60 protein-coding genes, 1 pseudogene and 1 riboswitch (2 of these 62 only partly in view) are annotated in these 56736 nt (G+C 62.3%); of the genes and pseudogenes, 27 read left to right on the top strand and 34 right to left on the bottom strand.

What is annotated here, in order from left to right:
• Window positions 1-38, bottom strand: the beginning of a protein-coding gene (ispD, locus tag AC1DWA_RS19215; RefSeq protein WP_019746836.1) for a 2-C-methyl-D-erythritol 4-phosphate cytidylyltransferase. It extends 661 nt beyond the left edge of the window; the window shows 38 of its 699 coding nt (coding positions 1-38); its start codon is at window positions 36-38; its stop codon lies beyond the left edge, outside the window.
• A gap of 22 nt (window positions 39-60) precedes the next feature.
• Window positions 61-549 carry an RNA polymerase-binding transcription factor CarD gene (gene carD / locus AC1DWA_RS19210; RefSeq protein ID WP_003945666.1) on the bottom strand — a complete coding sequence of 163 codons (489 nt, stop codon included), beginning with the start codon at window positions 547-549 and terminating at the stop codon, window positions 61-63.
• Between the two features lie 265 nt (window positions 550-814).
• On the opposite strand from carD, the gene AC1DWA_RS19205 reads away from it, so the two are divergent.
• Both AC1DWA_RS19205 and radA read left to right on the top strand, forming a co-directional pair.
• On the top strand, window positions 815-1450 hold the full coding sequence (locus AC1DWA_RS19205; RefSeq protein WP_021342814.1) for a copper chaperone PCu(A)C domain-containing protein: 636 nt from the start codon (window positions 815-817) through the stop codon (window positions 1448-1450).
• Between the two features lie 97 nt (window positions 1451-1547).
• Window positions 1548-2981 carry a DNA repair protein RadA gene (gene radA / locus AC1DWA_RS19200; RefSeq protein ID WP_003945739.1) on the top strand — a complete coding sequence of 478 codons (1434 nt, stop codon included), beginning with the start codon at window positions 1548-1550 and terminating at the stop codon, window positions 2979-2981.
• 23 nt (window positions 2982-3004) lie between these two features.
• On the opposite strand, the gene AC1DWA_RS19195 is transcribed toward radA, so the two are convergent.
• Entirely contained in the window at window positions 3005-3565 is a 561-nt protein-coding gene (locus AC1DWA_RS19195; protein WP_019746834.1) for a PaaI family thioesterase, read from the bottom strand.
• Between the two features lie 96 nt (window positions 3566-3661).
• Here AC1DWA_RS19195 and disA point away from each other — a divergent pair, with 96 nt between their 5' ends.
• A complete protein-coding gene (gene disA, locus AC1DWA_RS19190) occupies window positions 3662-4747 on the top strand; it encodes a DNA integrity scanning diadenylate cyclase DisA (RefSeq protein WP_024487741.1) in 1086 nt (361 codons plus the stop codon).
• Window positions 4748-4772: 25 nt separating this feature from the next.
• On the opposite strand, the gene AC1DWA_RS19185 is transcribed toward disA, so the two are convergent.
• The gene (locus tag AC1DWA_RS19185) at window positions 4773-5516 is read right to left on the bottom strand and encodes a DUF4232 domain-containing protein (protein WP_317558017.1); all 744 of its coding nucleotides are present in this window, start codon (window positions 5514-5516) and stop codon (window positions 4773-4775) included.
• Window positions 5517-5613: 97 nt separating this feature from the next.
• The gene (locus AC1DWA_RS19180) at window positions 5614-6252 is read right to left on the bottom strand and encodes a carbonic anhydrase (protein WP_019746832.1); all 639 of its coding nucleotides are present in this window, start codon (window positions 6250-6252) and stop codon (window positions 5614-5616) included.
• A 228-nt stretch (window positions 6253-6480) separates the two neighbouring features.
• On the opposite strand from AC1DWA_RS19180, the gene AC1DWA_RS19175 reads away from it, so the two are divergent.
• The 10 genes from AC1DWA_RS19175 to AC1DWA_RS19130 all read left to right on the top strand — a co-directional run bounded on the left by AC1DWA_RS19175 (window position 6481) and on the right by AC1DWA_RS19130 (window position 16275).
• Window positions 6481-7320, top strand: coding sequence for an MlaE family ABC transporter permease (locus AC1DWA_RS19175; protein WP_020968384.1), 840 nt, complete (start codon window positions 6481-6483; stop codon window positions 7318-7320).
• Window positions 7320-8165 carry an MlaE family ABC transporter permease gene (locus AC1DWA_RS19170; protein WP_477916916.1) on the top strand — a complete coding sequence of 282 codons (846 nt, stop codon included), beginning with the start codon at window positions 7320-7322 and terminating at the stop codon, window positions 8163-8165. The genes AC1DWA_RS19175 and AC1DWA_RS19170 overlap by 1 nt, the downstream gene beginning before the upstream one ends.
• Window positions 8162-9346 carry an MCE family protein gene (locus AC1DWA_RS19165; protein ID WP_317558016.1) on the top strand — a complete coding sequence of 395 codons (1185 nt, stop codon included), beginning with the start codon at window positions 8162-8164 and terminating at the stop codon, window positions 9344-9346. Before AC1DWA_RS19170 ends, AC1DWA_RS19165 begins: the two co-directional genes overlap by 4 nt.
• The gene (locus AC1DWA_RS19160; RefSeq protein WP_020906102.1) at window positions 9343-10353 is read left to right on the top strand and encodes an MCE family protein; all 1011 of its coding nucleotides are present in this window, start codon (window positions 9343-9345) and stop codon (window positions 10351-10353) included. The genes AC1DWA_RS19165 and AC1DWA_RS19160 overlap by 4 nt, the downstream gene beginning before the upstream one ends.
• Complete coding sequence (locus tag AC1DWA_RS19155; protein WP_020906101.1) at window positions 10350-11342, top strand: MCE family protein; 993 nt, start codon at window positions 10350-10352, stop codon at window positions 11340-11342. The genes AC1DWA_RS19160 and AC1DWA_RS19155 overlap by 4 nt, the downstream gene beginning before the upstream one ends.
• Window positions 11339-12418 carry an MCE family protein gene (locus AC1DWA_RS19150; protein ID WP_142006434.1) on the top strand — a complete coding sequence of 360 codons (1080 nt, stop codon included), beginning with the start codon at window positions 11339-11341 and terminating at the stop codon, window positions 12416-12418. Before AC1DWA_RS19155 ends, AC1DWA_RS19150 begins: the two co-directional genes overlap by 4 nt.
• On the top strand, window positions 12418-13491 hold the full coding sequence (locus AC1DWA_RS19145) for an MCE family protein (protein WP_477846411.1): 1074 nt from the start codon (window positions 12418-12420) through the stop codon (window positions 13489-13491). The genes AC1DWA_RS19150 and AC1DWA_RS19145 overlap by 1 nt, the downstream gene beginning before the upstream one ends.
• Complete coding sequence (locus tag AC1DWA_RS19140; protein WP_477846412.1) at window positions 13488-14726, top strand: MlaD family protein; 1239 nt, start codon at window positions 13488-13490, stop codon at window positions 14724-14726. The genes AC1DWA_RS19145 and AC1DWA_RS19140 overlap by 4 nt, the downstream gene beginning before the upstream one ends.
• A complete protein-coding gene (locus AC1DWA_RS19135) occupies window positions 14723-15277 on the top strand; it encodes a hypothetical protein (protein WP_030534787.1) in 555 nt (184 codons plus the stop codon). The genes AC1DWA_RS19140 and AC1DWA_RS19135 overlap by 4 nt, the downstream gene beginning before the upstream one ends.
• A 116-nt stretch (window positions 15278-15393) precedes the next feature.
• Window positions 15394-16275, top strand: a complete 882-nt coding sequence (locus tag AC1DWA_RS19130) for an HhH-GPD family protein (protein ID WP_024487744.1) — start codon at window positions 15394-15396, stop codon at window positions 16273-16275.
• Here AC1DWA_RS19130 and AC1DWA_RS19125 read toward each other — a convergent pair.
• Entirely contained in the window at window positions 16272-17294 is a 1023-nt protein-coding gene (locus AC1DWA_RS19125; RefSeq protein ID WP_230091076.1) for a hypothetical protein, read from the bottom strand. The genes AC1DWA_RS19130 and AC1DWA_RS19125 overlap by 4 nt on opposite strands.
• A 70-nt stretch (window positions 17295-17364) precedes the next feature.
• On the bottom strand, window positions 17365-18180 hold the full coding sequence (locus AC1DWA_RS19120; protein WP_477846413.1) for a hypothetical protein: 816 nt from the start codon (window positions 18178-18180) through the stop codon (window positions 17365-17367).
• Between the two features lie 383 nt (window positions 18181-18563).
• Here AC1DWA_RS19120 and AC1DWA_RS19115 point away from each other — a divergent pair, with 383 nt between their 5' ends.
• Window positions 18564-21182, top strand: a complete 2619-nt coding sequence (locus tag AC1DWA_RS19115) for a helix-turn-helix transcriptional regulator (RefSeq protein ID WP_477846414.1) — start codon at window positions 18564-18566, stop codon at window positions 21180-21182.
• Window positions 21183-21220: 38 nt separating this feature from the next.
• Window positions 21221-21646 carry an HIT family protein gene (locus AC1DWA_RS19110; RefSeq protein WP_019746817.1) on the top strand — a complete coding sequence of 142 codons (426 nt, stop codon included), beginning with the start codon at window positions 21221-21223 and terminating at the stop codon, window positions 21644-21646.
• On the opposite strand, the gene AC1DWA_RS19105 is transcribed toward AC1DWA_RS19110, so the two are convergent.
• Complete coding sequence (locus tag AC1DWA_RS19105; RefSeq protein WP_256065449.1) at window positions 21631-22368, bottom strand: alpha/beta fold hydrolase; 738 nt, start codon at window positions 22366-22368, stop codon at window positions 21631-21633. The two genes, AC1DWA_RS19110 and AC1DWA_RS19105, sit on opposite strands and share 16 nt — an antisense overlap.
• A gap of 45 nt (window positions 22369-22413) precedes the next feature.
• Between AC1DWA_RS19105 and mhuD the strand changes: the two genes are divergently transcribed.
• The 3 genes from mhuD to AC1DWA_RS19090 all read left to right on the top strand — a co-directional run bounded on the left by mhuD (window position 22414) and on the right by AC1DWA_RS19090 (window position 23936).
• Window positions 22414-22722, top strand: coding sequence for a mycobilin-forming heme oxygenase MhuD (gene mhuD / locus AC1DWA_RS19100; RefSeq protein WP_007726927.1), 309 nt, complete (start codon window positions 22414-22416; stop codon window positions 22720-22722).
• An 88-nt stretch (window positions 22723-22810) separates the two neighbouring features.
• A riboswitch (cobalamin riboswitch) is annotated at window positions 22811-22949 on the top strand.
• 25 nt (window positions 22950-22974) lie between these two features.
• A complete protein-coding gene (locus AC1DWA_RS19095; protein ID WP_003945915.1) occupies window positions 22975-23169 on the top strand; it encodes a CbtB domain-containing protein in 195 nt (64 codons plus the stop codon).
• A complete protein-coding gene (locus AC1DWA_RS19090) occupies window positions 23160-23936 on the top strand; it encodes a CbtA family protein (protein WP_070385781.1) in 777 nt (258 codons plus the stop codon). Before AC1DWA_RS19095 ends, AC1DWA_RS19090 begins: the two co-directional genes overlap by 10 nt.
• Window positions 23937-23985: 49 nt before the next feature.
• Here the strand turns inward: AC1DWA_RS19090 and AC1DWA_RS19085 are convergent, their stop codons facing one another.
• A complete protein-coding gene (locus AC1DWA_RS19085; protein ID WP_020968370.1) occupies window positions 23986-25821 on the bottom strand; it encodes a flavin-containing monooxygenase in 1836 nt (611 codons plus the stop codon).
• Window positions 25822-25961: 140 nt separating this feature from the next.
• A complete protein-coding gene (locus AC1DWA_RS19080; RefSeq protein WP_477846416.1) occupies window positions 25962-27107 on the bottom strand; it encodes a hypothetical protein in 1146 nt (381 codons plus the stop codon).
• Between the two features lie 219 nt (window positions 27108-27326).
• Here AC1DWA_RS19080 and AC1DWA_RS19075 point away from each other — a divergent pair, with 219 nt between their 5' ends.
• Entirely contained in the window at window positions 27327-28106 is a 780-nt protein-coding gene (locus AC1DWA_RS19075; protein ID WP_060939456.1) for an acetoin reductase, read from the top strand.
• A 77-nt stretch (window positions 28107-28183) separates the two neighbouring features.
• Entirely contained in the window at window positions 28184-29452 is a 1269-nt protein-coding gene (locus AC1DWA_RS19070; RefSeq protein ID WP_477916923.1) for a GAF domain-containing protein, read from the top strand.
• Here AC1DWA_RS19070 and AC1DWA_RS19065 read toward each other — a convergent pair.
• From AC1DWA_RS19065 to AC1DWA_RS19055, 3 genes are read right to left on the bottom strand one after another with little or no spacing between them, the layout of a single operon-like run.
• Window positions 29431-30075, bottom strand: coding sequence for a DsbA family oxidoreductase (locus tag AC1DWA_RS19065; RefSeq protein ID WP_230544113.1), 645 nt, complete (start codon window positions 30073-30075; stop codon window positions 29431-29433). The genes AC1DWA_RS19070 and AC1DWA_RS19065 overlap by 22 nt on opposite strands.
• 55 nt (window positions 30076-30130) lie before the next feature.
• Window positions 30131-30784: a response regulator gene (locus tag AC1DWA_RS19060; RefSeq protein ID WP_019746809.1), complete on the bottom strand. Its 654-nt coding sequence runs from the start codon at window positions 30782-30784 to the stop codon at window positions 30131-30133.
• A 48-nt stretch (window positions 30785-30832) separates the two neighbouring features.
• A complete protein-coding gene (locus tag AC1DWA_RS19055; RefSeq protein ID WP_041814626.1) occupies window positions 30833-32188 on the bottom strand; it encodes a sensor histidine kinase in 1356 nt (451 codons plus the stop codon).
• Window positions 32189-32212: 24 nt separating this feature from the next.
• Here AC1DWA_RS19055 and AC1DWA_RS19050 point away from each other — a divergent pair, with 24 nt between their 5' ends.
• Together AC1DWA_RS19050 and AC1DWA_RS19045 are read left to right on the top strand one after the other, a co-directional pair.
• Window positions 32213-32728, top strand: a complete 516-nt coding sequence (locus AC1DWA_RS19050) for a DUF4352 domain-containing protein (protein ID WP_019746807.1) — start codon at window positions 32213-32215, stop codon at window positions 32726-32728.
• Window positions 32725-33207, top strand: coding sequence for a hypothetical protein (locus AC1DWA_RS19045; RefSeq protein WP_020906087.1), 483 nt, complete (start codon window positions 32725-32727; stop codon window positions 33205-33207). Before AC1DWA_RS19050 ends, AC1DWA_RS19045 begins: the two co-directional genes overlap by 4 nt.
• Here the strand turns inward: AC1DWA_RS19045 and AC1DWA_RS19040 are convergent.
• Both AC1DWA_RS19040 and AC1DWA_RS19035 read right to left on the bottom strand, forming a co-directional pair.
• Entirely contained in the window at window positions 33182-33616 is a 435-nt protein-coding gene (locus AC1DWA_RS19040) for an OsmC family protein (protein ID WP_003945839.1), read from the bottom strand. The genes AC1DWA_RS19045 and AC1DWA_RS19040 overlap by 26 nt on opposite strands.
• A gap of 98 nt (window positions 33617-33714) precedes the next feature.
• Window positions 33715-34938 carry a TetR/AcrR family transcriptional regulator gene (locus AC1DWA_RS19035; RefSeq protein ID WP_050768644.1) on the bottom strand — a complete coding sequence of 408 codons (1224 nt, stop codon included), beginning with the start codon at window positions 34936-34938 and terminating at the stop codon, window positions 33715-33717.
• A gap of 338 nt (window positions 34939-35276) precedes the next feature.
• Between AC1DWA_RS19035 and AC1DWA_RS19030 the strand changes: the two genes are divergently transcribed.
• The 3 genes from AC1DWA_RS19030 to fadD5 all read left to right on the top strand — a co-directional run bounded on the left by AC1DWA_RS19030 (window position 35277) and on the right by fadD5 (window position 38727).
• Window positions 35277-36266 (top strand): NAD(P)H-dependent flavin oxidoreductase, encoded by a 990-nt coding sequence (locus AC1DWA_RS19030; RefSeq protein ID WP_020968363.1) that lies wholly within the window; start codon window positions 35277-35279, stop codon window positions 36264-36266.
• Complete coding sequence (locus tag AC1DWA_RS19025) at window positions 36263-37042, top strand: enoyl-CoA hydratase (RefSeq protein ID WP_097387915.1); 780 nt, start codon at window positions 36263-36265, stop codon at window positions 37040-37042. The genes AC1DWA_RS19030 and AC1DWA_RS19025 overlap by 4 nt, the downstream gene beginning before the upstream one ends.
• Window positions 37043-37137: 95 nt before the next feature.
• Window positions 37138-38727 (top strand): fatty-acid--CoA ligase FadD5, encoded by a 1590-nt coding sequence (gene fadD5, locus AC1DWA_RS19020; protein WP_020906085.1) that lies wholly within the window; start codon window positions 37138-37140, stop codon window positions 38725-38727.
• Window positions 38728-38784: 57 nt separating this feature from the next.
• Here fadD5 and AC1DWA_RS19015 read toward each other — a convergent pair.
• From AC1DWA_RS19015 to AC1DWA_RS19000, 4 genes and pseudogenes are all read right to left on the bottom strand, one after another.
• Window positions 38785-39144, bottom strand: a pseudogene (locus tag AC1DWA_RS19015) (tRNA-specific adenosine deaminase); the annotation flags it as partial.
• 47 nt (window positions 39145-39191) lie between these two features.
• On the bottom strand, window positions 39192-41735 hold the full coding sequence (locus AC1DWA_RS19010; protein WP_003945604.1) for an ATP-dependent Clp protease ATP-binding subunit: 2544 nt from the start codon (window positions 41733-41735) through the stop codon (window positions 39192-39194).
• A 297-nt stretch (window positions 41736-42032) separates the two neighbouring features.
• Window positions 42033-42923 carry an esterase/lipase family protein gene (locus AC1DWA_RS19005; RefSeq protein ID WP_047888640.1) on the bottom strand — a complete coding sequence of 297 codons (891 nt, stop codon included), beginning with the start codon at window positions 42921-42923 and terminating at the stop codon, window positions 42033-42035.
• 5 nt (window positions 42924-42928) lie between these two features.
• Window positions 42929-43825, bottom strand: a complete 897-nt coding sequence (locus tag AC1DWA_RS19000; protein WP_044480521.1) for an esterase/lipase family protein — start codon at window positions 43823-43825, stop codon at window positions 42929-42931.
• Between the two features lie 243 nt (window positions 43826-44068).
• Here AC1DWA_RS19000 and AC1DWA_RS18995 point away from each other — a divergent pair, with 243 nt between their 5' ends.
• The gene (locus AC1DWA_RS18995) at window positions 44069-44374 is read left to right on the top strand and encodes a DUF8017 domain-containing protein (RefSeq protein ID WP_477916921.1); all 306 of its coding nucleotides are present in this window, start codon (window positions 44069-44071) and stop codon (window positions 44372-44374) included.
• 226 nt (window positions 44375-44600) lie between these two features.
• Here the strand turns inward: AC1DWA_RS18995 and lysS are convergent, their stop codons facing one another.
• Genes lysS through AC1DWA_RS18980 form a run of 3 tightly spaced genes read right to left on the bottom strand, consistent with a single transcriptional unit; the run spans window position 44601 to window position 47457 of the window.
• Window positions 44601-46112 (bottom strand): lysine--tRNA ligase, encoded by a 1512-nt coding sequence (lysS, locus tag AC1DWA_RS18990; protein WP_003945834.1) that lies wholly within the window; start codon window positions 46110-46112, stop codon window positions 44601-44603.
• 11 nt (window positions 46113-46123) lie between these two features.
• Window positions 46124-46627, bottom strand: a complete 504-nt coding sequence (locus AC1DWA_RS18985; protein WP_019746795.1) for an anthrone oxygenase family protein — start codon at window positions 46625-46627, stop codon at window positions 46124-46126.
• Entirely contained in the window at window positions 46624-47457 is an 834-nt protein-coding gene (locus tag AC1DWA_RS18980; RefSeq protein WP_317831185.1) for an NmrA family NAD(P)-binding protein, read from the bottom strand. Before AC1DWA_RS18980 ends, AC1DWA_RS18985 begins: the two co-directional genes overlap by 4 nt.
• Before the next feature lie 80 nt (window positions 47458-47537).
• Between AC1DWA_RS18980 and AC1DWA_RS18975 the strand changes: the two genes are divergently transcribed.
• The gene (locus tag AC1DWA_RS18975; RefSeq protein ID WP_387405091.1) at window positions 47538-48497 is read left to right on the top strand and encodes an AraC family transcriptional regulator; all 960 of its coding nucleotides are present in this window, start codon (window positions 47538-47540) and stop codon (window positions 48495-48497) included.
• Between the two features lie 21 nt (window positions 48498-48518).
• On the opposite strand, the gene AC1DWA_RS18970 is transcribed toward AC1DWA_RS18975, so the two are convergent.
• From AC1DWA_RS18970 to folE, 12 genes are all read right to left on the bottom strand, one after another.
• On the bottom strand, window positions 48519-48941 hold the full coding sequence (locus AC1DWA_RS18970; protein WP_003945445.1) for a rhodanese-like domain-containing protein: 423 nt from the start codon (window positions 48939-48941) through the stop codon (window positions 48519-48521).
• Window positions 48938-49456: a cysteine dioxygenase gene (locus tag AC1DWA_RS18965; RefSeq protein ID WP_019746792.1), complete on the bottom strand. Its 519-nt coding sequence runs from the start codon at window positions 49454-49456 to the stop codon at window positions 48938-48940. Before AC1DWA_RS18965 ends, AC1DWA_RS18970 begins: the two co-directional genes overlap by 4 nt.
• A gap of 261 nt (window positions 49457-49717) precedes the next feature.
• Window positions 49718-50533, bottom strand: coding sequence for a type III pantothenate kinase (locus tag AC1DWA_RS18960; protein WP_019746791.1), 816 nt, complete (start codon window positions 50531-50533; stop codon window positions 49718-49720).
• Between the two features lie 3 nt (window positions 50534-50536).
• Window positions 50537-50983 carry an aspartate 1-decarboxylase gene (panD, locus tag AC1DWA_RS18955; protein ID WP_003945761.1) on the bottom strand — a complete coding sequence of 149 codons (447 nt, stop codon included), beginning with the start codon at window positions 50981-50983 and terminating at the stop codon, window positions 50537-50539.
• Between the two features lie 27 nt (window positions 50984-51010).
• Window positions 51011-51943: a pantoate--beta-alanine ligase gene (gene panC / locus AC1DWA_RS18950; RefSeq protein WP_170320391.1), complete on the bottom strand. Its 933-nt coding sequence runs from the start codon at window positions 51941-51943 to the stop codon at window positions 51011-51013.
• A complete protein-coding gene (locus AC1DWA_RS18945) occupies window positions 51936-52877 on the bottom strand; it encodes a Rossmann-like and DUF2520 domain-containing protein (protein WP_019746789.1) in 942 nt (313 codons plus the stop codon). The genes panC and AC1DWA_RS18945 overlap by 8 nt, the downstream gene beginning before the upstream one ends.
• A gap of 110 nt (window positions 52878-52987) precedes the next feature.
• Window positions 52988-54160 carry a DUF6779 domain-containing protein gene (locus tag AC1DWA_RS18940; protein ID WP_477846418.1) on the bottom strand — a complete coding sequence of 391 codons (1173 nt, stop codon included), beginning with the start codon at window positions 54158-54160 and terminating at the stop codon, window positions 52988-52990.
• Between the two features lie 68 nt (window positions 54161-54228).
• A complete protein-coding gene (locus tag AC1DWA_RS18935) occupies window positions 54229-54696 on the bottom strand; it encodes a DUF3180 domain-containing protein (protein ID WP_153213529.1) in 468 nt (155 codons plus the stop codon).
• A 17-nt stretch (window positions 54697-54713) separates the two neighbouring features.
• Window positions 54714-55217, bottom strand: a complete 504-nt coding sequence (gene folK, locus AC1DWA_RS18930) for a 2-amino-4-hydroxy-6-hydroxymethyldihydropteridine diphosphokinase (RefSeq protein ID WP_153213474.1) — start codon at window positions 55215-55217, stop codon at window positions 54714-54716.
• On the bottom strand, window positions 55214-55579 hold the full coding sequence (folB, locus tag AC1DWA_RS18925; RefSeq protein WP_003945780.1) for a dihydroneopterin aldolase: 366 nt from the start codon (window positions 55577-55579) through the stop codon (window positions 55214-55216). The genes folK and folB overlap by 4 nt, the downstream gene beginning before the upstream one ends.
• Before the next feature lies 1 nt (window position 55580).
• Window positions 55581-56441, bottom strand: a complete 861-nt coding sequence (gene folP / locus AC1DWA_RS18920) for a dihydropteroate synthase (RefSeq protein WP_020968349.1) — start codon at window positions 56439-56441, stop codon at window positions 55581-55583.
• 5 nt (window positions 56442-56446) lie between these two features.
• Window positions 56447-56736, bottom strand: partial view of a GTP cyclohydrolase I FolE gene (gene folE / locus AC1DWA_RS18915; RefSeq protein ID WP_019746783.1) — the 3' end only. The gene runs 328 nt beyond the window's last position; the window shows 290 of its 618 coding nt (coding positions 329-618); its start codon lies off the right edge, out of view; the stop codon is at window positions 56447-56449.

The following is a 56736-nucleotide window of genomic DNA, read 5'->3' as shown; positions in this document are numbered from 1 at the left end:
CCCCGACCTGCGGCAGGTACCAGGGCTACTACTGCCACTGTCAGCTTTGTTGTGTTGCAGTCAGGACGCGGCCGCGAGGACCTCGTCGAGAATGGTCTCTGCCTTCTCGGTGTCAGTGCCCTCGGCGAGCGCGAGCTCTCCGACGAGAATCTGACGAGCCTTGGCGAGCATGCGCTTCTCACCAGCGGAAAGCCCGCGGTCCTGCTCACGACGCCACAGGTCACGAACAACTTCCGCAACCTTGTTCACGTCACCTGAGGCAAGCTTCTCGAGATTTGCCTTGTATCGACGAGACCAGTTGGTGGGCTCCTCGGTGTGCGGTGCTCGCAGAACCTGGAAAACCTTGTCGAGGCCTTCTTGGCCGACCACGTCACGAACTCCGACGTACTCTGCGTTGTCTGCAGGAACCCGTACTGTGAGATCGCCTTGAGCGACCTTCAGAACCAGGTACTCCTTCTGCTCACCCTTGATGGTGCGGGTTTCGATAGCTTCGATCAGCGCCGCACCGTGATGGGGGTATACGACGGTGTCTCCGACCTTGAAAATCATGTGTCCCGTGCCCCTTTCGATTCCACTAGTTTAACACGTGAAAGAACCGACCACTCATCAACTGTGCAGGTCAGGGGCATCCTTGCTCGAGCGTAGGGGTTGACAGGGCTTGTTGTACGTGCATTCAACTGGTCTGGAGCACCCCTGCATAACCGACTGAAAGCCCACGCAGACAACCGTTGTGGCGACCCGACGGCCAGCCCGCGGGACCTTATCTACTACTCTGCCTAGTGGAGTGCGAACCTGACGCCGTGGAGGACAAATCGTGACTGCTATCCGTAAGCCGACTCGTCGAGTCGCTACCGCCATTGCACTGGCTGCAGGCGCAGCCATCGCGCTGTCCGCTTGCGGTTCCGGACAGGTGAGCCAGACCGCCGTCCAGCAGGCCGCCGTGAACGGCAACAGCGCCAACCTCGGTGAGATCGCACTGCGCAACGTGCACATCGCCTACCCCTCGTCCGAGGAATACAGCATCGAGCCGGGCGGCAACGCCGTGCTCGCGTTCACCGTCGTGAACGACAGCGCCGAGACCACGGACAAGCTCGTCAGCATCACCACCGATTACGCAGCACGCGTCATCGCGGGTGAAGAGGTAGGTGGCTTGACGATCAAGCCGCAGACGTCGCTGCAGGCCGGCCAGTTGCCCGCAGGCGAAGGTGCCGCGACCGAGGCAGAGACCCAGATCAAGAACAACGAAGAGAACGACGACGCACCCGCTGCGCTCACTCTCGTCGTTCTGCAGGACATCAAGGCAGGCGTTCGCCCCGGCTTGACCGTCCCGATCACCTTCAAGTTCGAGAAGGCCGGCTCGGTCACCGTCGACGTACCGGTCGACGCAGGCCCGCAGCTCGAGCGCAACGAGTCGGACAAGTCGCCCGACGTTGCAGAAGCCGGGCACTGAGCCCGAATCACCAAGGCGCACACTGCGCTTCGCAGAACAACTTAAGAATCACACTAGAGGCGGGGTCCATGTCGGACCCCGCCTCTACTCTGTCCCGGTGGCCAAAGTGAAATCGAACTACCGATGCTCCGAATGCCAGTCGGTAGTGCCCAAGTGGGTCGGTAGATGTCCGGACTGCGATTCGTGGGGCTCGATGACCGAGGTCGCGGTAGTGGCACCCGTCGCCAGTCGCGCCGGCGCATCACTCGCCAAAGCGGGATCGAGCGCCGTGCTCCCTACGACGCCGGCCACGCCGCTGACACAGATCGACAGCACCTCGACGCAGGCCAAGCCCACCGGGATCGGCGAGTTGGACCGCGTCCTCGGCGGTGGCGTCGTACCTGGTTCGGTGGTGCTGCTCGCGGGCGAGCCCGGAGTCGGAAAATCGACGCTACTTCTCGAGGTCGTCTACCGCTGGGCGATGCGCAGCGCGGATGATCGAGCGTTGTACGTCACCGGCGAGGAGTCCGCCGGTCAGGTCCGACTTCGGGCAGATCGCACCAACTCTGTCCACGAACGGATGTATCTGGCGGCCGAATCCGATCTCGCGACCATCCTCGGCCACATCGAGCAGGTCAAGCCGACCCTGGTCATCGTCGACTCGGTGCAGACAATGCTTGCTGCCGACGTCGACGGAGTCGTCGGCGGCGTGACTCAGGTCAAGGCTGTCACCAGCGCCTTGACCTCCCTGGCGAAGGCCAGTGGAATCCCGGTGCTTCTGATCGGCCACGTCACCAAGGACGGCGCCGTCGCCGGACCGCGCTCGCTCGAGCATCTCGTAGACGTGGTTCTGCACTTCGAAGGTGACAAGCACTCCACGCTGCGCATGGTCCGCGGCGTCAAGAACAGATTCGGTGCGGCCGACGAGGTGGGATGCTTCGAGCTGAGCGAGCAGGGCATCAACGAGATCAGCGATCCGTCCGGCCTGTTCCTGCATCACCGCGAAGAAGCTGTGGAAGGCACGGCCGTCACCGTGATGATGGACGGTAAGCGACCGCTACTCGGTGAAGTTCAGGCCCTCGTCGCCGCCACGCCTCTACCGACACCTCGTCGAGCCGTCAGTGGGCTCGACACCGCCCGTGTGGCCATGGTTCTGGCCGTGTTGGAGCGCCGCGTCGGGGTGTCGATCTCGAAGGCCGACGTCTACGCGGCGACCGTCGGCGGTATGCGGATGACCGAGCCGGGTGCCGATCTGGCTCTCGCGATAGCGGTCGCTTCCGCTGTGAAAGCCAAACCTGTCCCCAAGGGGCTCGTCATCCTCGGCGAGGTCGGACTCGCCGGAGAGGTTCGACGAGTTGCCGGCGTGAACCGACGGCTGATCGAAGCTGCCAGATTGGGATTCACCAGCGCCATCGTGCCGGTCGATTCCGGCCCGAACATTCCCGGTATGCGCGTCAACGAAGTAGCGAACCTGGCCGAGGCACTCGCCTATGCCGGATTGATGGGCGGCAAACAAGCCCCGTCTCGCCCCAAGCTCACTCCGGTGAAGTGACCGGCCTGCGGCCGACTACCGCGTCAGACCGACGAGGTGCCGAACGGGGAAGTCGGTTCGCCGTCCACGAACTCCTTGGTCTTGGCGAAGTGTTCCGACGTGATGGTCAGGAACAGTCCGCGGGAAGTTCCCACCACCGTGTCCGGATCCGCTGTCGGACCTTCGACGATCACCGCTTCCGCGCTGGTGTAGACCTTGCGGCGCACAACGCCGTCGATGCGAGCCCGAAATTCGAGCACCGATCCCAACGGGATGGGCCGGGCGAAGTCGATCTCGAGGTGCCCGGTCACCACCGGCGAGCCGAGAGCCATGCATGCCATGCCTTGCGCCTCGTCGAAAGCCGTCGACAAAATACCGCCGTGAATGACCCCCGGACCGCCCTGATACTTCTTGGCGACCTCCAGACGGCCCGTCACTTCCAACCCGTCACCAGCCCTGAAACTCATCGCCATTCCCGCAGGCTGGTCGTCGCCGCAGCCGAAGCATTTCGACCAGTGCTGAGGCAACTTCTCGCCGGCGGCCGGAAAGAATTCGACCGGCTCCGGGACAGTCAGGTCATCAGGCAGGGTCCAGGTACTACTCATGGATAGGTAATCTAAACGGGGATCAGTCCGGCGCAGGCATCGGACCCGACCGAAGTGACATCGACCTCAGCAGGGAGTTTCTCAATGATCAGTGCGATGGCGGACACACAGTCGTCGTCGGCATTGCGAGAGACCATCGCCAGGTTGGCGCCGGGTACCGCTTTGCGAGACGGGCTCGAACGAATTCTGCGCGGCCGTACCGGCGCGCTGATCGTCCTCGGATACGACGAGGAGATGGAAGCGCTGTGTGACGGCGGATTCAACCTCGACGTGGAGTTCGCACCGACCCGATTGCGCGAGCTCTCGAAGATGGACGGCGCGGTAGTCCTCTCGACGGACGGCACACGCATCGTGCGCGCCAACGTCCAGCTGGTTCCCGATCACAAGATTCCCACCGTCGAATCCGGCACCAGGCACCGTGCCGCCGAGCGCACGGCAATTCAAACCGGCTATCCCGTGGTATCGGTCAGTCAGTCGATGTCGATCGTCAGTGTGTACGTCGGTGGTATCCGGCACGTCATCGACGGCTCGGCCACCATACTTTCGCGCGCCAACCAGGCCGTCGCGACGCTCGAACGATACAAAGCGCGACTCGACGAAGTGACACGGCAACTGTCGGTGGTCGAGATCGAGGATTTCGTGACTCTGCGCGACGCGTTGACCGTCGTACAGCGACTCGAAATGGTTCGCCGTGTGTCGATCGAAATCGAGCAGGATGTCCTCGAGCTCGGCACCGACGGTCGCCAGCTGGCACTGCAGCTCGAAGAACTGGTCGGCGACAACGACATTGCACGTCAACTGATCGTTCGGGATTATCTTGCCGGCCCCGAACCCATCGGCACCGCGGCGATGGACAACGTCCTCGTCGCACTCGATCGTGTCACCGACGCCGACCTACTCGATCTCACGACTCTTGCGCGTGTTCTCGGTTATCCGGGCACGATCGAAGCCCTCGACACTCCGATGACTCCTCGCGGATATCGCGTATTGATGCGTGTACCTCGATTGCAGTTCCATCAGATCCACCGGTTGGTCGGATCCTTCGGCACTCTCCAGTCGCTGCTGGCCGCTACGGCTGCCGATCTGCAGTCCGTCGAGGGCATCGGCGGGCTGTGGGCCCGTCACATCCGTGAGGGACTTTCCCGGCTCGCGGAGACGTCGATCACCGGATCGTTCAACTAGCGGGCCTGTTCGGGCTTGCCCGCTCTCACGCGATGTTGAAYGGCTCCGGAGAGCTTCGCAGTGCACCGAGCTGACCGACAACCGTGTACGCGCCTGCGCCCACCGGATTGCGCTCGGGGTTCTGCGCGGTCGCGCACTCGGGGGTCGACGTCGTGGCCGACCAGGCGACCTTGAACGCAGCTTGCTCGCCGGGAGCGAGATTGCGTACGTCAGCGGCGGGCTGCGGGTAGCAGTCGACGTTGGACCACAAACGGGTCTTGCCGTCGATGCTGTAGACGAGCACCTGCTGCAGGCCGCCCGCCAGATCTCGATCACAGGGTGCCGAACCGATGTTGGTGATGACGATCGTGAAGGACGGCTCTTCACCAGGAGCGAAGGTCGCCTTGTCTGCGGTCGCCTTGACTGCCAGCGACGAGTCCGCGCACTGACCAGCCGGGACCGGAGCGCCGGTGGTCGACGAGGACGATGCCGACGTCGACGATCCCGAAGCCTGCGTGCCCGAGCCACCTGATCCACCCGCAGCACCGCCACCCGAACCACCGTTACCGTCCGGCGCGCTGGAGCCGGAAGGGTTGGGGGTGAAGGAGACGTCCGTCGTCAGCGAGGAACTCGCAGCGGCCGAATTGGCCTCAGGAGTATCGCTTCCACCGCCGAAGAGGGCGGACGCCGCCCAGATGATCAACGCCAGTGCAATGACGGCGGCACCAATGGCCAGCGCCCGGCGACGCCAGTAGATCTCGGGGGGCAGTGGTCCATTCGGTTCCAACACGGACTCAACGGTAGTTGGCGCAGGGTCCACTAACCGTCAGCTGAGGCGGCGTGTCGGTACCCATTGTCTGCTACCGGGTATCACTGCCCCGGAAGATCTAACCCTCGACGGTCTCGACGCTCTCGCCGATGTCGCCGACCGCGCCCTGAACTCGCATGTGACCGTCGGACAATGTGTACGTGACGCCGACGATCGCGCACGCACCGTTGTCCACCTTGTCTGCGATGATCCGCGACCTCTGCATGATCAACGAGCCGGTCTCCACTACGTGTCGACCTTCGAGTTCGTCGACGGTGGACAAGCCTTCGTTGCGACCCATCAGGATGGAGGGAGCAACGCGCTCGACCACGCTGCGAATGAAGCCGTCGGGAACCGCACCCTTGTCCAGGGCGTCGAGCGTTGCCTTCACCGCACCGCAACCGTCGTGACCGAGGACGACGATGAGCGGCACGTTGAGCACGTGAACGGCGTACTCGATCGAACCGAGCACCGAATCGTCGAGCACGTGACCTGCCGTACGCACGACGAACATGTCGCCGAGGCCCTGATCGAAGATGATCTCGGCGGCTACGCGCGAATCACCGCAACCGAACAGCACCGCGGTGGGGTGCTGCCCATCGACCAGCTTCGCGCGATCGGCGATTCCCTGGCTGGGGTGAATGGACGCGTCGTTGACAAATCGCTCGTTGCCTTCGCGAAGGGACTTCCAAGCGGAAATGGGGCTTGATCGTGGCATTCACTCATTGTGCACCCGTCGCATTTCGGACTCTCGCCGGGAAGGTTGCGTAGACGCAAACGGAAGCTCCGCGTCCACATTCACGCCTTGTGATGGAGTGCCCGAATTGGAACTTACTTCAGAGTCAGTTTCCTGATACCGTCTCCGAACGTGACCTGGAGCACTTCGACCTTCCGAGTGTGATCGAAGAAACCCGACCAGAACGATTCGGACGGAAAGGGGGATGGCGTGAGCACTGAAGTTGGAACAACCGGGGACGCAACGCCTGCCTCCCCCGCCAAGACGAACATGTTCTCGAACCTGCTGTCCGAGATCGGACTGCTGTTCACCTTCACCGTTCGCGTATGCGTCGCCGCTTTCACAACTCTGCGACACAAGCGCCTCGCCTGGCGTGAGGCGCTCGACCAGATGTGGTTTCTCGCCCACGTCACCTCGGTCGCTTCGGCACTGGTGATGATTCCCCTCGGCGTGGGCGTAGCTCTCCAGATCGGTTCGCTCGCAGACCAAATCGGCGCGGGTTCATACAGCGGTGCAGTCGTCGCGTTCCTCATCATCGGACAGGCCGGACCGCTGGTCTGCGCCTTGATCATCGCCGGCGTCGGCGGTTCCGCAATCTGCGCAGATTTGGGAGCGCGCACGATCCGCGAAGAGATCGATGCGCTCGAAGTACTGGGCCTGCCGGTGTTGGAACGCCTGGTCGTGCCGCGGATGATCGCAATTGCCGTCGTCTGCCTCCTGCTGAATTCGATAGTTCTCGTGATCGGTTTGGGCGCAAGCCTCTTCGTTCACGTCCTGATACTCGACGGCAACGCACAGAGCTTCCTGCGCAATCTTGTTCAATTCAGTCAACCGAGCGACTTCGTCGTCTCCGGTATCAAAGCCGTTGCCTTTGCTCTCATCTCGGGAATCGTGGCCTGCTACAAGGGCCTGACCGTCAAGCGCGGAGCTCAAGGCGTCGGCGACGCAGTCAACGAGACCGTCGTGCTCTCGTTTGTCCTCGTGTTTGTCGCCAACCTCGCAATTACCCAGTTCTACCCGCTGTTCGTCTCGGTGAAGGGTGCCTACTGATGCACCTGCCCATCGCAATTCGTGCCAAGCGGGCCAGTTCGCGCACCGTCGACGGTCTGAGTCGACTCGGCGATCAGTTCACGTTCCACGCGCGTGTCATCATCTCGATTCCGGCAACCCTCAAGCGATATTGGCGTGAAGTCGCCCGTCTCGTCGCCCAGGTGGCATTCGGTTCGGGCACCCTGCTCGCCGGCGGCGGCAGCGTCGTCGTGATCTTCGCGATCTCGTTCTTCGYAGGTTCCCAGATCGGACTCGAGGGCTACCGCGGACTCAACCTCGTCGGCCTCGCACCGCTGTCCGGCGTGATGTCCGCCATCGCGAATACTCGCGAGGTCGCACCACTCGTTGCCGCAATCACCTTGGCTGCCAAGGTCGGAACTGGATTCACCGCGCAGCTCGGAGCCATGCGGATCTCCGAGGAAATCGACGCACTCGAAGTCATGGCGATTCCCTCGCTGCGATACCTGGTCACCACCCGAATGATCGCGGCGCTCATCGCGGTGGTCCCGCTGTACCTGGTCGGCCTGTTTGCTTCGTACATGGCAACGGCGCTTGCGGTGATCCGGGTCAAAGGCCAGTCGGAGGGAACATACGGCTACTACTTCAGTCTTTTCCTCTCTCCCAACGACATCTGGTTGTCCTTGGTAAAAGTCATGGTGTTCGCGGTCGTCGTGACCCTCGTGCACTGCTACTACGGTTATACCGCGACGGGTGGACCTGAAGGCGTCGGACGAGCAGCCGGACGAGCGCTGCGCACCAGCATCGTCTTCCTGGCCTTCACCGACGTCGCCATGACAATCGCGCTCTGGGGACTCAAACCTCAGGTGCCCGGGTTGACCGGATGATCGTCACGGGCACCAGTCGAATTGCACTGGCACTGCGTGGTTTACTTGCGATAGTCCTGCTGATCGTCGCCTACGCCTTCTTGTTCAGCAGGGGCACGGACACGTTCAGTTCCACACCGCAGGTCAGTGCTGTCGTCCCCGCCAGCGCCGGTGCGCTGCGAGTCGGATCCTCGGTTCAGTACCGCGGCGTCGTCGTCGGTTCGGTCGCCGACATCGAGCCTGGCACCACCGCTTCCACCATCTCACTCGCAATCGACGAGGGTGCATTCGAAGACATACCGTCGACAAGTCAGGTGCGGCTGATGCCCCGCAACATCTTCGGCGACTTCTTCGTGGACCTGATTCAACCTGACGGTCTCTCGCGCGGTCCTGCTCTCGCGCCGGGTACCGAGTTGGTATCAGATCAGTCCGAAGTCGCGGTCCAGCTCTACCAATCGATCTCACGGATCTACTCGCTCGTTTCTTCCCTCGACCCCGCCGACATCAACGTGGCGCTCACGGCAGTCTCGGATGCGATGAGCGGCAAGGGAAACCAGATCGGTGAGTCTCTCGATTCAGTCCACCAAGCGTTGGTCGGTGCGCAGCCCGTCATCGACGGACTCGGTGACGACCTCGACGACATAGCCACGCTCGCCGACAGTCTCTCGACGAGTGCGCCCGACATGCTCGCCGCATTCGAGAACTCCATCACCACATCCAAGACCGTCGTCGAGAAATCCGACGGATTGGCGGGGCTTCTGCGAGCAGGCACCAGCACGGGATCTGCTGCCACGAGTCTGATCGGCGACAATCGCGACCGCCTGATCACCTTGGTCGACGACGCCGATTCCCTCACCGGTGCAATCACTTCGCGGCCGGACCACATCACTACCTTCTACAACGGCCTGCGCAATCTCACGATCAAACTCCCGCCCGCATTGGCGCACGGTCCCTGGCTCAGCACTGACTTGCGCCTGTCTGTCACAGATCTGTATCCGTACGGAAAGACCGACTGCCCACAATACGACGGGACCCGCGGCCCCAACTGCCCTGCCGCCGCGACCGCGTTCGGCGGAACCGTCGGCCCGGTCGGCAGCCCTGCCGAACAATCCCTGATCTCAGCTATCACCCAGGGCGGTACAGCTCTGGACACTCTCGTGGCGGGGCCGGTATTTCGCGGCACGACGGTGGTGGGCGGATGAGCGTGAAGAAATCTCTGATCAGGTTCGGACTGTTTGCTGCGCTGTCGATTCTCGCCACCGTGGTTGTGGTGAGCACTCTGATCAACCCAGTCTCCGGGTCTAGTTCGCAGTACCGGGCCGTCTTCGTCAATGCCTCCGGCCTGGTCACCGGCAGCGATGTTCAGATCGCCGGGGTGCGAGTAGGGCGCGTCGACAGCGTCGAGTTGGTGAACAACCAAGCCGTCGTCGGCTTCGAACTCGAATCTACACAACGTATTCCGACCGACGGTCGGGCTGTGGTGAGGTATGCAGATCTGCTGGGGGCACGGACGATCTCGATCGAACCCGGACAGGGCGAACTAGTAGCCGGCAACTACCTCTCCCCCGGAGCCACAATTCCCGTGGAACAGACTCAGCCGGCGATCGACCTCACCGACATCCTCGGCGGTTTCCGTCCACTGTTCGACGCACTTGACCCCGCAGAAGTCAACGAGCTTGCCGCACAAGTCGTCCAGGTATTCCAAGGACAAGGTTCCACCATCGAAAGCCTGCTGGAGCGCACAGTTGCCGTCACCGAGAACTTGACGTCCCGAGACGCGATCTTGGACCAACTACTGACCAACCTCGACCGGGTACTCACCGTCACGACGACGAATCGACCCAACTTCGTCGAGATGATCAACACGCTCGACACGCTGGTAGGCGGTTTGGCACAGGACCGCCAACAGATCTCGGCCGCAGTTGATTCCGCAGGTGCCCTGACTTCTTCCCTTCAGGACTTGGTGACGCGCGTGGAACCGGACTTGGCTGGCGCGCTGACTTCGATCGATCAGTCGGCCAGCGTCGTCGTCGACAATCGTGAGTCGCTGGCGACCGGTATCACCGCTTTCGATCAACTGTTCACCCAATTGGGAATCGCAATGAGCTACGGCAGTTGGGCGAACATCTACATCTGTAACTTCCGGCTCAGCGCGCTGGACCAATCGGTGACTCTCGGCGGCCCCGAGCGTTCGGCGGTGTGCCGATGAACTGGCTCACCGTCAAGAACCCGGTCCGCAACGGAATGATCTGCATTCTCGTCGGAGTCTGTGTCGTTCTGGCCGCACTCGTTGTCCCTCAATTGATCTTGAAGGTCAAGACCAACGAGTACAACGCCGTGTTTGCCAACGCCACCGGATTGACGCAGGACGATCCGGTCAACGTCGCGGGAGTCCCGAGCGGGGTGGTCACCTCGTTGGCGGTCAGCGGCAACTCTGTTGAAGTCACCTTCCGACTCGACGACGGCGTCACTCTCGGCGAAAACTCGCGCGCGGACATCAAGATCTCGACTCTGCTCGGCCGACGCTCGCTCGACATCACTCCGAACGGATCGCGCTCGTTACCCGGAGGTTCGACCATTCCCATCGAGAACACGAGTGTTCCGTTCACCCTCGACGATCTCGGACGAGGAGCACAATCCACTTCGGAAAACCTTGATCTGCAACAACTGCGAAACATGCTGACCGTGGTATCCGACAACTCACCGGACGATCCCGAGCTCATTCGCCGCTCACTCGAGGGAATCGACGCACTCTCCGGAGTAGTCAACGACAACGACGTTGCGCTCCGTTCCCTTCTCACCGGAGCGCAGCAGACGACCGCAACACTGATCGAGCAGAAGGACACTCTGGAAACCCTTCTGGGAAATGCGGACCTGGTGATGGCCACGATCGCCGACCGGCGAGATGTGCTGAATGCGCTTGTACAAGACCTCAATCAGTTGAGCACCACACTTGCCCAGTTCCTGGGTGACAACCAGGCATTGGTCGACTCGGTCATGGGAGACATCCACGAGGTGACGGGAGTTCTTTCCGAGAACGAACAATCACTGACCACGTTGCTCGACAACTTCGCCCCCAGCGTTCGGTACGTCACCAATGCGACCGGTAACGGCAACTGGCTCGACCTCAACTCGCCCTCCACCCTCATCCCGGACAACTGGTTGTGCGTCGTCGGGCTCGTTCAGGGGTGTCGATGACCACGACCGTCAAGAAGCTCGCCGTGCTGGCAGCGATAATGATCTGCGCGATCGGTGCGGTCCTGTTCGTCACGCGTGACGAACACCAACTCACTCTCACTGCCGAATTCACCTCGACCGACGCCATCTTCACCGGCAACACGGTGACTATTCTGGGAGTTCCCAGCGGGAGGGTCGAGAGCGTCACGCCGGAAGGGTCCCGGGTACGAGTGGCGATGAGCCTGCCATCCGGAACACGCATACCGGCCGACGCGCAGGCCTGGGTCCTGTCTCCTTCGGTCATCAGTGACCGCACGATCGAACTCGGCCCCGGCTACGAGGACGGTGAGTTCCTCGTGGACGGCGCAGTGATCCCTCTCGAACGAACTCACTCCCCTCTGACATGGGACCAGCTCACCGCATCGGTGAACGAACTGACGGTGGCGCTCGGCCCTGGCGCGGACGGCGGTGGGATCGGTGACCTCATCGGAGAAGGCGCCCACGCGTTGGACGGCAACGGGCAAGCATTCAACGATGCCGTTCGGTCCATCTCACAGGCTAGTTCGGTACTGGCGGGTGCAAGTCCCGACATCTCCGAACTCGTGAAGAACCTGAACACCCTCGTGCAGTTGATCGCGGACAACCAGACCAAGGTCGACTCGCTGTCGAATTCGGTGACAGTCACCGCCCGCGCGTTCAGTACCCAGCGAGATGACATCAGCGGGGCGCTCGATTCCCTGACCACGTTGCTCGGACAGGTCTCAGCGCTACTCGCCGAACACGGCGAGGCGGTCACCGCCGATCTGGGTGCGCTCGCACAGTTGGCCGGTGCAGTCGCGACCAAACAGGACCAACTGCGCGAGATCATCGAAACGGCACCAACGGGATTCGAGAACGTCGCCAACCTCGTCACCGAAGAAGGCCGAGCCAGAGCGCGATTGAACGTCGCCACCGATCTCTCACAGTTCGACACGACGCGAGAACTGTGCGAGAAGATGCCGATTCCGCTGTGCACCGGGCCTGGGATCGTCAATCCCATCGAATTTCCTTCGGCAGGCAGCTCCGACCTGGCACGCATCCTCGGTGGGGGCAACTGATGGCGTCGAACAAGTCCGTGGTGAGCGTTGTCGTGGCACTTGTCATCGCGGCGCCGTTGACCGGCTGCAGTCTCAACTTCCAGCACCTCCCCCTCGGGCGCAGTCTGCCAGGAGAGTCGTACCCGCTGAACATGGAATTCGTCGATGCGTCATTACTCCCCGTCGGCGGCGAGGTGCGGATCGGCCAGGCAGTGGTCGGCAGAGTCACGTCGATGAGCGCGGAAACATTTGCAGCCGTAGTACATACAGAAATTGAATCGGACATCGAACTACCCGTCGGCACTCGCGCTCGGATCGAGCTGTCCACCCCGATCGGCGACGCATTTGTCAACCTCGAAGTTCCGGTCGATCCAACGGGCCCCAGGCTCGAACCAGGTTCCACCATCGCGCGATCGGAGACCGTGCGCGGACCCGATGTCGCACAACTGCTCGGCGCCGTCGGAACTCTGTTGAACGGCAGTGGGTTGGCGCAGGTCAAGAACATCGTCAGTGAGGCTGATCAGATTCTCGACGGCAGGGAGGAGACGATCCGCGATCTGCTTGCGCGCCTTGACACTTTTCTCGGAACACTTGACGACCGAAAGGAATCGATCAATTCGGCACTGAATTCCCTGAACCGGCTCAGCGCTCTGATCGGTGACGAGAGCGCCACCATCGACGAAGGCTTGCGAACACTCACACCCGCATTGGGCGTGATCGCCGACCAACGACAACCGCTCCTCGATCTTCTCGACGAAACCGATCGGCTCAGTACCGCAACCAATTCCGTGCTCGACCAGTCGGCCGACCAGATTTCCGAGATCACCGGACGACTGTCACCCATCCTCGACCAGTTCTCGGCGATGGGCCCGACTCTGAGTGAGACCATGTCCAACCTGGACAACGCGAGAGTGCTCCTCGAGCGCGCCAGCCCAGGTGATTACGTGAACATCGACCTCGACGTCGATGTCGAGGGCACCGTGACCGGGGTGCTCAACGAGATAATTCCGGGCGCCGCACCGCCACTGCCATCTCTGCCCGCCTCCGATCGGGAACTGCCGATCACGACACCCCTGCAAGGAGGAACGCGATGAAGAACCGAACCGTCTATTTCGAGATCGTCGCCTTTCTCCTCATCGCGGTGGTCAGCACGACGTATGTGCTCCGACAAGTAGGTGCCGGAGATCCCTTCACCGGAACGTTCTCGGTCACCGTCGAATTGGAGAACGCGGCCGGAATCGCTCCGGGTTCGGAAGTGGCCTATCGCGGAGTCACCGTCGGCGACGTCGAGTCGGTGGAGGTGGACTCTGCCCAGGACCTCGTCGTGATGACGTTGAGCATCGCCGCCGACCAACAGATCCCCAGCGATTCGCATGTGGCCATCAGCCAGGACACCGCCGTTCCGGTGTTGAAAGTTCAGTTGTCTTCGCAGACCGACGGCGGCCCGTATCTGGTTGAAGGTTCGGTTGTTCCGACTGAGCGCACTTCGATCCCGGTCGCGTTGGGAACCGTGATTGCGAATTTCAACGCTGCTGCCGATACCGTCGATCCGGCAGACCTGCGAACCCTCTCGCACGAACTCGGTGAGGGATTGAACGGATTGGGTCCGGATCTGCAGGCGCTCGTCGACAACTTCGACGTCCTCGCGCGCACTGTCCAAGCCGATCAACCGCGTGTCAACACACTCGTCGAGAACTCGCGCTCACTGTTCACTGCGAACGAGGAAAATGTTGACGCTCTTCCCGAAGTTGCACTCACACTTCGCCAATTGACAGATCAGGTACGAAACTCCGATCCGCAACTGCGCACACTCCTCGATCGAAGCCCGAGTGTTCTCGACAATCAGGTACTGCCTCTCATCGAACAGAGTCGTGAGCCGTTCAGTCTGCTGTTGGCCAATTCTCTCGTCTCCACTCAGATCGTCACTGCACGGATGCCTGCCGTCGATGCCTTGTTGGTGGTGGTGCCCAAAGGATTCGAGAAGTTCGGAAGTATCGTCAAAGACGGACGGGCACAGCTTGATCTGATCACAGCACTCGGCCCGGTCTGTATCTACGACACGCCCCGGCGATCGGTACAGGACACCTCACCGACCACGCTCGACAAGAACCAACACTGCGCGGACCAGTCGGGCCGGATCCAGAATCGCGGTTCGCAGAACGTCCCCACCGGAACTGGAACGATCGACGGGGTTGCCGAATACGATCCTGCCCTCGGCACAGTTGCGACCGGTGACGGAACGTCGATTCGTCTGGGCCTCAACGGTGGTCAGAACACCGTTCTCGGTGACAACTCGTTTGCCGCACTACTAGTACAAGGAACGCAATGATCGAGACACCCCAGTCCGAGACACCCCAACCCCAGACCCCCGAGAGTCCGACACCCACAATCGCCGAAAAGCCCAAGCGGCTTCGCAAGCAGACCTTGTTGATCGTTGCCGGCGTCCTGGTCGTGGTCGCGGCGCTCGGATGGGGCGCATTCGCRACCTGGCAGAAATCGGCCGACGAAGACGCGCGTACCAGCGCACTGGACAGCGGACGGCAATTCGCCACTGATCTTGCGACGTACAACTTCCAGAACCTCGATCAGAACCTTTCCGTGGTGCGTGACAACTCTGTCGGTGAGTTCGCCGGTCAGTACGCCCAGGTGGCAGCCAACCTGCAGAACATGATCGTGCAGTATCAGGCGACCTCGTCCGCTCAGATCATTTCAGCCGGGCTGGCGAGCAGTGATCGCGACAACGCCGAGGTGCTCGTGTTCCTCGATCAGACGATCACCAATACCAACTCCCCCGATCCGAGGATCGACCGTAACCGCATGCAACTTTCTCTGGTCCGCGAGGACGGCGAGTGGAAACTGAGCAACGTGCAGTTGTTGTGACTCAAAGGTCTGGCGTCACAGGCAGCCGTGTCGGTGACTGCCGATAAAGTGGCCTCCAGAAGTCGACGTGTCCTTCGTCGACCAGGAGCACAGGTTCGAGGAGTGTGTCGGTAGCAGTGGCAGTGGAATCTTCGGTGCTACTGAAGTGGTACTCCGAGACGGCTCGTGACCTGCCGTGGCGACGCGAGGGCGTCAGTGCCTGGCAGATCCTGATGAGCGAGATCATGCTCCAGCAGACGCCGGTGGTGCGCGTTGCGCCCATCTGGGAAGAGTGGGTGGAGCGCTGGCCGGTACCGTCGGCGATGGCAGCGTCGAGTCAGGCAGAAGTACTTCGCGCGTGGGGCAAACTTGGTTACCCACGACGCGCGCTGCGGCTTCACGAATGCGCGGGCGTCCTGGCTGCCGAGCACGGTGACGTGGTGCCGGAAGACGTCGACACCCTGCTCTCCCTACCGGGAATCGGTTCGTACACCGCCCGCGCCGTGGCGTGCTTCGCCTACGGACAGCGAGTGCCGGTGGTGGACACCAACGTACGACGCGTGGTTGCGCGAGCCGTCCACGGCAATGCGGAACCAGGCAATCCGTCCAACACACGCGACCTCGCCGACGTCGCGGCGCTGCTGCCACGGACACGAGCGCGCGCCGCCACCTACAGCGCCGCTCTCATGGAACTCGGTGCACTGATCTGCACTGCGCGGACGCCGAACTGCGAGAACTGCCCTTTGCCGAACTGCGCGTGGGTCGCTTCGGGCAAACCGGCACACACCGGACCGCCCAAGAAGGTGCAGAAGTTCGCGGGCACCGATCGCCAAGTTCGCGGAAAATTGATGGCCGTTCTGCGCGAGAGCCACCGTCCGGTCGAACGCGCGCAACTCGACATCGTCTGGCCGACCGATCCTGGTCAGCGTGACCGCGCACTACATTCCTTGTTGGTCGACGGACTGGTCGAGCAGACCGATGACGGCCTGTTTGCACTGGCTGGAGAAGGTACGCCCTAGCCCACTCGCATCGGGTCGCATGCTTCTGCTGGTTCGACGGTCTGGGGTGGTGTGACATCAGGATCCGAACGCCGAAACGCAGCGGGAACGACGGGTACCACCGGGTCGCAAGGCGGGAGCGTCAGGATCGGTAGGGCCGCTCCGGACGGTGGCCCGCTCGTCGGGTTYGCCGGCTCGGCGCCGACGTTCGGGCGATCAGTGGACACCGCTCGCGACCCGTCCGGCGACAGAGCGATCAGCAATCCCGTCAGCATGAGCAGGAGCGGCAGCACTATTGCCGCCGCCCACCGGATTCTGTTGACGGGCTGAACAGCCGCGCCGCCAGCGGACCTGACCTCACTCCCCCGACCGGCCGCTACCAGCGCAGCGCCTATCGCCAGTTGGGCGCGCTCGCCGAGATACAGGAAGCCGAGCCCTGCCGATTCGGCGGCTTCGGCGGACAGCTGCCGAGACTCTTCCTTCACCAGCATCGCGACGAGCATCTTGGGCACGGGGTCTCGTTCAGCGACGAGCAGGTCCAATGTCGCAGCAAATGTCGAGCTGTCTGTAAGCAACTCGGCGGTTGCGTAACGGTGCGCCGAGTCCACGACGCCGGCGCTCGGATCGATGGCAGCGATCACAGTCTCACCGCCGTCCGGCCAGAATGCGAGAATCGGCGAAATACCATTCAGGGCGTCGACCGTCCGCAAGTAGGCAATGCGAGCGTCCAGACCGTTGACCAACTCGATGTTCTCGAAAGTGCTGGAGGACAATGAATCCGGGACAAATTCGCGCACGTCCGCGCGCTCGCACAGCACTCCGAGGACGGTGGGGCACAGGTTCGAGCGCAGGGCCCGACCGGTGGCGACCTCGGCAGCGGAGGCGAGCGCGCGTGCCGACGCTTGCGCAGAGGGAACAGTCCCGTTCGCGCCCCACGGATGACGGAACTCGTCGATCGAGCCCAGAAGGGGTGTGTCCGCATCTACGAGAGCTGTTGAAATGGAATTGTTTTCGAATACCACGCCCAGGCTTTCACGCACTGGATCCTCCATTGACTGTTTCCAACTGGTTCTGAACTGTTTCAGGTGTTGCTATCACTGTGGAGCTGTATCAGAACGTCAGGCCACCGACCGCCATTGCGCCTGGTTCCAACACCACGTCGACCGGCGCTCGGCCGTCGACCGTGACGCGATACGTCCCCGGCAGGAGTCCGACAAACGAGAAGCGACCCTCGAACGGTTTCACCGTCCGCGCTGTCGCGTGCCCGCATTGATCGACGCCGCTGATCACCACCGCCTCCGAGATGCCCGACGTCACCAGACCTGAGATCCGACCATCTGCCGAGACAGCTGTCCCCTGGTCTCTCCGACCACCAACAGAATTCCCTTGTGGATCACACACTCCCGGGGTGGTCGCCACCCGCACGGTGACATCGTCCGACCGCACGCGAGCCGCCCCTCGATCTGCGGTGACCAGTGCAGCAATCGGTAGACCGTCGGCGTCTTCCCGCTTTCCCGCAGTCATCGTCGCTGTCCGGGTGAAGTACCGGTCCGCTTCCAGATTGCCTATCAGGCAATGTAACCCGAACTCGTCGACACCCGAGCCGTCTCCGCAGTAGTCAGGCACGGACGGTAGAACGAAACCTCGAGGCACCGGAAGCTGCACGACCACGTCCGAGAGCGGATGCCCCCGGACGCCGATGTCTACGACATACGTCACCGGATCACCTTCTCGGACAATGCCGTTGGACGGTCCGGAATCGAGCCCTGGACCGTCACCGGGATCGAACGGCGGCGCACCGTCAATCGCCGTCAACTCGACTGTGAAGGGAGAAGCGGACTCTCCCTCGGCTGCCAATCGAACATCCGACTGCATCGGTAGCGCACCGAGCGCAGCTGCGCCGACAAGTAACACTCCTGTCACCACGACTACGCCTCGCACTCTTCGGGCGCACGCTCTCGGTCGGAGTCGGACCGTAACCGCCTTCGACCACACCACTGACAGACGAGTTCTCACGACGCTCCTTCGATGGCCGACCCTCGGGGCCCGGTCGGGCACTCTCGACTAGATTTGGCGAATCCCGAGCTACGTTCAATAGAAGTCGCTCGAGGGACTCGAAAGCCAATGGTGACGGCATGATTATGTGGGTGAACTTCTTTCACCCGGGGTGAAGTCGCGGGTGAATTGCCCGGGATGACACGCTCTGGATTCGCACCAGCTACGCTCCTCCCTGTAGATAGATGGATCGAGACAATCCGCCCAAATCCGCCAATTAGCGTGGGGCGTGAAAGCAGAAAGGGTCCGCGTTGATGTTCGGGAGGGACGGCCACGACTGGGCAGCTATTCCCGAAAGGCGCACTCTCACCGAGTCGATTCCTCGGCAAGCACTGTTCGCGAAACTGGATCGACGCGCCGCTCTGACCGTCGTCCGTGCACCGAACGGCCACGGGAAATCGTCGTTGATCGCATCGTGGCTGCGCGCCCATCTGGCATCCGAACGAATACTCGTCTGGGTCTCGGCCCCACAGCCCTCGTCGACACTCGAAGATTTCTGGGCCGTTGTCCTCGATCGAATCCACGCTGCCGGAATCGCACTGCCCGACGTCGACGATCTCGCCGATCCTTTCACCGCTGCCGCCAAATCCCTGAACGCCCTCAGCCGCCCCGTGCTGCTCGTGCTGATCAGGCCGGATCTGATATCGGAACCAGAGTTGGACGATCAGTTGATCGATCTCCTCACCCTCTGCCACAACCTGGACCTCGTGGTCACGCTCTCGGGATTCGGCATGTTCGCCGAGCCATACCTTCTCGACACGGATCACGAGGTCATCGGCGCCGATGAGCTGTTGTTCACGACATCCGATACCGCCCAACTGCTGGAACAGGCGGGGGTGCGCACGGCTGAGGGTGATGCAGAACAAATCACATCCCTGACGGGTGGGCTGCCCGCATTGGTTCGCGCCGCAGTCGCCGCCGTCAGGGACTCACGTAACAGCAACCGTGAGCGAGAGATCAAAACGAACACCGCGCAAGCGATAGACGATTACGTGACTGATTCCGTTCTCGCCACCGCTGAGCGCCTAAAGCAACATGAGTTCCTACTCGCGACCGCCTTTGGTCGATCGATCACCGTCGGCGTCGCCACAATGCTGTTCGAGTCCCAGCGCCCTGACACTGCCGAAACCGTTCATGAGATCCGCTCGCGGCTGGTGACGCTGGAGACAGCCGGCTTGTTGTCGCGCGTCGAGGCCGAAGCCGACGAAACATGGGAATTGCCTCCCGCCATTCGAAGATCGATACTCGCGCACCACACCCGCGCGGGAATCGATCCGTCGCAACGTCTTTCATTCCTCGCTCACAATCGACTCGACAACGGTCATCACGCGTCGGCGCTGGACTACGCGGTCGAGGCACAGAACTGGACCCTGGCAGTAGACATCGTCGAACAACATTGGGTGACGATGATCGTGCATAACCTGGACTCGGTTCGCTCCGCCCTCCAACGGATTCCGGCGGAAGCTGCCGACAAGCACTCTGCCGTTGAGGCCGGACGTGCCTTGTTCACGATGCATCCGAGCAAGCGATCCACGGCAATCGACTTGCTACCCGAATCGCCGGCCGAACTGTGGGAACTCGGCGCCCAACCCAGCGCGAAGGACGCCTTGAGCATCGCCTGCGTTCAATCGATCATGCTCAGGATGGCCGGTGAATACGGGCTCTCGGCAGAGACCACCAGGCGGCTGTCTCACCTCAGCCGCAGTGCGCTGGAAAACAATCCGGAAGCGGTCAGCGCACAACTCCCCCTGATGCGACTTCAATGGGCGATCAATTTTCAATTGAGCGGCAGGTTCACCGAATCCACGATCAAGGCTCGAATGGCATACCACGGCGCCCTGTCTCACGGAGTCGACTTCATCGCTCGCAACTCTGCGGGTAGTGCCGCCCTGAATTGGGCTTTGGCAGGTGAGCCGCGGCAGGCCAGACACTGGTTCGAACTCGAACAGAAGCATCCTGACCCCGGGGGTTGGCTCGAACCTGTAGTCAAGATCGCCGGCTTGACGGCACGGGCTCTCGCCGCTCTCGACACACTCGACTTCGGTGACGCACGTATCGCACTGACCGACCTCGGTGTTCCGTCTGACACCGAGGAGCTATGGGCGTTCGTCGTCTATGCGCACAGCCAATTCGCCCTGACTCAGAGCAGTGAATCTTCCGCTCTGCCCTTGCTCCACAACGCGATTGGAGTGCATTCCAAGCAGTACACGGCCACGTCTTTCGCGCTTCCTCTGCTGCAATCCGCAGAAATCGATCTCCTGCTCGCACTCGGCGAGGGAAACAAGGCGACGGCTCTGGCCAAGGAAATTGCCGATCCTGCAGCCAACCCGTGGACGCTCGCGTCGGTGGCGCGTTTACGTCAGCGAATCGGCCAGAACGAGGCCGCTGTGGCGCTGTGTCATCAGTTCGACTGGTCTGGCGAATCCTATCCGCGGGCACAGATGGAATCGCTTCTGGTGCAAGCGGTTGCACACTCCGAGCTGGGTGAGCCACGCCTCGCCTCTCAGGAGTGGTCCAGAGCGTGCAGTATCGCGGACCAAACCGGACTTCTGCGTCCGTTCGCGACCATCGGATCGGCGGACGTCGAGAAACTCGAATCGATGGCAGTAACAAAATCGCGTGCACTCGCCGAGTTCTCGAAAAGTGCTCCTGCGGAATCATTTCCGGGATCCGTACGTATCGTGGAGCTGACCGAACGCGAACAGAAGGTCCTCTCACTCCTGGCGCTCGGCATGGGGTCGGCCGCGATGGCCGACAAACTGTACGTGTCCGTCAACACCGTCAAGACTCAACTGCGCACTCTCTACAAGAAGCTCGACGCACACAATCGAAACGAAGCGATCACGAAGGCACGTCAGCTGCGCCTGCTGTAGTCCCGGGTCGGATCTGATTCGGACTACATTCTGTAGGCATGAGCACCGATACCTGTGTCTTCTGCAAGATCGTCGCGCTGACCGAGCCGGCGATTCTCGTCCACGAGAGCGAGACGACTCTTGCATTTCTCGACGCCCGACCGGTGAGTCGCGGACACACCCTGGTGGTCCCCAAGCGTCATGCAGAAAACCTCGATGCTCTCGAAAGCCACGAGGGCGCAGAGATGTTCCGCGTCGGCACGCTCATCGCCGGAGCTCTACGCCGCTGCGACATCGCCGCTGACGGAGTCAACTTTCTGGTCAACGACGGGCGTGCCGCGGGGCAAACCGTGTTCCACTCGCACCTCCACGTCGTCCCCCGCCATCGCGGCGACAAGGCGAAGTTCGCTGCCGGACTCCTGGCCAGGCGAGCCGTCGAACTGGAGCAGGTGGGCGCGTCGATCCGCAGTCAGCTCACCGTCTGAAGGAATTCCGTCACCACTTCGCGATAGCGCTGCGGTTGATCGTCGTGAACCAGGTGGCCTGCGTCGGCAATACGTACGTACCGAGTTCCCGGCCTCTCGGCCATCTCTCGCATCTGTCCCTCGGGGGTGATGGTGAACTCTCCCTCGATCAGCAAGGTCGGCACGTCGATCGCCTTCCACTGATCCCAGAAATGCCTCGTGCCCCACTCCTCCGAGATGTCGCGGAAGGTCGACACCTCGCCGTGCAGGTACCACCCGTCGTCGCGGCGGTCGAAAGAGTCGAGAAAGTACTGGCCGGCGACGGGCCCGAAGAATTCCTTCATCGCGTCCTCGGAAGCAAACGGCTGCGGCCACGCCGAGATCATCTGAGCCCAATCCGCGGCGGTGCGTCCGCGAAAATCCGGAGCCATGTCTTCGAGGACCAGTGCACAAACCTTTTCGGGATGCGATGCGGCGAAGCACCACGCGTGCAGAGCCCCCATCGAATGGCCGATCACGATCATCGGCTCCTCGATGGACGCAACGGCAGATGCCAGGTCGTCGACGAATGCCTCGGTGGTCAGCTCTGACGGCGCGGGCCGGCTGTGACCGGCGGCGTCGAACGTGTAGACGTGGCCGAACTCGCGGATCCACGGCACCTGGCGTCGCCACGTTCTCGCGCTGCCCATGAGGCCGTGCAACAACAGAATCGGTTGTCCTGTTCCACCTTCGTCATGCAACACGAGTGTCACGGTACGCGGTGAAGGTGCGCGGGTAATGTCGCTTGCATGGCAGTCGTGAAGATCAATGCAATCGAGGTCCCCGAGGGCGCCGGCCCCGAACTGGAGAAGCGCTTCGCAGCACGCGCTCATGCAGTCGAGAACTCCCCGGGCTTTCTCGGATTCCAACTCCTCCGCCCCACCGCAGGTGAGAGCCGTTACTTCGTGGTGACGCAGTGGGAGTCCGAGCAGGCGTTCGCCGATTGGCGTGACGGCCCTGCCCGCGAAGCCCATTCCGGCGAGCGTGCGAAGCCCGTCGCTTCGGGTGCGTCGTTGCTCGAGTTCGAAGTTGTCCTGGACGTCGCCGCAAAGAGCTGATCTCGAACGATTGTGCCCGCCTTGGCGGGCACAATCGACGGTCATCTCGGCTTCACGCGTTGACACGGTGCGGGCAGTAGTGCAAAAGTTCGCATGTAAACGCGATGGTCCGACAGGAATCCGGTGAAAGCCCGGAGCGGTCGCGCCACTGTAATTCGAGGTGAAGTGCCTTTTTCGGCACGACTATTTCGACAGCCAGACACTTCGGCCATCGCATGGACCTAGGGGACGCGAAAATCCCAGGAGGCTTCGATGGCTCTCGCCTATTCTCCCGATACGTCGATCGATTCGACTCGTCTTGCTTTCCTCGCCGCTGCAGTAGTTCTGTTCGCGATGCTCGCTCTCTACCTGGTCGGATTCGACCAGGGCGCTATCTCTCGCACCGGCATGTACATGCATGAATTGATGCACGACGGTCGACACTTGATGGGCCTGCCGTGCCACTAGTCGACAATTTCACGAAGCTTCTCATTCGTGGTTTGTTGGCTGGTTTGATCGCAGGCATCCTTGCCGGCGGAGTTGCATTCGTGCTGGGTGAACCGCACGTCAATGCCGCCATTGCGATCGAAGAAGCCAACAGCGCCACCGGTGAGGTTGCCGGCGAAGCCGCTGGGCATTCGCACGGTGACGAAGAAGAACCACTGGTGAGCCGCGACGGGCAGCGCGCCGGGCTGTTCCTGGCCACAGCGCTGGCCGGACTGGCACTCGGGGCGATCTTCTCGGTCGTTGCCAATTACGCTCGACGACTCACCGGAATGTCCGGGCCGTTGTTGGCGATCACCATCGCCGTCGGTGGTTGGCTGGCCATCGAGGCCGTGCCCTTCTTCAAGTACCCGGCCAATCCGCCGGCCGTCGGAGATCCCGACACCATCAACCAGCGCACACTGCTGTGGCTGGCCGCCGTGATTCTCGGGCTACTGTCCGTCACCGCGGCAGCAGCGGCGGCAAAGGCAGTTTCCGGGCACGAGTTCCTCAGCGTGCGCATCGCTGGTCCAGTGGCTGCGTTCCTGGTGATCGCCACGATCGGTTACGTCTCGCTTCCCGGCATCAACGAGGTGGGCGAGGACTTCCCGGCAACTCTGCTGTGGGAGTTCCGACTTTCCTCGCTCGCTACGCAGGCGACGCTCTGGCTCGTGCTCGGGTTGGCATTCGCCTTCCTCACCGAGCGCGCGACCAAGAACACCGAAGTAGCAAAAAAGTACGCCCTTCGCTGAACCCTTTATTAACCGCGGGCGGTTAATAAAGGCGCACAGCAGTTCTATTTCAGCTCAGATGATGCACTTCCTGCAGTCCGTACACCGGCGTCGGGATGCCCTCGTAACGCGCCTTCAACTGCAACGCCAAGTACAGCGAGTAGTGGCGCGACTGGTGCAGATTGCCTCCGTGGAACCACAGCGCTTCCTGCTGCGTCGGCTTCCACATGTTGCGCTGCTCGCCTTCCCACGGTCCCGGATCCTTGGTGGTATTCGAGCCCAGGCCCCACACCTTGCCGACCTTGTCGGCGGTGTCCTGACCGATCAGATCCGCCACCCAGCCGTTCATCGAGCCGTAGCCGGTCGCGTAGACCACCACGTCGGCAGGCAATTCCGTACCGTCTTCGAGGATCACGCTGTTCTCGGTCAGCTCACGAATGTTGCCGTGCGCGAGCTTGATGTCTCCATTGGCAACCAGTTCGGCCGCGCCGACGTCGATGTAGTACCCCGAGCCGCGGCGTAGGTACTTCATGAACAGACCTGAACCGTCGTCGCCCCAGTCGTGCTCGAAGCCCGCCTTCTCGAGGCGATCGTAGAAATCCTTGTCGCGCTCACGGATTGCGTCGTACACCGGGATCTGGAACTCGTGCATGATCCGGTACGGCAGCGAACCGAACGTGAGGTCCGCCTTGTGCGTCGTCATGCCCGCGGCCAGTGCACGCTCCGAGTACAGATCACCCAAGCCCAAATCCATCAGCGAATCCGACTTCACGATGTGCGTCGAGCTGCGCTGCACCATCGTGACGTCGATGCCGTTCTCCCACAGTGCACCGCAGATGTCGTGCGAGGAGTTATTGGCCCCGATCACAACGACCTTCTTGCCCACGTACTGATCCGGGCCGGGGTGCTTGCTCGAGTGGTGCTGATCGCCGAGGAACTTGTCCTGCCCGGGGAACGTCGGAACGTTGGCCTTGCCGGACATACCCGTCGCCATCACCAACTGCTTGGGACGCAACGTCAGCTTCTCGCCGTTGCGGTTGACCTCGACGGTCCATTCCTGGGTCTTCTCGTCGAACGACGCAGAGGTGCAGGTCGTGGAACTCCAGTACGGAACCTCCATGACCTTGGTATACATCTCGAGCCAGTCGCCGATCTTGTCCTTGGGCGCGAACACCGGCCAGTTGTCGGGGAACGGCATGTATGGCAGGTGGTCGTACCAAACCGGATCGTGCAGGCACAGGGACTTGTAGCGTCCGCGCCACTGATCACCCGGCCGCTCGTGGCTGTCGATCACGATGGCCGGAACTCCGAGTTGGCGCATCCGGGCACCGAGGGCGATGCCTCCCTGTCCGCCGCCGACGATCACGACGTAAGGCTGTGTGGTGTAACCGAGTTCGCGATCCTCGATCTCCTTCTGCTCGGCCCACGTGATGCGGTTCGGGTCCGCTCCGTGCTTCGCTCCACGAGGCCGGCGAGTGCCCTTACCTTCTTCGTGTCCCTTCAATTCCTGCAACGACGTCAGCAGGGTCCAACCTTCATCTCCTTTCAAACGAAGGTGCCCGTGCGCGCGACCGGTTGCAGTCTCGAATTCGATCCAGGCCGACGTGACGCCGTCGGCTTCGTCGGGTGTCTCGGTGGTCCGGAATCCCGAAGGATCGGTGTCGTCGAGACGCTCGGAGAGCATGTCGGCAATCTGCTCGCGACCTTCGACGGTCTTGATGTTCCAGGTGAACGACACCAAGTCTCGCCAGAAGCTGTCGAGTGCAAATTTGCCTGCCACACGCTCGATGTCACGAGCCGCGAGGGCCGACTCGAAATCCGCCAGCCAGGCGTCGACGCGTTCCTGAGGTGTCACCGCCGTCAACTTCACCTCGGGGGTGACTGCGGAATCGATGGTTTGCGTCATCACTTCTCCTTGTTTGTGAATGTGACACACAGCACATCCCATAAGTGGCCCCGGTCACAAGCGTTGCAGTCTGTTGCAATCAGCGGGCGCGGTGCCGCCGCCCGATACCGGTTACCCGCACCGATGTGCGGGCAACCGACTCACCCCTCAGTAGGCTTGAATTTGCCGAGTCCCAGCGACTGAAATCCCACGACGTAGAACAGCGTCCACAACACGGCCCAGTCCACGAAACCCAGTGCATTGCCGTGTAATCCGTCGACAACTGCCGGCTCGTGAAGAATGTGCTCTGCCGCAAAGCGGTAATAGAACAAGAATGTGACCACCGCGAGCGCAAACGTGAGCAGCGCGCGGATCGCCAGGTTGACCCCGTCCGCAAAGCCCGTGGGCTTGTCACCGAAGGCGTTGGCCCAGAAGATCATCCAGAAGGCCCAGCACACACCGAGCTGCGCCGGGAACTGATGGACCACACCACCCAACTCGGCAACGGCATCGCTTCCCACCAACACCTTCACGACCGGAAGTGCCACGAAGTACAAGCCGGTTCCGACGGCGAAGTTACCGATCGTGGCTGCGAGCGCCGTCTTACCGCCGCCGCCGAACAGTCGCCACGGCCAGTTGTCGAGCGTCTGGCCAGTCAGGATCACGACCACCACGACGCAGTAGAACCATCCGAGTGCGGTGTCGACAGTCATCAACGGATCCGTGGCGGACAGCGACACGGACGGCAGACCGAACACGAAGTACAGCGCCAGCGTCGGGACGGCGACAAACGCGATCTCACACAAACCCACCAACGGCTGCTTCATCCCTAGGGAAGTCCACGGCCAATGCTGCCAGTTCAGGACCACCATCACCCAGGTCCCGAAGCCGAAGAGCACGAACAGCGCACCCGCGAAATATCCGAGGCCGCCCTCACGATCGGCCGCGAAATCCGGGTACAAACTCCCCAAGCCGTTTGCCAGGAGCCACGTCACCACGACGGCGAAGACCGCGGTCGCGACCATGATCGCCAAGCCTTTCGCCGGCTGTGGGAGTCGATCGAAGCCGGCGAACTCGCAATTGAAGCCGATGAACACAACAAAAAGGATTGCCCAGAAAAGCGCCGCGTTGAACGGCAGAGGATAGAAACTCCAGGGACTGGTGGTCGGATCGGCCAGAAGGTACCAACTCGCCACGGCCAGCACGAGAACGATCACGAGGTTCGCGATCCCGAACCCGATCCAGCGGCGTGACGGTTGTCGGCTCGGCGTGGCCGGTTCCGTGGGTGTGTCGACTGTAGCGGTCATGTGCCCTCTCCCAGATTGTCTCGCAAGATGATTCGCGAAGTGGTGGCGCAACTATGGAACCGTCGCGCGGGGTACCGGGAGGGTTGCCGAGGGTTGCAACTGCTGTCCGATTTTCCGGAATTGCAACACGGTGCAACCCTTCCGCATTGTGGTCGCCGTCACATACAAATCACTCACCGGTTCACAACCGACTGGTTCACTGCTTACGAGGAGATCTGCATGAGCATCACGGGCAAGGTAGTACTGGTCACCGGCGCCGGCCAAGGAATCGGACGCGGAATCGCTCTCCGCCTCGCCCACGACGGCGCCGACATCGCGTTGGTCGACCTCGACCAGACCAAGCTGGATGCGGTTGCCGACGAGATCAGACAGATCGGTCGTCGTGCGACGACGTTTATCTCCGATGTCAGCGATCGCGCGCAGGTTCACGCCGCAGTCGAACACGCGCACAGTGAGTTGAGCGGATTCGACGTCATCGTCAACAACGCGGGAATCGCTCTCGTCGGCCCGATCTCCGATGCGACGCCGGAAGAGGTCTCCAAGATCTGGAGCGTCAACGTCGACGGTGTCCTGTGGGGAATTCAAGCCGCAGCGGCAAAGTTCCAGGCGCTCGGTCAGCGCGGAAAGATCATCAACGCGTCGTCCATCGCCGGTCATGACGGGTTCGCCATGTTAGGTGTTTACAGCGCAACAAAATTCGCGGTCAGGGCCCTCACTCAGGCTGCGGCCAAGGAATACGCGTCCGACGGAATCACCGTCAACGCGTACTGCCCCGGCGTCGTGGGCACCGACATGTGGGTGACGATCGACAAGAGGTTCGCCGAGTTGACCGGTGCGCCAGAGGGCGCCACCTACGAGAAGTTCGTCGGCGGAATTGCGCTGGGTCGAGCTGAAACCCCCGACGACGTAGCCGGTTTCGTCTCTTACCTCGCTGGGCCCGATTCCGACTACATGACCGGGCAGGCCGGTCTCATCGACGGCGGTCTCGTCTACCGCTGACCGAGGTGTCTTCACTGAAAGCGGCGTCTTCGCCGAAAGCGGTGTCTTCACTGAAAAAGCGGTTGCCAGAGCCTGCGATGCCGCCCGGCGAGGATCCTCGCGACTACGCGAGGACCCTCGCCGCGGTGTACGACGCGACGATGGCCGGAGACCGCGCACCGGCCCGCCCAAGGGACGTGGTGCGCCAATCGTGGCAGCGCCTGCGCGAACTCGGTATCGATCCCGAGCACAGCCGGGTCGAACCGTCGATGGACGTCGCCGAACTCGATCTCCGTCGTCGTGAGTCCGGACTGTACGACGTACTCGACGACGTGACACGCGGACTCGAATCGGTCACCGCGAGCGGTGAGAACATCATGGTCGTCGCAGATCTTCGCGGAACTGTACTGTGGCGCAGCGGTTCCCATCGCGTACTGGACCAAGCTGCGCGTCTGGGATTTGTCGAAGGGGCGAACTGGGCGGAGGACAGCGTCGGCACCAAWGCCATCGGAACGGCATTGGTGTCACGACAGGCGGTTCAGATCTTCTCGGCGGAACACTATGCGCGCAGCCATCATCCGTGGACGTGTGCGGGGGCGCCCATCCGCGATCCGCGGGACGACCGTGTCATCGGCGTCGTCGACATCAGTGGTCCTGCCAAGACCGTCCATCCCACGACGCTCGCTCTGGTCGACGCCGTCGCACGCCTCGCTCAATCACACCTGCGCGACAAGCATCGGGACAATCTCGATCAACTACGTTCTGTTGCAGGGCCGATGCTTGCACGAAGCGGATCACCCGCACTGGTGATCGACACCCACGGATGGGTCGCAGCGGTCGACGCGTTACCTCATCGCTCGCGCGTGCTGCTCCCCGCAGCTTTGGCTCCCGGCAGGACATGGTTCCCGGCCCTGGGCCTGTGCGAACTGGATCCGCTTCCCGGCGGGTGGCTGGTTAGACCGATCGCCACCGGCGAGAGAATCAGCGCGCCCACGGTGCATATCGATCTGCGCGATTCCGAGAACATGTCGGTGACCGTCACGTCGGGTTTCGGCGAATGGGCATACGCCCCCACCCAACGACATGCGGAGATTCTGTTCCTCCTCGGATCCGAGAGACGGGGACTGACTGCATCGCGGTTGGCGCAAGATCTGTTCGGCGACCCGGCCCGCACGGTGACCGCGCGGGCCGAGATGTCGCGACTGCGAAAGAACCTCGCCGGAGTTGTTGCAGCGCAGCCGTACCGGTTCGTCGATGCAGCGCACGTGACGTTGTCCTGCCCCGTGAACGGCGCACATCTGTTGCCGTTTTCGAATGCCCCGGCGGTGCGTGCCGCTCGCCTTACTCAGGCCGGTTCGGAGGCCTGAGTGAGCAACTGCAGAAACACCTCCTCGGGCTGAGCGCCGGACACGGCAACCGCACGGTTGGCGACAAAGAACGGAACGCCGCTGACCTGCAGTTGGCGGGCCATGGACAGATCTTCGCGGACAGCCTCCGCTGCGGCATCGGAGCCCAGTTGCTCGCGCACGACATCGGCGTCGAGGCCGACGCTCACGGCCAGCTCGACCAGCACCTCACGGTCGTCGATCACCTTGCCGTCGCTGAAGTGCGCTTTGAACAGCGCTTCGAGGAGTTCGTTCTGCCGCTTACCCGCGAGATGCAGCAACCTGTGCGCATCAAAGGTATTGGCGGCGATCACGGTTTCGAAGTCCAAGGTCAGCCCGACCTCGGCGGCCGTCGCGCTGACGTGGGCGAACATCTGACGTACCTGATCAGGCGCCATTCCCTTCATCTCGACCAAGGCGTCGAGTTCGGTTCGGCCCTCTCCCACCGGGGTCTCCGGAGCGAGCTGGTACGAGCGCCAGATGACGTTGACGCGGTCCTTGTTCTCGAAACGATCCAGCGCCGAGAGGAACCTGGTCTTTCCGATGTAGCACCACGGACAAGCGACGTCCGACCACACTTCGATGGTCACGTCTTGGTCAATCACGATTTGATCAGTCACCGAAGGTGCAACAACGAACAGGGTCGGGATTAGTCCCGAGTCACGTCACCAGGCCACACCGGAAGGCGATCAACGATGCACTCACGCGGTTGGGCACACCCAGCTTGGCGAACAGCGAAGAGATATGCGTCTTGACGGTGGTCTCACCGAGGTACAGTCGCTCCGCGATGACGCTGTTGGCCGCGCCTGTCGCCAGGATTGTCAGCACTTCGCGCTCGCGCTCGGTGAGCGAAGCGAGCGGAGTCTGATCGGGCGCTTGCCGACGCGGCGACGAGGCCACGATGGCGCGCAGAGAATCGCAACTGAACAACGAGTGGTCCGACGCCACTACCCGCACTGCCTGCTGGAACGCCTGCGGAGCTGCATCCTTGCTCAGGAAACTGTGCGCGCCCGCCTCGACTGCCTGCACAACCATGTCGTCGACGTCGAAGGCGGTCATGGCAATGACCTTCGGCGGATTGCTCATGGTCATCAATTCACGCGTGGCCTCCAAGCCACCGACCCGTGCCATCTTCAGATCCATCAGCACCACATGGGGACGAAAACGAGTGACCTTGGCTGCGACCTGATCTCCGTCCTCGGCCTCGGCAACCACCACGATGTCCGGCGCTGCTTCCAGGATGTCCTTCATCCCGCGCCGAACCCACGCGTCGTTGTCGACGATCAAAACTGTGATGCGCGAGTCAGCGTCCATAGTGCGCTCAGATTACCCAGAGCCCCCGACAGTTGGAGGGCGGGAGGGCTACGACGACCAGGGCACCCAGCAACTGACGAGGAAATCGTCCCCCAAGGCGCCTGCCTCCACCTTGCCGCCGATCTCTCGCGCCTGTTCGGCCAACCCGCGTAGGCCGGATCGTGAACCGATCGACGTCATGGGTGCAAGCTCGCTCAGTTTGTTGCGTGCGAGGATGCGGATTCCTTCGTGCGGCGACCCGGTCACGGAAATGACGAGCATCTGGTCGCTCGCGTACTTCTGGACGTTGGTCAACGATTCCTGAACGACGCGATAACAGACATGCCCCGCCAACATTCCGACATCACCCGGGAGCAACTCGGATTCGAGACGGCAGTGGATGCCTGCCGCGCGTGCACTGTTGACCAGGTCACCGATCGCGTCGATCCCCTGGTGCCCACCGTGTTCGCGGCGATCACCGCTTCCCCTGAGCACTCCGACGATTCCCTTCAATTCGTCCAAAGCCTCGTGCGCGGTGGTTCTGATCATCGCTGCGGTGTTGACGACCTTCTCGGGATTGTCTGCCGCGCTGACCTGCAACCCGCCGGCGAACAACGAGATCCGGCTCAAACTGGCCGCGATCGTGTCGTGCATGTCGCGAGCGATCCGCGTTCGTTCCTCGGTGCGAATCATCTCGTCGCGCATCACGTCGGTTTTCTCGGTGGCCAGATCCCGTACGTGCTCGGCCTCGACGAGTTCGGTTCTGGTCCGAATCAGGAGCGAGAGCGCCACGACAATGCCGACCATGACGGCAGCGACGAGCCACGGGATCCAGATGGCGACGTCGTATTGAACAACCACCGAACCGTCTTTGGGTTTCGCGGTGCCCATCGTGAGAACGGAGTACTCACGATTTCGAAAAGCGTCGTAGGTCAACGAAATTCCGCACACGACGAAGACAGCTGCCGCGGCTGCTGCAAGCCGAGGCCCACGCGCGATCCGAGCAACGGCGAACAACGCGATGAGCGCCGCCGTCGCATCGGTGGGGAAGAACAGCGGGCCGACCAGCGTGATCGCCAGAACCACCCAGGGATGTTGATGGCGCCAGACAAGCGATATCCCACCGGCCACGCCCAGGACGAACCCGATCCCGACCAATGCCGGTGGCATATTTCCCGACGCGCCTGCGATGCCCACCGTCATGAAGGAACAGAAAAGGCTGAACGCGACGGCGGCGGTAGTCCATACGCGTCGTCGCACAACGGTTCCTTTGGTGGTGATCACCGAGCAAGCGTATCCACCGCCACCGACGCCTCGAATCAGCCGAACGGGTGGACGAACCGTCAAGCTCCGACCGAAAGGATGAGGCTCCCCGATCTTTCGACCGAAGCGGTGAGCGGTCCCCACATCGTTGACTTGTGCCATACCAACTCTCGAAAGGCGCACATCATGCGATCACTCCGTACTCCCCTCGCCCTCCTCGCCGTCGGCGCAGCCCTGTTCGCAACCATCGCCTCTGGCGAGACCGACGAAGCGAAGAAGGTCGACGACAACGGTTCTTCCGCCGCACCCGCGGCTGCCTTCGGCATCGGTGACGTCGTCGAACTGGGCGACTGGCGCGTCCAGGTACACGGCGTTGTCGATCCCTATGTCTCGACCAATCAGTTCATCACCGCGGATCCCGGAAACCGCTACGTCGTGGTCGACACCGAGGTCACCAACAACAGCGACAAGCCGTCGACTGTGTCATCGATGATGTGCTTCGAACTGCAGGACTCGACCAACAAGTCGTACAACATCACGTTCACCGACAGCAGCACGTCGAGTGTCGACGGAGAGCTTGCGCCGGGTGCAGCCAAGCGAGGCGAATTGGCGTACGAGGTCCCCGAAGCCGCCACCGGTCTTCGCCTTCAGTTCAAGTGCGACCTGTTCTCGTCCGGCTCGGCAACCATCAACCTGTCGTGAACCGCCCGGGCGATCTGCTGCTGAGTCCGTGGGCGCTGGTCTCGGTGGCCGTCATCTTGGTCAACGACCACGTACTCAAAGGGGCATTCGGGAACACGATGACGGGCAAGCTGTCCGACGTCGCCGGCGTGTTCCTGTTTCCCTTGCTCCTGCTCTCGGTTCTCGAGGTGCTCAGACGAAAGCTGGCGGGGCGAGCAGCGATCGCCTGGTCCATCGCGGTCACGGGCATCGGCTTCGCCGCGGTGAAGACGGTCTCGCCGATCGGCGACGCGTACGAGTGGGTGATCGGGTTTTTCCGCTGGACCGCAGGAGGATTCCGCGGCGAGCTCTTGCCGATCGTGGTCTTTCGTGATCCCTCGGATCTGTGGGTGCTCCCGATATTGTTCGCAAGCTACCTGGTCGTCACACACAACCGCACTCGGGCGCCGCAGGGGGCGCCCGAGCACGAGGTGATCAGTCCAGTGCCGCATCCAACGTGATGTCGACGCCGGTCAGCGCCTTGCTGATCGGGCACGTTTCCTTGGCCGCCTGGGCAACCTTGGCAAAACCGTCGGCGTCGAGGCCGTCGACCTCGGCGCGAACGGTGAGCTTGATTCCGGTGAGCTTGAAGCCGACCGTGTCGGGGCCCAGCGACACGTCTGCGGTGATGTCGAGGCTCTGCGGAGTTCCGCCGGCCTCGGCGATCAGTGCCGACAACTGCATCGCGTAGCAGGACGAATGTGCCGCGGCGATCAGTTCTTCGGGGCTGGTGGTTCCGCCGGCTTCCTCAGCTGCGCGCTTGGGGAACGACACATCGAAGGTCGCGACACCCGAGCTGGTGAGTTCGACCTGTCCCGACCCGGCTTCGAGGGTGCCGTTCCAGGCGGTGCGTGCGGTACGAGTTGGCATTGCTGTCCCTACTTCCGTCTTCACATGATTCGGTGAACGCCTTGCGATCACGAACCTACCCGCGATACGTGAAGTCACACCTACTGTTTCGGACTGCGCTACCCCAGGAGAGTCGCGGTCAGCAATTTCTCGACGCGTGCTTGCGCGGAGTTCTCCGAGGAAAAGTGCACGATCCTGCCGATGTCGAAGACCAGACCGAGCGCCGCGTGGACGAGGAACCGCGCTTGGACGATCGTCAACTCCGGCCGCGCCTCGACGCACAAGTGCGCCCACTCCTCCACGTTGAGCCGCTGGATGTTCCGCAACTCGGTCCGCGACCGGTCCGGCAAGCTGCCGATCTCGGCGAAATAGACTGCCAACAGTTCGCTTCTGCCGAACGACACCTCGACGTACATCTTGGCCAATGTCTCTACGGCCGCGAGTGGTGTCTCCGACTCCGCCAACGCCGAACCCAACGTCATCGTCAGGCGATCGGACGCCCGATAGAAAGCCGCGGCGAGTAGATCGGCTTTGCTCGCGAAGTGCCGGTACACGCTCGACGCGTTGATACCCGCTGCAGCGCCGATCTCCTCGATACTCACGTCGTGATAGCCGCGCTGATCGAACAGCAATACGGCTTCCTGAAGCAGCACTTCACGTTTCGATGTCCGAGCAAGACCGGGTTTGCGTTCGGGCGCCGCTTTCTTCCCGCTGTCCTTCGCACCAACGGGCAACTCGACGCCGATGACCGACCAACAAGCTGCGAGAATCAACGATTCGATCTGCTTGGCGGACAACGCCGATCGATGACCGGTGATACTGGCGATCACGCTGAGCACAGCCGGTGCGATCAGCTCGACGTCGGCCGGGTCCAGTTCCGGGCGCACTGCGGCCAACGGCCCGGCAATCCGAAGATTGAGCGTGCGCATTCCCTCCCGCAATTGCTCACGATCCTCGTCGACCAGGTACCGGCCCTCCCAACGGTAGAGCCCTCCCCTACGCCGATTCTCGATCGTCGCGCGGATGACCCCCACCATGGTGGAGTTCAACTGCTCGCGTGGATCGTCGTTTCCGTGTACCGCGGGATCGCTGGCATCCAGCAACGCCTGGGTCAGGTTGTTCACGGTGTAGACGAACAGCGCGTATTTCGTGGGGAAATGACGATAGAGGGCCGGTCCGGAGATTCCGACCTTCGCTGCGATCTCGTCGATGCCGACCGCGTGGTAGCCACGTTCACTGAATGCCTCCGCGGCAGCGGCCGCGATTTGGGCCTTCCGATTCTTCGGACGCGTTCGTGGTGCAGAGCCACTGCCGCTCACGGAGACGCGTGTCTGTCCGGGCACCTGACCCTCCACTTCCGTTGCTTTCTTCCGCTGCCTTCGTCCGCTGCACCGCACTTCTACGGGCGCGAGTCCGAACGGACCATGTTAACCGTCGCGAAGGTCGCAATTCGCGCCCGGTACGGCTTCACCCGAAACCCTACAACGCGGCTGTCACGGCGGACGGATTCCGGAAAAAGAGTCTTGACACCCGCTCTCACACCGGTGTTATGTTAGTGATGATTCGCACAAACTTGCACGCAGTCCGCTGGCGGGCTCGTTCCATGCAGCGCAGGATTTTTCTTCGCCTGCAATAGGGTTCGATGCCGATTGACCGATCGTAAGAAAGTAGTTGTGAGCAGATGATTCGCACTCGCTTCACCGAGATGTTCGGCGTAGACCATCCGATCGTGCAGGGCGGCATGATGTGGGTAGGACGCGCAGAACTTGTTGCGGCCACGGCAAATTCCGGCGCCCTGGGGTTCCTGACCGGCCTTACCCAACCCACTCCGGAAGACCTCGTCAAGGAAATTGCTCGGACCCGCGATCTCACCGACAAGCCTTTCGGCGTCAATCTCACGATTCTGCCGTCGATCACGCCGCCGCCGTACGCCGAATATCGCCAGGCGATCATCGAATCCGGGATCAAGATCGTCGAGACGGCCGGTTCCAATCCGATCGATCATCTTCCGCATTTCAAGGACGCGGGCGTGAAGGTGATCCACAAGTGCACTGCAGTTCGTCACGCGGTCAAGGCCGAGAGACTGGGCGTCGACGCCGTCAGCATCGACGGCTTCGAATGCGCCGGACACCCAGGTGAAGACGACATACCAGGGCTGATTCTGATTCCGGCGGCCACGCAGCAACTCACGATTCCGGTGATCGCGTCAGGCGGAATCGCAGATTCCCGCGGACTCGTCGCGGCGCTTGCGCTCGGAGCAGACGGCGTCAACATGGGAACTCGATTCATGTGCACCGTGGAATCTCCTGTAGCACAATCGGTTAAAGAGCAGATAGTCGCCAACACCGAGCGTGACACCAAGCTGATTTTCCGGACTCTGCACAACACCGCACGCGTAGCAGCGAATGCGATCAGCGCCGAAGTCGTCGACATCGAGGCGCGCGGCGACGCGCAGTTCAGCGACATCCAGCATCTGGTCGCCGGGGCACGCGGGCGCAAGGTCTTCGAAGACGGCGATCTCGATGCAGGCATCTGGTCCGCCGGGCAAAGCCAAGGGTTGATCAACGACATCCCGACCGTCGCCGACATGATCGACCGCATGGTCGCGGAGGCCGAACACCTCATCACCTCACGGCTTTCCGGATTCGTCACCGCTGTGAGCGCGGCATGACCGCCACCGCCGAGACGGGCTTCCGCTCCGAAATCACCGACGGTGTACTGCGATTGACCTTCGACCGCCCGAAGCGGATGAACGCGATCGATCTACCCACGATGACTGCTTTCGCAGCCGCCGTGAGAGAGGGAGGCGCAGACCCGAGAGTTCGTACCATCGTGATCACCGGATCCGGTCGAGCGTTCTGCACCGGAGCCGATCTTGCGGCAGCGGCCCTCAACCCCGCAGACCCGAAAGTTGTCATGGATGCCGCGACTTCTCTGATTCGCGCCATCACCAGCGCCCCGGTCCCGGTGATCGCCGCGGTCAACGGCCCGGCAGCCGGCGTCGGAGTGTCCATCGCCCTGGCCGCGGACCTGACGTACGCAGCATCGAGCGCCTATTTCCTCCTCTCGTTCGTCAACATCGGCCTGATGCCCGACGGCGGCGCCAGTGCGCTGGTGCCGGCAGCGATCGGACGTGCCAGAGCGGCCGAGATGGCGTTGCTGGGCGAGCGGGTTTCCGCCGAGGACGCAGAGCGTTTCGGGCTCGTGTCCCGCACCGTCGCAGACGACGCGTTCGACGCACTCGTCGACTCGGTCGTCGATCGCACGTCGAAGGCTCCCCGACGCGCACTCGAACTCACCAAGCGCGCACTCAATGCGGCGACGCTGGACCGCCTCGATGCCGCGTTGGAGATCGAAAATACCGGTCAGGCAGAACTTCTCACCGGCGACGACTTCAAAGAAGGCGCGATGGCGATGCTGCAGAAGCGCGCACCGCACTTCAAGTAGTCGTTGCGAATTTTCGTTAACAAAACCACTGTGAGAATCGACGGCTCACTGTAGCCTGAGTCACACAATCACCCACGCATGAGAGGAACCCATCGATGGCCTCCACCGATGCAGTCTCCGAGGCGCAGCGTTCACGCCGCACCAACTGGAACAATCAGATCGCCAGGCATGCGCAGATGATTCCCGATCGCACCGCGCTGCGATTTTTGGGCGATTCCATCACCTGGAGCACCCTCGACGCGCGCGTCGAGAAGCTGGCAGACGCTCTAGCCCGACGCGGCGTCAGCTTCGGCGACCGCGTGCTCATCCTGATGCTCAATCGCCCCGAATACCTCGAGATCGTGCTCGCGACCAACGCACTGGGCGCGATAGCTGTTCCGGTGAACTTCCGTCTCACGCCACCCGAGGTCGCTTACCTGGTCAACGACTCCGGCTCCAAAGTCATTGTCGCCGAAGGACCATTGGCTCCACTGGCCGGAGCGGCGCGTGCCGTGTCAGAGGGTATCGACATCTCCATCACCGTAGGAGCCCCCGCCGAGGGTGACAGCCTGAACTACGAGGACCTGATCAGCGAGGCGGGCGAGCCGCACGCGTTCGTCGACATCCCGGACGACACTCCTGCACTCATCATGTACACCTCGGGAACCACCGGTCGCCCCAAGGGTTCGGTGCTCTCCCACTCCAACCTGTCTTCGCAAGCATTGACCTGTATCAGGGCCTTCCACCTGTTCAATGCCGATTCCATCGGCTTCTGCGCGTCGCCCATGTTCCACATCGCTGCCCTCGGTTCCATCGCGCCGAGCCTGCAACTCGGCACGACCACGGTGATCCATCCGGTCGGCGCATTCGACCCTGGTCAACTACTCGACATTCTCGAAGCCGAGAAGGTCACCAGCTTGTTCCTCGTGCCCGTGCAATGGCAGGCCGTGTGCGCAGTGCAGAAGGCGCAACCTCGAGCACTGTCGCTGAAGAACATCTCGTGGGGCGCCGCACCATCGTCCGATACCATCCTGCGGGCAATGGCCGAAACCTTCCCGGACGCATTCAATGTCGCAGTCTTCGGTCAGACCGAGATGTCGCCCATCACTTGCGTTCTCGACGGTGAGGATGCGATTCGCAAGCTCGGATCTGTCGGTCGGGTCATCCCGACCATTTCGGCCAGGGTCGTCGACGAGAACATGGACGACGTGGCGCCCGGTGAAATCGGTGAAATCGTCTACCGCGGGCCCACGATGATGAGCGAGTACTGGAACAACCCCACCGCCACCGCTGACGCCTTCCACGGTGGATGGTTCCACTCCGGCGATCTCGTTCGAGTCGACGACGAAGGCTTTGTCTACGTCGTCGATCGCAAGAAGGACATGATCATCTCCGGCGGAGAGAACATCTACTGCGCCGAAGTGGAAAACGTTCTCTACGAACACGAATTGATCGTCGAAGCGGCCGTCGTCGGTCGCCCCGACGCCAAGTGGGGTGAGGTGCCGGTAGCGATCGTCGCGATGGCGCCAGGTTCAGCCGTGGACCTGACCATCGAGGAACTGAGCAGCTTCCTCAATGATCGTCTCGCGCGTTACAAGCACCCGAAGGACATCGTCGTCGTGGAAGCGCTGCCGCGCAATGCAAGCGGCAAGGTCGTCAAGGGCGAACTGCGAGAGAAGGTTCGAGCGGTCGACGCAGTTTCCTGACTCCACACGCAAACGGGCGGCACCTCCACCGAGGTGCCGCCCGTTAACCTGTGCCTTTCAAGCACTCTGCGAATGCAACTTCCGATGCAGTTCTCGCACCAACGGAACCAACTCCGGCACCGGACCTTCGACCGGGACGTTCGGCGCAACCTCGTTGACGGACAGAGACTTCACCGGCGCCGGGGCCGCACCCCACTCCGCGAGCCAGTCGCCGAGTTGAGCCGAAGAGCAGATGTAGACGATACGTCCGAGGCCCACCCATGCGTGCGCAGCCGAACACATCGCGCAGTGCTCTCCCGAGGTGAATACCGTTGCCGTCGAACGCTCTTCCGGCGTCAGATACTGAGCCGCCCACCGAGCCAGCTCGAACTCGGGGTGGCGAGTGTTGTCGCCGCCCGCGATCCTGTTTCGATCTTCGGGCGGCACCGGTGAGGTGCCGCCCGTTCGTTAATTACTCTGCTGTACTACTCTGCTGCGCTTTCGCTTTCGCCGGCCTTGGTCAGCTCGATCGGCGGTGCGTCCGGCACGTCGATCGGCTTCTTGGTAGGCGTGAACGTGAACTTCGCGTCCTCGCCCGAGCCTTCGCCGTCCCAGTTCTCGACGTCGACGAGCACGATGTGGCCGGGTCCGATCTCTCCGAAGAGGATCTTCTCGGACATCTGGTCCTCGATCTCGCGCTGGATGGTGCGACGCAGCGGTCGTGCACCCAGTACCGGATCGAATCCGCGCTTGGCCAGAAGCGACTTGGCCTTGTCGGTGACCTCCATGGCCATGTCCTTGTTCTTGAGTGCCGCCTCGACGCGAGCGAGCATCAGGTCGACCATCTGAACGATCTGCTCGTTCGTGAGCTGATGGAAGACGACGATATCGTCGATACGGTTCAAGAACTCGGGACGGAAGTGCTTCTTCAGCTCGTCGTGAACCTTGAGCTTCATGCGCTCGTAGTTCGACTCCGTGCCCGTTCCCGAGCTGAAGCCCAGGCCGACTGCCTTGGAGATGTCCGACGTACCGAGGTTGGACGTGAAGATCAGCACCGTGTTCTTGAAGTCGACGGTACGTCCCTGACCGTCGGTGAGACGGCCGTCCTCGAGCACCTGCAGGAGGGTGTTGTAGATCTCCTGGTGTGCCTTCTCGATCTCGTCGAACAGCACAACGCTGAACGGCTTGCGGCGCACCTTCTCGGTGAGCTGGCCACCCTCTTCGTATCCGACGTACCCGGGAGGGGCACCGAACAGACGCGAAGCGGTGAAGCGGTCGTGGAACTCGCCCATGTCGATCTGGATCAGAGCGTCGTCGTCGCCGAACAGGAAGTTGGCGAGCGACTTCGCGAGCTCCGTCTTACCGACACCGGACGGGCCGGCGAAGATGAACGAGCCCGAGGGACGCTTGGGATCCTTCAGACCTGCACGCGTACGACGGATCGCCTTCGAGACGGACTTGACTGCCTCTTCCTGGCCGATGATCCGCTTGTGCAGTTCCTCTTCCATGCGGAGCAGACGAGTGGTCTCCTCCTCGGTGAGCTTGAAGACGGGGATACCGGTCCAGTTGCCCAGAACCTCGGCGATCTGCTCGTCGTCGACCTCGGCGATGACGTCCAGGTCGCCCGCACGCCACTGCTTCTCACGCTCAGCACGCTGAGCAACGAGGGTCTTCTCCTTGTCACGCAGGTTCGCAGCCTTCTCGAAGTCCTGCGCGTCGATCGCGGACTCCTTCTCGCGACGCGCGTCGGCGATGCGATCGTCGAATTCGCGCAGGTCCGGCGGTGCAGTCATCCGACGGATGCGCATTCGCGCGCCCGCCTCGTCGATGAGGTCGATCGCCTTGTCCGGCAAGAAGCGGTCGTTGATGTAGCGGTCGGCCAGCGTCGCCGCTGCCACGAGAGCACCGTCCGTGATGGAGACACGGTGGTGAGCCTCGTAGCGGTCACGAAGACCCTTGAGGATCTCGATGGTGTGCTCGACGGTCGGCTCGCCCACCTGAACGGGCTGGAAACGACGCTCGAGAGCGGCATCCTTCTCGATGTACTTGCGGTACTCGTCGAGAGTGGTAGCACCGATGGTCTGCAGCTCACCGCGGGCAAGCTTGGGCTTGAGGATGGAGGCCGCGTCGATAGCGCCCTCGGCCGCGCCCGCACCAACGAGGGTGTGCAGCTCGTCGATGAACAGGATGATGTCTCCGCGGGTGTTGATCTCCTTGAGAACCTTCTTCAGGCGCTCTTCGAAGTCACCGCGGTAACGGCTGCCGGCCACGAGCGACCCGAGGTCGAGCGTGTACAGCTGCTTGTCCTTGAGGGTCTCGGGGACCTCACCGTTGACGATTGCCTGAGCCAGGCCCTCGACCACAGCGGTCTTACCGACACCGGGTTCACCGATGAGAACCGGGTTGTTCTTGGTACGACGCGAGAGAACCTGCATGACGCGCTCGATTTCCTTCGAGCGGCCGATGACCGGGTCCAGCTTGCCTTCGAGGGCAGCTTGCGTCAGATTGCGACCGAACTGGTCGAGCACGAGCGAGGTGGACGGCGTGCCGGCCTCTCCGCGGGTGCCACCGGTTTCGGTGGGCTCCTTGCCCTGGTAGCCCGACAGCAGCTGGATGACCTGCTGGCGGACACGGTTGAGATCGGCACCGAGCTTGACCAGAACCTGGGCTGCTACGCCCTCACCCTCACGGATGAGACCGAGCAGAATGTGCTCCGTACCGATGTAGTTGTGTCCGAGCTGCAGCGCTTCGCGCAGACTCAGCTCGAGGACTTTCTTGGCGCGCGGTGTGAAGGGGATGTGACCGGACGGAGCCTGCTGGCCCTGGCCGATGATCTCCTCGACCTGGCTGCGGACTCCCTCGAGGGAGATACCCAACGACTCCAACGACTTGGCTGCAACACCTTCGCCCTCGTGAATGAGGCCGAGAAGGATGTGCTCCGTGCCGATGTAGTTGTGGTTGAGCATCCTGGCTTCTTCTTGAGCCAGGACAACAACGCGCCGCGCGCGATCGGTGAACCTCTCGAACATCGCTCTCCCTCACACTCTCCGGCGGGCAGGTTCGAGACCGGATGTCTCGTCCCTGGTCGCCGCGTTTCGCTCCGGCACTACAGACTGATCGCCTCGCCGGTCAGCGGACTGACGTCCACGAATCGACAAAGGTTGCACGACCCCACTTATTACTCTAGAGGGCGCGAAGTCCACCTGCTGCTCCTCCACCCGATTGGCGGCGGAAGCCGGACTGCTTACCGTTCACAACGTCGCAGCTGAGGGAATCGTTTCCCGGTTCCTGTACGCCTGAAGCGAACAGCGATTTTCGACGCCTGATCAGCCGAATATCGGGAGTACCCGAGTGCACGGCACCTCACGCGGATTCGACGGATCAAGCGCGTTGAGCGTCAGAGTCGCCGTTCGCTGCGACGCCACCAGCGCGATGTGATCCGACAGGTCCTGCTCGCAACCGTCCTGAACAACTATGTTCGACGCGTTCGACGCGGCCAGTATTCCGCTGCTGTACGGAACGACCACTTGATCGAACCGAGTCACGATGTTGGTGTACTCGACGTCATCGGAGTAGACGCCCGCGTCGCGCAGTTCGGTCACGAAGGTGGCGTTGTCGAAATCCGGTCCCCCGACGCCTTCCGGCGGCCCGACCTCCGAGCCGTCCCACAACGGAGCGATGGAGACGATCTTGGAAACCTTCGCGTCGCCGCCGAGAAACTTGGCGTAGTACGCACTGACCGTCGTCCCCTGAGAGTGTCCGATCAGGTCGACCTTCGAGGCACCCGTCGCAGAGAGAACGTCATCGACGAAGTCCGACAGCTGCCCTGCGCTGTCTCCGAGTGGTGCGAGACCGCCGGCTGCGGAAATCGGCCACGGCTGGTCCGTTCGATTCCCGAAGGTGAGCGCGAAAACGCAGTATCCCTCGTTGGCCAGTACGGGTGCGAGTACACCCCAATTGGTCTGACGGTTGGCCGCCGTCCCGTGCACCAGGACGACTGGATCAGGATGAGCAGCGGAAGGCGTGCACGAGAAGTCGTTGGTGCCAGGGGCCGATCCGCCCGGGTTCGTCGCTTCGAGGGCGATTCCGCTGAAGAAACCGGACGGAACGGGAAGAGGTTCGTTCGCCGACGCAAGAGGTGCGGCGGTCGCGGCCACGGCACCCGCCAGAGCGAGCGCACCCACGCATGTTCGAATCCCCACCGAAGGCCTCCACATATTGATCAACCCACGACGGGCAATACCGAGTTGCACGGTACCGGCCGCTGATGCGCGGGATCGAGTGCATTGAGAGCAAAAGTCGCCGCGCGCAGCGACGCCGCGATGGCGAGATGATCGGAGATGTCTTGCTCACAACCGTCCTGGACGACGATGTTGGTTGCGTTCGGCCCGGGCTCCAGCCCATTTGTATACGGCAGCACCAGTTCGTCGTAGCGCGTCGTGATGTTCGTGTAGTGAACGCCCGGCGCGTAAACGCCTCCCGCACGGAGATTTTCGATGAACTCCGAACCGGCCCCCATGTTCAGGCACGCCTTGCAGATCGGGAATCCTGCCTGTGCCGCCTCGGATACCCCGAGTTCGCGAAGGCTGCGGCCGATACTTGCCTGCTCGTTTCCGAGGGTTCCCTTCCACAGCGATGCCACCGAGACGATGTTGTCCACTTTGTCGGCACCGCCGAGGAACTTCGCGTAGTACCCGTTGATGATCGTGCCTTGCGAATGCCCGACGAGATCCACCGACGTTGCGCCCGTAGCGCCCAGAACTTGATCGACGAAATTCGACAATTGTGCTGCGCTGGAAGGAATTTCCTGCATTCCACCGATGGCCGACAACGGCCACGGCTGCTCGGGGAAGTTGCCGTACGTCAGCGCGAAGACGCAGTAGCCCTCGTTGGCGAGCAACGGCGCATAGGTGGCCCAGTTGGTCTGCCTGTTTCCACCCGTTCCGTGAACGAGCACAACCGGATTGGGATGTTCGGCAGTAGGTTTACACGAAAAGTCATTGGATCCAGGAGCTGAACCGCCAGGATTTCCCAACTCCTGAGGAACACCGGCAAGGAAGGCATTGGGCACGGGCAACGGGGCCTGAGCCGAAGCCACGGAGGTGAACCCGACAAGCATCAGAGCGGCAAGAACCACGCCCCCGAACAACCCGATCCTTCGATAAGCAGCGACAATAGCACCTGGACAAACGTCCTGTCTTGGCTCGTCCGGATGATTGGGACTGATCTCCGCCGGGTATGCCAGTCGACTTGTCTTGCGACAAAGACAGTGCCGATACATTCCTTGCGGCGCATCGGGGGATGCATCCAGACGGGGGAATCATGACAGACGACGACTCGAGAAAGACCTCTACCGAGCGCAATCTTCGCCTCCAAGAACGGCACTCTCGCCAGCATCGCGTACAGCGGACCCACGAATTTCACCATCTCCGGACGCCCTGCGATCCGGTACACCGCAACCGTCACAGATATCCCGGCGGACAACGAATGCGATCCGCCCTCAGCACAATTCGATGTCGTCACCACACCCGGATACTCCACAGCCGAGGTCATGGTCTTCCTTGTCCAGTCGGATCAGGGACTACCTGACGCACTCAACCAGGGCACGATCGACCAAATCATCGCAACAATTCGAAAGTCCGAAACTCAGGCGACCACGCATGGATGAATCCTTTGCCGCAGGCGAATGTCGTTGGGAATAAATCGAATCCCAACTACGAGCGCTCCCCGCTGAGCTGATCGAGCTGAAGAATTCACCCAGATTCATCTGGTTTTCGGCACCGCCGATAGCCGACGACGACGCCGACTGTGAACCGTATCGAATACCTTGGGAGCGCCCCAACTGAAAAAGGTTCGGCCGCAACATGTGCGGCCGAACCTTGATCGAAGTAAAGCTAGCGAGCGGACGGACGAACGATCGGGAAGAGAATCGTCTCGCGAATACCGAGACCCGTCAAAGCCATCAGCAGTCGATCGATTCCCATGCCGGTGCCGGTGGTCGGCGGCATGCCCTGTTCCATCGCGGCGAGGAACTCCTCGTCCAGCACCATCGCTTCGTCGTCGCCTGCCGACGCGAGGCGCGCCTGGTCGACAAAGCGCTCACGCTGGATGACCGGGTCGACAAGTTCGGAGTAGCCGGTCGCCAACTCGAATCCGCGGATGTACAGGTCCCACTTCTCGGTGACACCCTTCTTGCTTCGGTGATCACGGGTCAGGGGCGACGTCTCGACCGGGAAGTCACGGACGAACGTCGGCACGTACAGCTGATCGCCGCACTGGTGCTCCCACAACTCCTCGACGAGCTTGCCGTGGCCGTAGCCCTTGTCCTTGGGAACCTCGAGGCCTACCTTCTCCGCCAGAGCGAGAAGCTCGTCGACCGTCGTATCCGGCGTGACCTCGGTGCCGATGGCCGCCGACAGCGACGGGTACATCTCGAGAACCTGCCACTCGCCACTTACGTCGTACTCGGAACCGTCGGCGAGGGTGAGGACCTGCGTGCCGAATGCTTCCTGCGCAACTTCCTGGACGAGTTCACGAATCATCTTCGCGGAATCGTCGTACGTGCCGTAGGCCTCGTACGTCTCGAGCATCGCGAACTCGGGCGAGTGAGTGGAGTCGACGCCCTCGTTGCGGAAGTTGCGGTTGATCTCGAAGACCTTCTCGATACCGCCGACGACGCAACGCTTGAGGAACAGTTCCGGCGCGATACGCAGGTACAGGTCGATGTCGAGGGCGTTGGAGTGTGTGACGAACGGGCGAGCTGCCGCGCCGCCGTGCAGCGTCTGCAGCATCGGCGTCTCGACCTCGAGGAAGCCGCGGCTCTCGAGCGCATTGCGCAGCGCACGGACAACAGCGACGCGCTTGCGGGCGTTGTCGCGAGCCTCGGGGCGAACGATCAGATCCGCGTAGCGCTGACGCACCCGGGACTCTTCGCTCATCTCCTTGTGAGCAACCGGCAGGGGGCGCAGCGACTTGGATGCGATCTGCCAGGCGTCGGCCATCACGCTGAGCTCGCCGCGACGGGAGCTGATGACCTCACCGTGGATGAAGACGAAGTCGCCGAGGTCGACGTCGGACTTCCAGGCAGCCAGTGCCTCTTCGCCGACGCCGGCGAGGCTGATCATGGCCTGCAGCTGGGTACCGTCGCCTTCCTGCAGAGTCGCGAAGCACAACTTGCCGGTGTTGCGCATGAAGATGACGCGGCCGACGACGCCGACCAGCACGCCAGTCGCCGTGTCCGGCTCGAGTTCCGGGTACTCCGCGCGGATCTGCGCGAGCGTGTGGGTGCGATCGACCGAAACCGGGTACGCCTCCTGCCCCTGCGCGAGGATCCGCTCACGCTTCTCGCGCCGGATACGGAGCTGCTCGGGGGTGTCGTCGACTGGCTGGGCTTCTACATCACTCACGGGGTACAAGACTACTGGGCCGTGTCCACCGCGTTTGTTGCTGGTAGCACCGCGGCGACCGCGAGCACGATTCCCGACAGGAGGTACAGCGCAACCCTGACGTGATTCCACACCGTCCAACCCGCCTCGTACGACGCCCATGCGGCTGCATCGGTAGCGCTGACCGAGGCAAAAGCGTCGTTGCGGGGGACGTGGTAGATCGCTGTCACCGCGAAGGACGCGAGCACCCCGACACAACCGACAACGGCAAGGACCCAGCCGTCCGGTCTGGAGATCGCTGCCCAGATTCCGGCGGCGATCGCGGTGAGCGCCGATCCGACGAGTGGCAGCATCAAGGCGCTCCGCGGTGCTTCGACGTTGATCGCCTGCATCGACGTGATCGCGGCGTGTGCATCGACCGACCGCAGAGCGGGCATTACGAAGGACGAGAACGCGAACAACGCACCACCGGCAACGAGCGCGCCGAGCGCAGTCACGCCGACGAGCAACTCCAAGAAGATCTCGGATTTCTTCACGACCAGACCCCCGTTCGAGCAGCCTCGGCGGCAAAAGTGGTGAAATCTCGAGCGGGTCGTTCCAGGACCTCTTCGACGACGCCGGTCACACTTTGATTTCGTCCGTCGAGAACCTCGGCAAACAAGTAAGTGAGCAACTCCACGACATCACTCGGGACGCCAACTTCTGCCATGCCGTCGGAAAACTGTTGCAGTCCAATTCTTTCGAATGACACCGCACGCCCCGACGCCGCCGAAATCGCCTCAACGGCCTCCGCGAAGGTGAGCAACTCCGGACCCGTCACCTCGAGAACTCGGCCGAGGAGGTCGGTTCGAGTCAATGTGGCCACCGCCACGTCAGCGAGATCGTCGACGTCGATGAACGGCTCCCCCACCTCACCGACCGGAAGTTCCAGGTGGCCTTCCCGAATCGGATCGAGTAGATACCCCTCACTGAAGTTCTGGGCAAACCAGCTGGCCCGCACCACAGCCCATTCCAGACCGGTGTCGGCCAGAACCTGCTCGGCTTTCTGCGCCGCCGGTTCACCGCGCCCGGACAGGAGCACCATGCGACGAACCCCTTCGCGGTACGCAAGCTCCGCGAGTTCCTCGATGTGGGTGCTCGATTCCGGCACTGCGAGGTCCGGCGCATAGGTCACGTATGCCGCTTCGACACCGGACATCGCGGGCTGCCACGTCGTCTGATCGTTCCAGTCGAAACGCGTCCCGGATGTTCTCGACGCGATTCGGGTACGGATTCCCACCGCCGTCAGCCTCTGCGCAACGCGCGCACCGGTCTTACCGGTACCACCGATCACTACTGCCGATTGAATGTCGCTTGTTGTCGTCATGTACTCATTCGACCGCGGAGCGTCAATACGATCCATAGTCGAAGGTCGCAAAAACATACGTCAGCGTCTACCGTCGAAACATGGATGCATTGTCGATGATGCTGGCCGGGTCGCGGGCGGAGGGCGCTTTTCTGCTGCGCTCGCTGCTCGATCCACCGTGGTCATTACGTATCGAGGACCACGCACCGATCACCGTGCTGGTTCTGGTTCGCGGAAGCGCAGTCGTCGTCTCCGACACCGGACAGACAGAAGATCTCGAGGCCGGCGACATCGCACTCCTGCGCGGCCCCGACCCCTATACGGTCGCCGATCACCCGGACACCCCGGTCCACGTACTCATCGACGAGGCACAAAACTGCGCCGCAGTCGACGGATCACCACTCGAGGACATGTCGGTTCTCGGCGTTCGCACCTGGGGCAACTCGACCAGTGGCCAGACCGTCATGCTCACGGGCACATACCGTTTGGACTCCTATGTCAGCCGTCAGATCCTCGACAGCCTGACACCCGTCGCGGTAGTGCGACGCAGCCTGGAAACCACGCCGATGACGACGCTTCTGGAACAACAGATCGCCGCCGACGGGCCAGGACAAGAAGTGTTGTTGGACAGGCTCCTGGACCTGGTCCTGATCTCGGCGGTCCGTACATGGTTCGCCGAGAACCCCAATCGATCACCGCGATGGATCAAGGCCTACGAGGATCCCGTCATCGGGCATGCCTTGCGGCTCATACACAATCGGCCGGAACACCCCTGGACGGTCGCGAGCCTGGCCCAGGAGTCCGGCAGCTCACGAGCGGCCTTCGCGCGCCGGTTCACCGGTCTCATGGGGATCGGACCCGTCGGCTATCTGACCGAGTGGCGCTTGTCGGTGGCGGCGGATCTACTCGCAGACCCGGCACGAACGGTGTCCTCGATCGCGCGAGAAGTGGGCTACTCGAGCCCCTTTGCGCTCACGACGGCCTTCACCCGCCATCACGGAATGAGCCCGAAGATCTACCGCCAGACCCGCTGTGCGCCTTTATTAACCGCCCGCGGTTAATAAAGGCGCACAGCAAATACCTCAATGAGCCGAAACCGCCGCCAACTCGCGGGAGCAATGACGCACTCCGCTGAGAGCACCGAGCAGTCCGGCGGCCTTGATCGCCTGGTACCCGCCCACGAGATCGGTTGCCTTGTGCAGACCCAACTGCTGCAACGACGCTGCGGCCAGGCTCGAGGTGTAGCCCTCGGAGCAGACGATTACCCACTCGACGTCGTGGTCGGTGGCCAACGCGAGGTGTGCGCTGCTGGTGGGGTCGAGTCGCCACTCGAGAACGTTTCGCTCGATCGCGAGTGCACCGGGGAGAGTTCCCTCGATGGCGCGCTGCGCCTGCGGGCGAATGTCGACGAAGATCGCGCCGCGATGGAAGGCTTCGGTGAGCTGGAAGACGTACATACGATCGATCTGTGCGCGAGCGTCGTCGAGCATTTGGTCGATGGTCATTTGGTGCCCCCCTCGGGCAGGTCGGTCAGCTCGGTACGGGTGCGACGAAGAGTCCGGTGATCCGTCACTTCGTAGAAGGACATTGCCGTCAGCGGCGGCGAGTAAGCGTGAACACTCAGAGTCGGTGCATCAGAGCTGATTTCGATCGGAGCACCAGGAACATCCGTCGAACGCACGACATCGTGAACCCAGCCGAGCGGGAAAGAAGCCTGATCGCCGGCGTCGAGCTGGCGTTCCACCAGGGCGTCACCGGCCCAACGGAATTCGGTGAGAGAACCACTGAGGACGGTCAATGCGCCGAACGAGCCTGCGTGGTCGTGCAATTCGGTGTTGCGTTCGGGTACCCAGCTGATGAGCCACACATCGACGTCGTCGTCCGCATGCAGGCGAGTGGACCAACGATCGAGCGTCGGGAAGGCGTCGGGAATGAGGTGGTCGAAACGGCCGTCGAGCACGCCGTTCGCTCCCTCGTCGGTCAGTCGCAGCAAATCGGCCGGGCGAAGTCGGGTAGGCAACGACGCACCACTCGGACGGCGTCCGGACGCCCCACGATTAGCGCTACGACCTGCGGAAACAGCACGATCAGCAGCGAGAGTAGGGGTCAAAACAGAGAGATCTGCAGAATATGTGGATAGCACGAGCTAGCTCCAAGGAATGTGAATTGGTCAAGGCAGCGGTCAGCCTCGACAACACTCCTGAGCACCCACGCAGCGATTCACGAGCACCATTGTGGCATAACTTTTGCAATCGCGAAACTGCTGGAACGAAACCATCGATCAGGCGACCGGTCGTCGACCGGATCCACGACGCGCCTGATTGCGCTCGAAGACCAACCTCAGCCCCTCGAGAGTGAGGTCCCGTTCGAGGTGATCGATAGTGTCGGATTCGGGAATGATCAGCGGTGCGCTGTCCCCGGTTGCGATCACGGAGACGTCGTCACCACCGAACTCCGGCAGTTCGTCGCGTACGCGGTTGACCAATCCGTCAACGAGGCCGGCAAAGCCGAATACCGCACCGGACTGCATGCATTCGACGGTGTTCTTGCCGACCACCGAACGCGGGCGCACCAATTCGACCTTGCGCAGCGCAGCGGACTGCGACGCCAAGGCATCGGTCGAGATCTCGAGTCCGGGCGCGATGCAGCCGCCCAGAAACTCACCCTTGGCGGAAACGACGTCGACACAGGTCGACGTACCGAAGTCCACGACAATGCACGGACCCTCGTAAAGATGGTGAGCGGCAAGACTGTTGACGATCCGGTCGGCTCCCACCTCTTTGGGGTTGTCCACCAGCAGTGGCACACCGGTGCGAATACCCGGTTCGACCACCACGTGGGGAACGTGACCCCAGTACCGCTCCAGCATCACGCGGATTTCACGCAAGACGGACGGCACTGTCGACAGCGCCGCAACGCCGGTGATCTCATCGACATGAGTACCCAACAGCCCACGGAAGGTCAACGCCAACTCGTCGGCAGTCATCCGAGGGTCGGTTCGCATTCGCCAGTCCTGCAACAGCTTCGAATACTCACCAGTCCCGGAGAACAATCCCAGAACGATATTGGTGTTCCGCACGTCGACCGTGAGCAGCATGGATTACACCAGGCTGGATTCGCGCGAGGCCTCGAGTGTCGACAGCATGCGCGGGGTGATCAGACCCGAACCCTCCGGCGCGTGAGCCGGGTCTGAGCCGAGTTCGATCTGCTTGTTGTCGGCATCGACGAAGACGACGCGCGGGGAGTATTCCTTGACTTCCTGCTCGTTCATCACGCCATAGGCGATGAGGATTACCAGGTCGCCCGGCTTGACCAGATGCGCTGCCGCACCGTTGATTCCGATGACACCGGTTCCGCGCTCGCCGGCGATGACGTACGTCTCGAGACGCGCACCGTTGTCGATGTCGACGATGCACACCTGTTCGCCTTCGAGGAGGTCTGCGGCGTCCATCAGATCCTGGTCGACGGTGACGGAGCCGACGTAATGCAGGTCGGCGTGAGTCACGGTGGCGCGGTGGATCTTCGACTTCATCATTGTGCGAAACATATCCAGGTCCTTACTCGTGAAAAGTGCTCAGTGAGACAGCAGGTCGTCGATGGCGTCGGCGGATGGGTCGGTGTCACGCTCGAGGAACCCGGTTCCCACCGCGACACCGACGTTGTCGATCAAACGGGTGGTTCCGAGCTTGGCGGCCACCAACAGTCGGCCGTCACCTCTCTCGGGCGCGGGGCCCAGATCGACGCCCCGAACCTCGAGGTAGTCGACCTCGATTTCCGGAACAGCTGCCAGAACAGCGCGTGCGGTTTCCAGAATTGCTTCCGCTCCCCCGGACGCCGCGTGTGCACCGGCGATCAGAGCAGCGGAAAGCGCGACCGCTGCAGCGCGCTGGCCCTCGTCGAGGTAGCGATTGCGAGAGGACAACGCGAGGCCGTCGAACTCGCGGACCGTCGGAACTCCGATGATCTGTACATCGAAGTTGAGATCCCACACCATCTGACGGATGAGCGTCAGCTGCTGGTAATCCTTCTCACCGAAGTAGGCGTGATTGGGTGCCGCGATCTGCAGCAGCTTCGCCACAACCGTCAGCATTCCGGCGAAGTGAGTGGGGCGCGCTCCGCCTTCGAGTTCGCTACCCAACGGGCCCGGCACGATGGTGGTGCGCTGGCCCCGCGGGTACATCGTCTTGGCGCTCGGCGCGAACACCAATTCGACGCCCTCGGCGCGAAGCAGGTCGAGATCCGCATCGAGAGTGCGCGGGTACGCGTCCAGGTCTTCGCCCGCACCGAACTGGAGCGGGTTCACGAAGATGGAAACGATCACGACGGCGCCGGTGACCTTGGCCTGACGAACCAATTCGATGTGGCCCGCATGCAACGCACCCATCGTCGGAACGAGCGCCACCTGACGCCCGACACCTCGCAGTGCCCGCGAGACGCGCCGAAGCTTGTCCGGATCGTGGTGCACCGTCAGTTCGCCGCGCTTGTATCCGCCCTGCAGATCACTCACGACGGTCACCTCCCGTTTCAGTCAAGATGTCGAACAATTCGGTGGGGGCGCCCACCCGCTGGGCCGATCGCAAGGACATCGCCCGATAGCCGGCAGCGAGCTCCGGATCCAGTTCTGTCAGTACGCGCAAATGTGTGTCGACGGCAGCAGCGTCGCCGCGTGCCACCGGACCGGTCAACGCCGAGGGACCGCGTCGTAGCGCGTTGTCCAAGGCTGCCGACAGCAGCGGCTGCAGGACACGCTCGGCCACTCCACCCGGATCTCCGTCGACCAACTGTTGACCGAGCAGCTCGTCACCTTGCAACGACGCTCGCAGCGCCTCGACGGCGTCGACCACGAGCGTGACCAGGTGATTACTGCCGTGAGCCAGTGCCGCGTGGTAGAGCGCTCGGTTCTCCTCGCGCACTCGGACGGGCTCGCCGCCGATCTCGAGGACCAGTGACTGCGCGATCGCGTAACCGATGTCGTCGGCAGCAGTGATTCCGAAGCATGCCGACGACAGCCGTGCGGTGTCCTCGTCGTGACCGGTGAACGTCATCGCCGGATGGATAGCCAAGGGCAGCGCGCCGAGTTCGGTGAGCGGAGTCAGGATCGCGATGCCGTTGGCACCGGACGTGTGGGCGACGAGCGTGCCCGGCTTGACGGCTTGGGTGGCCGCGAGACCTCGCACAAGATCCGCAAGCTGGTCGTCAGGGACGGCAAGAATCAGCAGTTCTGAGCGAGCTGCGACGTCGGCGGCCGGAAGAATTTCGGTATCGGGAAGCCGCTTCACAGCGCGGGCAACCGAGGCACTAGAGACGGCGGAGCAAGCGCTGACAACATGACCGGCTCGCTCCAATGCGGCACCGACAGCTGTTCCGACCCGTCCTGCTGAGACAATTCCTACCGTCAAGCGCGCAGGTGCAGGCCCATTAGTGATCCCGAAGGAAGTCACCGGATTCCTCTCGTTCGTTCCAGTCCCGCTCGGCGGGTACCAGACGTTCTGCGTCCGAGGATATCCTTCGCCCGAACCGTCATGCCATGGCCGGGCGAGTGATCTGCGACTCAGTCCTCTCGGCGACGACGTCGACCGGAGCCTTCGGACGGGTTGTTCGAACTCAGGTTCGCCATTATTTCGGCGACGGTCAACCCGTTGGAATGAGCACCGCTCGCGGCATCTTCCGGAGCGGCACGGCGACGACGGCGCGGCTCTGCGTCAGGCTCCGCAGCGGGTTCAGCTTCCGTGACAATCTCGGGAACAACCTCGGGCGCCTCTTCGACGACAGCGTCTTCGATGACGGCGTCTTCGATGTTCGGGGCCTGGGCGGGAGCCTTGACTTCAGGCTCGACGGGCGCGACCGGCTCCGGATCATCCTTCACTGGAACGTCTTTCACCGTTCGTGTCGGCGAGGAACTCACAGTGGAACCTACTGGGGAACTCGCTGGGGAACTCTTCGGTGCCTGGTTCCCGCTCTGATTCTGTGGCCTCTGCGTCTCTTGTGGCTTCTGCGTCTCTTGTGGCTTCTGCGTCTCTTGTGGCTTCTGCGTCTCTTGTGGCTTCTGCGTCGGTATGACGCGCGGCGCCACGAAGCTGCTGTCGCGCCACGACGTCTCAGCGAACACGACGGTTGTCTCAGCAGTCACCGGATCGTCGTTGGGCGAGGCCAAGCCGCCGACGTTCGGTGCCGGTTGGCTGGGTCCGTTCTGGCCGGCGCCGGGAACGTACAACCCCGACGGTGCCGGCTGGTACGCGCCGTACGAACTACCGCCAAGTTCCGGTACTCGCGTCGAATCGGTCTTGAGCGCGGTCTGTTCGGGCAGCAGTCCACCTTCGAACAGTGCTTCGAGGTTTCGGCGCAGCGCCACCAATTCGGCGCGCAGCCCGGCCAGTTCCTCCGCGTCCGCGGTCACCTCACGTCGCACGCGACCTTCGACGCTCAGTTCGTACTCACGTCGAGCCGAAATTTCACGTTCGAGCTGCAGTTCGTACACGGTCTGCAGATCGGCAACCTTGGCTTTGTCCAGTGCCGACTCACGCCGATACTTGGTCATGGCGATAGCGCCGAGGGTGGCTGCCCACAGAGCGACGACCAGTCCCACCCGAAGAAGCTGAACGCTGTTGCTGAAGATCAGAAACAGCGAAGCAATGACAGCAAGTGCCAGAAGAGCAGCAATGATCATCTGGCTCGCGCTGCGCTTGCTTCGGCGCGCAGACTTCGATCGACCAGAATTTGTCATGGTTGCCAGGGTACTTGCCGAGACCGGGGTCGCCACGTACCTCGGTGGGTGATTTGCCGACCAGGCTGTCAGTGCGCGGGCTCGTCAGGTGTATCTTCCGGCGTCTTGCAACAATGTTCGAGCCACAGAGCTGCCGCTACCAGCGCAATTGCGGCGCCCAACCCCACCCACGCGCCCGGCGTGTCGGAGGCTGCGGCCTGCAGAACCGAGCGTTGTGGGATGAGATACACCAGCACTCCGACCCAGACACCGACGGTAGCTGAACCGACCAAAGCGGATGCTTTGGCCAATGCCAGCGCTCGGGCGGCAGTGATGGGATGAAGCTGTCTGAGCCCGTCACCCACCTGACGATTCTTGACGCGCGAACGAATGACAAAAGCGAAGACGGCCTCGGCAACGGCCACGAAGTACAGCGACGCTCCCGCATAAACAGGGATCGGCGGCATCGAACCGTAGAACACGCGAATCAGAATCCAGGTGGCCACAGCGGCAACCGCAGCCAGAACCGCGAGTTCACTGATCCGGGTCGGCTTCAAACCCTTACCTTCTTCGGTCACCGCGCAAGCACCACATCGGTAGTGCGCACACCTTCACGCTCAGCGCGATCGAGGCCGTCGAGAATTTGTGCCACCGACAACTTCTGGCCGTCGACGATCATCGTCGCGTCTGGCTCGACGTCCAGCCAGGGAACGAGCACGAATGCCCGTAGATGCGCGCGCGGATGCGGAAGGGTGAGCACGGGATCGGAACTGACGATGCCTTCGCAATCGACCACGTCCACGTCCAAGCTCCGGGGTCCCCAACGCTGTTCGCGCACCCGGTCTGCAGCTTCTTCCAGTGCTTGCGAGCGGCGAAGCCATTCAGCGGCGTCGGCCTCGGCATCGTCGACCACCACCACCGCGTTGTAAAAATCCTGCTGCTCGACGCCACCCCACGGCGCCGTCGAGTAGACCGGTGAGACAGCAACGACGGCGCTGCCCAACCCGTCGACAACGGACTGCAGGTGAGCCACGCTGTCGCCGATGTTGGAACCGATCGACAGAACAGCGCGCGTCATGCCGATCTGGTCCGATGTGCGACGACGGCGACGTCCGCAAAAACCAGCGGAATCGGTGCCGACGGTTTGTGGACCACGACCTCGACGCTCTCGACTCGCGAATCTTTCATGACGTCGTCGGCGATCTCAGCGGCGACGGTCTCGATGAGATCGCGCGACGGGCCGGCAACGATGGCTGCGGCGGCTTCCGCCAACTCGCCGTAGTGCAGGGTCTGGGTCAGATCGTCCGACGCCGCGGCGGGAGCCAAGTCCATCCAGACGGTGATGTCGATGAAGAAGTCCTGACCGTCACGCTTCTCGTGGTCGAACACTCCGTGATTGCCGCGAACCTTCAGCCCGCGCAATTCGATTCGGTCCCCCATGTCAGGCCCTTTCTCGTCCACGGTTCCAGGCGTCGACCACGGCAATGGCGTCGAGCGAGGCTTGTGCGTCGTGCACCCGAACTCCCCAGGCACCCTCACGTGCTGCAAGGGCCGAGACCACGGCCGTCGCAGTCTCGCGGCCACCAGGTGGACGGGGATTGCCGTCGGGATCGCTGAGCAGAGACCCGAGGAACCGCTTTCGGGAAGCGCCGACCAGTACCGGGAATCCGGTCGCGTTGAACTCGGGTAGTGCACGCAACAGTGCCCAGTTGTGGTCGGCGTTCTTCGCGAACCCGAGGCCGGGGTCGAGGATGATCGACGACGAATCGACCCCTGCCTTCAACGCCAGATCGACCTGCGACAGCAGTTCGTCTCGGACGTCGCGGACCACGTCGTCGTAGTGATCGGCGCTGCCACGATGGACGTAGTCACCGGCCGAGCGCCAATGCATGAGGATCCAGGGCACTCCGGCGTCGGCCACAACGGATGCCATGTCGGGGTCTGCGCGACCACCCGACACGTCGTTGACGATGCCTGCGCCCGCTTCGATCGCGGCGGCGGCGACGGAAGCACGCATCGTGTCGACGCTGACGCGAATTCCGGCTGCCACGAGTTCTTCGATCACCGGGGCAATACGATCCGCCTCGAGTTTCGGATCGACGCGGGTGGCTCCGGGGCGCGTCGACTCGCCGCCGACGTCGACGATGTCGACGCCTATGCGTTGCAGTTCGAGCCCGCGAGCGATCGCCGCGTCACGATCGAGAAATTGACCACCGTCGGAAAACGAATCGGCGGTGACGTTCAGAATCCCCATCACGACCATCCGGGCCGGATCGCTACCTGCAACGGGAGCCGCGGACATCTCGCTCACTTACGAAGGATGAGGTCCAGCGCTTCGGACCGTGAGGCCGCGCTGGATTGCAGGAGCCCACGAACCGCTGACGTGGTCGTGCTGGCTCCAGGCTTGCGGATACCGCGCATCGCCATGCAGAGGTGCTCGGCTTCGATGACGACGATGGCTCCACGCGGGTCGAGCTTGCGCATCAAAGCATCCGCGATCTGACTGGTCAGGCGTTCTTGAACCTGCGGACGCTTGGCGTACAGATCGACGACGCGCGCGAGCTTCGACAAACCGGTGACCTTGCCCGACTTACCCG

This window comes from Rhodococcus sp. P4_F3_2 (genome assembly GCF_056401335.1).
Note: the sequence above shows the minus strand (reverse complement) of the source record. Positions and strands in the feature narration are given on the sequence as shown.

Bases quoted from the DNA above. Each gene is read 5' to 3' on its own strand.
- AC1DWA_RS19115 (WP_477846414.1), top strand. From the start codon at position 18,564: ATGTTCGGGAGGGACGGCCACGACTGGGCAGCTATTCCCGAAAGGCGC.
- AC1DWA_RS19165 (WP_317558016.1), top strand. From the start codon at position 8,162: ATGATCGTCACGGGCACCAGTCGAATTGCACTGGCACTGCGTGGTTTA.
- AC1DWA_RS19145 (WP_477846411.1), top strand. From the start codon at position 12,418: ATGGCGTCGAACAAGTCCGTGGTGAGCGTTGTCGTGGCACTTGTCATC.
- AC1DWA_RS19195 (WP_019746834.1), bottom strand. From the start codon at position 3,565: ATGAGTAGTACCTGGACCCTGCCTGATGACCTGACTGTCCCGGAGCCG.
- AC1DWA_RS19180 (WP_019746832.1), bottom strand. From the start codon at position 6,252: ATGCCACGATCAAGCCCCATTTCCGCTTGGAAGTCCCTTCGCGAAGGC.
- AC1DWA_RS19050 (WP_019746807.1), top strand. From the start codon at position 32,213: ATGCGATCACTCCGTACTCCCCTCGCCCTCCTCGCCGTCGGCGCAGCC.
- folP (WP_020968349.1), bottom strand. From the start codon at position 56,441: ATGTCCGCGGCTCCCGTTGCAGGTAGCGATCCGGCCCGGATGGTCGTG.
- AC1DWA_RS19150 (WP_142006434.1), top strand. From the start codon at position 11,339: ATGACCACGACCGTCAAGAAGCTCGCCGTGCTGGCAGCGATAATGATC.
- folB (WP_003945780.1), bottom strand. From the start codon at position 55,579: ATGGGGGACCGAATCGAATTGCGCGGGCTGAAGGTTCGCGGCAATCAC.
- AC1DWA_RS19010 (WP_003945604.1), bottom strand. From the start codon at position 41,735: ATGTTCGAGAGGTTCACCGATCGCGCGCGGCGCGTTGTTGTCCTGGCT.
- AC1DWA_RS19155 (WP_020906101.1), top strand. From the start codon at position 10,350: ATGAACTGGCTCACCGTCAAGAACCCGGTCCGCAACGGAATGATCTGC.
- AC1DWA_RS18940 (WP_477846418.1), bottom strand. From the start codon at position 54,160: ATGACAAATTCTGGTCGATCGAAGTCTGCGCGCCGAAGCAAGCGCAGC.
- AC1DWA_RS19040 (WP_003945839.1), bottom strand. From the start codon at position 33,616: ATGCCAACTCGTACCGCACGCACCGCCTGGAACGGCACCCTCGAAGCC.
- AC1DWA_RS19075 (WP_060939456.1), top strand. From the start codon at position 27,327: ATGAGCATCACGGGCAAGGTAGTACTGGTCACCGGCGCCGGCCAAGGA.
- AC1DWA_RS19055 (WP_041814626.1), bottom strand. From the start codon at position 32,188: ATGGCACAAGTCAACGATGTGGGGACCGCTCACCGCTTCGGTCGAAAG.
- AC1DWA_RS18980 (WP_317831185.1), bottom strand. From the start codon at position 47,457: ATGACGACAACAAGCGACATTCAATCGGCAGTAGTGATCGGTGGTACC.
- AC1DWA_RS19160 (WP_020906102.1), top strand. From the start codon at position 9,343: ATGAGCGTGAAGAAATCTCTGATCAGGTTCGGACTGTTTGCTGCGCTG.
- AC1DWA_RS19060 (WP_019746809.1), bottom strand. From the start codon at position 30,784: ATGGACGCTGACTCGCGCATCACAGTTTTGATCGTCGACAACGACGCG.
- AC1DWA_RS18970 (WP_003945445.1), bottom strand. From the start codon at position 48,941: ATGACCATCGACCAAATGCTCGACGACGCTCGCGCACAGATCGATCGT.
- disA (WP_024487741.1), top strand. From the start codon at position 3,662: ATGGCGGACACACAGTCGTCGTCGGCATTGCGAGAGACCATCGCCAGG.
- AC1DWA_RS19030 (WP_020968363.1), top strand. From the start codon at position 35,277: ATGATTCGCACTCGCTTCACCGAGATGTTCGGCGTAGACCATCCGATC.
- AC1DWA_RS19085 (WP_020968370.1), bottom strand. From the start codon at position 25,821: ATGACGCAAACCATCGATTCCGCAGTCACCCCCGAGGTGAAGTTGACG.
- carD (WP_003945666.1), bottom strand. From the start codon at position 549: ATGATTTTCAAGGTCGGAGACACCGTCGTATACCCCCATCACGGTGCG.
- AC1DWA_RS18960 (WP_019746791.1), bottom strand. From the start codon at position 50,533: ATGCTGCTCACGGTCGACGTGCGGAACACCAATATCGTTCTGGGATTG.
- folK (WP_153213474.1), bottom strand. From the start codon at position 55,217: ATGACGCGCGCTGTTCTGTCGATCGGTTCCAACATCGGCGACAGCGTG.
- AC1DWA_RS19025 (WP_097387915.1), top strand. From the start codon at position 36,263: ATGACCGCCACCGCCGAGACGGGCTTCCGCTCCGAAATCACCGACGGT.
- AC1DWA_RS19005 (WP_047888640.1), bottom strand. From the start codon at position 42,923: ATGTGGAGGCCTTCGGTGGGGATTCGAACATGCGTGGGTGCGCTCGCT.
- panD (WP_003945761.1), bottom strand. From the start codon at position 50,983: ATGTTTCGCACAATGATGAAGTCGAAGATCCACCGCGCCACCGTGACT.
- AC1DWA_RS19080 (WP_477846416.1), bottom strand. From the start codon at position 27,107: ATGACCGCTACAGTCGACACACCCACGGAACCGGCCACGCCGAGCCGA.
- mhuD (WP_007726927.1), top strand. From the start codon at position 22,414: ATGGCAGTCGTGAAGATCAATGCAATCGAGGTCCCCGAGGGCGCCGGC.
- fadD5 (WP_020906085.1), top strand. From the start codon at position 37,138: ATGGCCTCCACCGATGCAGTCTCCGAGGCGCAGCGTTCACGCCGCACC.
- AC1DWA_RS18975 (WP_387405091.1), top strand. From the start codon at position 47,538: ATGGATGCATTGTCGATGATGCTGGCCGGGTCGCGGGCGGAGGGCGCT.
- AC1DWA_RS19110 (WP_019746817.1), top strand. From the start codon at position 21,221: ATGAGCACCGATACCTGTGTCTTCTGCAAGATCGTCGCGCTGACCGAG.
- AC1DWA_RS19140 (WP_477846412.1), top strand. From the start codon at position 13,488: ATGAAGAACCGAACCGTCTATTTCGAGATCGTCGCCTTTCTCCTCATC.
- AC1DWA_RS19000 (WP_044480521.1), bottom strand. From the start codon at position 43,825: ATGCTTGTCGGGTTCACCTCCGTGGCTTCGGCTCAGGCCCCGTTGCCC.
- AC1DWA_RS19095 (WP_003945915.1), top strand. From the start codon at position 22,975: ATGGCTCTCGCCTATTCTCCCGATACGTCGATCGATTCGACTCGTCTT.